This window comes from Nocardioides daejeonensis (genome assembly GCF_003194585.1).
GTDB lineage: Bacteria > Actinomycetota > Actinomycetes > Propionibacteriales > Nocardioidaceae > Nocardioides > Nocardioides daejeonensis.
Map to the genome: position 1 here is coordinate 222,342 of NZ_QHKZ01000005.1, position 56,756 is coordinate 279,097.

General features: G+C 69.8%; 53 protein-coding genes (1 of these 53 only partly in view). 23 read left to right on the forward strand and 30 right to left on the reverse strand.

Going from position 1 to position 56,756, the window contains the following annotated elements; translation table 11 throughout:
• From DNK54_RS14640 to DNK54_RS14665, 6 genes are all read left to right on the forward strand, one after another.
• Positions 1–639, forward strand: the end of a protein-coding gene (locus DNK54_RS14640; protein ID WP_110207730.1) for an MMPL family transporter. The gene continues 1,554 nt to the left of window position 1, outside the view; the window shows 639 of its 2,193 coding nt (coding positions 1,555–2,193); the start codon falls outside the window, past its left edge; the stop codon is at positions 637–639.
• Positions 640–782: 143 nt separating this feature from the next.
• On the forward strand, positions 783–2,684 hold the full coding sequence (locus DNK54_RS14645; protein WP_110207731.1) for an anthranilate synthase family protein: 1,902 nt from the start codon (positions 783–785) through the stop codon (positions 2,682–2,684).
• A gap of 45 nt (positions 2,685–2,729) precedes the next feature.
• Positions 2,730–3,314, forward strand: coding sequence for an anthranilate synthase component II (locus tag DNK54_RS14650; RefSeq protein WP_239460110.1), 585 nt, complete (start codon positions 2,730–2,732; stop codon positions 3,312–3,314).
• On the forward strand, positions 3,311–4,540 hold the full coding sequence (locus DNK54_RS14655; protein WP_110207733.1) for an anthranilate synthase component I family protein: 1,230 nt from the start codon (positions 3,311–3,313) through the stop codon (positions 4,538–4,540). Before DNK54_RS14650 ends, DNK54_RS14655 begins: the two co-directional genes overlap by 4 nt.
• A gap of 18 nt (positions 4,541–4,558) precedes the next feature.
• A complete protein-coding gene (locus DNK54_RS14660; protein WP_110207734.1) occupies positions 4,559–4,834 on the forward strand; it encodes a type II toxin-antitoxin system VapB family antitoxin in 276 nt (91 codons plus the stop codon).
• Positions 4,815–5,135 carry a type II toxin-antitoxin system PemK/MazF family toxin gene (locus DNK54_RS14665; RefSeq protein ID WP_110207735.1) on the forward strand — a complete coding sequence of 107 codons (321 nt, stop codon included), beginning with the start codon at positions 4,815–4,817 and terminating at the stop codon, positions 5,133–5,135. The genes DNK54_RS14660 and DNK54_RS14665 overlap by 20 nt, the downstream gene beginning before the upstream one ends.
• Before the next feature lie 42 nt (positions 5,136–5,177).
• Here DNK54_RS14665 and DNK54_RS14670 read toward each other — a convergent pair whose 3' ends face one another.
• The 6 genes from DNK54_RS14670 to DNK54_RS14695 form a co-directional block, all read right to left on the reverse strand.
• Positions 5,178–5,972: a hypothetical protein gene (locus tag DNK54_RS14670; protein WP_110207736.1), complete on the reverse strand. Its 795-nt coding sequence runs from the start codon at positions 5,970–5,972 to the stop codon at positions 5,178–5,180.
• Between the two features lie 441 nt (positions 5,973–6,413).
• Positions 6,414–7,817, reverse strand: coding sequence for a HAMP domain-containing sensor histidine kinase (locus DNK54_RS14675; protein WP_110207737.1), 1,404 nt, complete (start codon positions 7,815–7,817; stop codon positions 6,414–6,416).
• Positions 7,817–8,521: a response regulator transcription factor gene (locus DNK54_RS14680; RefSeq protein ID WP_239460111.1), complete on the reverse strand. Its 705-nt coding sequence runs from the start codon at positions 8,519–8,521 to the stop codon at positions 7,817–7,819. The genes DNK54_RS14675 and DNK54_RS14680 overlap by 1 nt, the downstream gene beginning before the upstream one ends.
• A 54-nt stretch (positions 8,522–8,575) precedes the next feature.
• Positions 8,576–9,430, reverse strand: coding sequence for a fructosamine kinase family protein (locus tag DNK54_RS14685; protein WP_110207738.1), 855 nt, complete (start codon positions 9,428–9,430; stop codon positions 8,576–8,578).
• Positions 9,427–9,957 (reverse strand): low molecular weight protein-tyrosine-phosphatase, encoded by a 531-nt coding sequence (locus DNK54_RS14690; protein ID WP_239460112.1) that lies wholly within the window; start codon positions 9,955–9,957, stop codon positions 9,427–9,429. The genes DNK54_RS14685 and DNK54_RS14690 overlap by 4 nt, the downstream gene beginning before the upstream one ends.
• A complete protein-coding gene (locus DNK54_RS14695; RefSeq protein WP_110207899.1) occupies positions 9,954–10,328 on the reverse strand; it encodes a phage holin family protein in 375 nt (124 codons plus the stop codon). The genes DNK54_RS14690 and DNK54_RS14695 overlap by 4 nt, the downstream gene beginning before the upstream one ends.
• Positions 10,329–10,377: 49 nt before the next feature.
• On the opposite strand from DNK54_RS14695, the gene hisC reads away from it, so the two are divergent.
• Entirely contained in the window at positions 10,378–11,460 is a 1,083-nt protein-coding gene (gene hisC, locus DNK54_RS14700) for a histidinol-phosphate transaminase (RefSeq protein WP_110207739.1), read from the forward strand.
• 60 nt (positions 11,461–11,520) lie between these two features.
• Here hisC and DNK54_RS14705 read toward each other — a convergent pair whose 3' ends face one another.
• Positions 11,521–11,883: a VOC family protein gene (locus DNK54_RS14705; protein WP_110207740.1), complete on the reverse strand. Its 363-nt coding sequence runs from the start codon at positions 11,881–11,883 to the stop codon at positions 11,521–11,523.
• A gap of 131 nt (positions 11,884–12,014) precedes the next feature.
• Complete coding sequence (locus tag DNK54_RS14710; RefSeq protein ID WP_110207741.1) at positions 12,015–13,511, reverse strand: MDR family MFS transporter; 1,497 nt, start codon at positions 13,509–13,511, stop codon at positions 12,015–12,017.
• A gap of 249 nt (positions 13,512–13,760) precedes the next feature.
• On the opposite strand from DNK54_RS14710, the gene DNK54_RS14715 reads away from it, so the two are divergent.
• The 3 genes from DNK54_RS14715 to DNK54_RS14725 all read left to right on the forward strand — a co-directional run bounded on the left by DNK54_RS14715 (position 13,761) and on the right by DNK54_RS14725 (position 16,717).
• Positions 13,761–14,762 carry a glutathione S-transferase family protein gene (locus tag DNK54_RS14715; RefSeq protein ID WP_110207742.1) on the forward strand — a complete coding sequence of 334 codons (1,002 nt, stop codon included), beginning with the start codon at positions 13,761–13,763 and terminating at the stop codon, positions 14,760–14,762.
• A 148-nt stretch (positions 14,763–14,910) separates the two neighbouring features.
• Positions 14,911–15,393 (forward strand): SigE family RNA polymerase sigma factor, encoded by a 483-nt coding sequence (locus DNK54_RS14720; RefSeq protein ID WP_110207743.1) that lies wholly within the window; start codon positions 14,911–14,913, stop codon positions 15,391–15,393.
• Complete coding sequence (locus tag DNK54_RS14725) at positions 15,386–16,717, forward strand: Kelch repeat-containing protein (RefSeq protein WP_110207744.1); 1,332 nt, start codon at positions 15,386–15,388, stop codon at positions 16,715–16,717. Before DNK54_RS14720 ends, DNK54_RS14725 begins: the two co-directional genes overlap by 8 nt.
• 36 nt (positions 16,718–16,753) lie before the next feature.
• Here DNK54_RS14725 and DNK54_RS14730 read toward each other — a convergent pair whose 3' ends face one another.
• Genes DNK54_RS14730 through DNK54_RS14740 form a run of 3 tightly spaced genes read right to left on the reverse strand, consistent with a single transcriptional unit; the run spans position 16,754 to position 18,357 of the window.
• On the reverse strand, positions 16,754–17,236 hold the full coding sequence (locus tag DNK54_RS14730) for a hypothetical protein (RefSeq protein ID WP_110207745.1): 483 nt from the start codon (positions 17,234–17,236) through the stop codon (positions 16,754–16,756).
• Positions 17,233–17,775, reverse strand: a complete 543-nt coding sequence (locus tag DNK54_RS14735; RefSeq protein WP_110207746.1) for a TetR/AcrR family transcriptional regulator — start codon at positions 17,773–17,775, stop codon at positions 17,233–17,235. Before DNK54_RS14735 ends, DNK54_RS14730 begins: the two co-directional genes overlap by 4 nt.
• Before the next feature lie 45 nt (positions 17,776–17,820).
• Positions 17,821–18,357, reverse strand: a complete 537-nt coding sequence (locus tag DNK54_RS14740) for a maltokinase N-terminal cap-like domain-containing protein (RefSeq protein ID WP_110207747.1) — start codon at positions 18,355–18,357, stop codon at positions 17,821–17,823.
• Positions 18,358–18,478: 121 nt separating this feature from the next.
• Here DNK54_RS14740 and DNK54_RS14745 point away from each other — a divergent pair, with 121 nt between their 5' ends.
• From DNK54_RS14745 to DNK54_RS14785, 9 genes are all read left to right on the forward strand, one after another.
• Positions 18,479–19,993, forward strand: a complete 1,515-nt coding sequence (locus tag DNK54_RS14745) for an MFS transporter (RefSeq protein WP_110207748.1) — start codon at positions 18,479–18,481, stop codon at positions 19,991–19,993.
• A gap of 119 nt (positions 19,994–20,112) precedes the next feature.
• Positions 20,113–20,451, forward strand: a complete 339-nt coding sequence (locus DNK54_RS14750; RefSeq protein WP_204164617.1) for an ArsR/SmtB family transcription factor — start codon at positions 20,113–20,115, stop codon at positions 20,449–20,451.
• Positions 20,451–21,374, forward strand: coding sequence for a cation diffusion facilitator family transporter (locus DNK54_RS14755; protein ID WP_110207750.1), 924 nt, complete (start codon positions 20,451–20,453; stop codon positions 21,372–21,374). Before DNK54_RS14750 ends, DNK54_RS14755 begins: the two co-directional genes overlap by 1 nt.
• Positions 21,375–21,438: 64 nt before the next feature.
• Entirely contained in the window at positions 21,439–22,251 is an 813-nt protein-coding gene (locus tag DNK54_RS14760) for an ABC transporter ATP-binding protein (protein WP_110207751.1), read from the forward strand.
• 37 nt (positions 22,252–22,288) lie between these two features.
• Entirely contained in the window at positions 22,289–23,275 is a 987-nt protein-coding gene (locus DNK54_RS14765; protein ID WP_204164618.1) for an ABC transporter substrate-binding protein, read from the forward strand.
• 10 nt (positions 23,276–23,285) lie between these two features.
• A complete protein-coding gene (locus DNK54_RS14770; RefSeq protein WP_110207752.1) occupies positions 23,286–25,334 on the forward strand; it encodes an iron ABC transporter permease in 2,049 nt (682 codons plus the stop codon).
• A 257-nt stretch (positions 25,335–25,591) separates the two neighbouring features.
• Positions 25,592–26,770, forward strand: a complete 1,179-nt coding sequence (gene pdhA, locus DNK54_RS14775; protein ID WP_476739116.1) for a pyruvate dehydrogenase (acetyl-transferring) E1 component subunit alpha — start codon at positions 25,592–25,594, stop codon at positions 26,768–26,770.
• The gene (locus DNK54_RS14780; protein ID WP_110207754.1) at positions 26,767–27,750 is read left to right on the forward strand and encodes an alpha-ketoacid dehydrogenase subunit beta; all 984 of its coding nucleotides are present in this window, start codon (positions 26,767–26,769) and stop codon (positions 27,748–27,750) included. Before pdhA ends, DNK54_RS14780 begins: the two co-directional genes overlap by 4 nt.
• 11 nt (positions 27,751–27,761) lie before the next feature.
• The gene (locus tag DNK54_RS14785) at positions 27,762–29,231 is read left to right on the forward strand and encodes a dihydrolipoamide acetyltransferase family protein (RefSeq protein WP_110207755.1); all 1,470 of its coding nucleotides are present in this window, start codon (positions 27,762–27,764) and stop codon (positions 29,229–29,231) included.
• Positions 29,232–29,360: 129 nt separating this feature from the next.
• Here DNK54_RS14785 and DNK54_RS14790 read toward each other — a convergent pair whose 3' ends face one another.
• From DNK54_RS14790 to DNK54_RS14815, 6 genes are all read right to left on the reverse strand, one after another.
• Positions 29,361–30,068, reverse strand: a complete 708-nt coding sequence (locus DNK54_RS14790) for a GTP pyrophosphokinase (protein WP_239460113.1) — start codon at positions 30,066–30,068, stop codon at positions 29,361–29,363.
• A gap of 127 nt (positions 30,069–30,195) precedes the next feature.
• On the reverse strand, positions 30,196–31,674 hold the full coding sequence (locus DNK54_RS14795; protein ID WP_110207756.1) for a carboxyl transferase domain-containing protein: 1,479 nt from the start codon (positions 31,672–31,674) through the stop codon (positions 30,196–30,198).
• A gap of 56 nt (positions 31,675–31,730) precedes the next feature.
• Complete coding sequence (locus DNK54_RS14800; protein ID WP_110207757.1) at positions 31,731–33,245, reverse strand: M1 family metallopeptidase; 1,515 nt, start codon at positions 33,243–33,245, stop codon at positions 31,731–31,733.
• Between the two features lie 17 nt (positions 33,246–33,262).
• On the reverse strand, positions 33,263–33,748 hold the full coding sequence (locus tag DNK54_RS14805) for a GNAT family N-acetyltransferase (protein ID WP_110207758.1): 486 nt from the start codon (positions 33,746–33,748) through the stop codon (positions 33,263–33,265).
• On the reverse strand, positions 33,745–34,695 hold the full coding sequence (locus DNK54_RS14810) for an oxidoreductase (protein WP_110207759.1): 951 nt from the start codon (positions 34,693–34,695) through the stop codon (positions 33,745–33,747). Before DNK54_RS14810 ends, DNK54_RS14805 begins: the two co-directional genes overlap by 4 nt.
• Positions 34,692–35,504: a maleylpyruvate isomerase family mycothiol-dependent enzyme gene (locus tag DNK54_RS14815; protein ID WP_110207760.1), complete on the reverse strand. Its 813-nt coding sequence runs from the start codon at positions 35,502–35,504 to the stop codon at positions 34,692–34,694. Before DNK54_RS14815 ends, DNK54_RS14810 begins: the two co-directional genes overlap by 4 nt.
• A 64-nt stretch (positions 35,505–35,568) precedes the next feature.
• On the opposite strand from DNK54_RS14815, the gene DNK54_RS14820 reads away from it, so the two are divergent.
• Positions 35,569–37,308: a thioredoxin-like domain-containing protein gene (locus tag DNK54_RS14820; RefSeq protein WP_204164619.1), complete on the forward strand. Its 1,740-nt coding sequence runs from the start codon at positions 35,569–35,571 to the stop codon at positions 37,306–37,308.
• A 195-nt stretch (positions 37,309–37,503) separates the two neighbouring features.
• On the opposite strand, the gene DNK54_RS14825 is transcribed toward DNK54_RS14820, so the two are convergent.
• The gene (locus DNK54_RS14825; protein ID WP_162602483.1) at positions 37,504–38,682 is read right to left on the reverse strand and encodes a PucR family transcriptional regulator; all 1,179 of its coding nucleotides are present in this window, start codon (positions 38,680–38,682) and stop codon (positions 37,504–37,506) included.
• A 150-nt stretch (positions 38,683–38,832) separates the two neighbouring features.
• Here DNK54_RS14825 and DNK54_RS14830 point away from each other — a divergent pair, with 150 nt between their 5' ends.
• Together DNK54_RS14830 and phaZ are read left to right on the forward strand one after the other, a co-directional pair.
• Positions 38,833–40,518, forward strand: a complete 1,686-nt coding sequence (locus DNK54_RS14830; RefSeq protein ID WP_110207763.1) for a PHA/PHB synthase family protein — start codon at positions 38,833–38,835, stop codon at positions 40,516–40,518.
• A 5-nt stretch (positions 40,519–40,523) separates the two neighbouring features.
• Positions 40,524–41,330, forward strand: a complete 807-nt coding sequence (gene phaZ, locus DNK54_RS14835; protein WP_110207902.1) for a poly(3-hydroxyalkanoate) depolymerase — start codon at positions 40,524–40,526, stop codon at positions 41,328–41,330.
• Positions 41,331–41,411: 81 nt separating this feature from the next.
• Here the strand turns inward: phaZ and DNK54_RS14840 are convergent, their stop codons facing one another.
• The 10 genes from DNK54_RS14840 to DNK54_RS14885 all read right to left on the reverse strand — a co-directional run bounded on the left by DNK54_RS14840 (position 41,412) and on the right by DNK54_RS14885 (position 53,118).
• Positions 41,412–42,302: a glycine betaine ABC transporter substrate-binding protein gene (locus DNK54_RS14840; protein ID WP_110207764.1), complete on the reverse strand. Its 891-nt coding sequence runs from the start codon at positions 42,300–42,302 to the stop codon at positions 41,412–41,414.
• Between the two features lie 86 nt (positions 42,303–42,388).
• Positions 42,389–43,321: an ABC transporter permease gene (locus DNK54_RS14845; protein ID WP_239460114.1), complete on the reverse strand. Its 933-nt coding sequence runs from the start codon at positions 43,319–43,321 to the stop codon at positions 42,389–42,391.
• Positions 43,318–44,556, reverse strand: a complete 1,239-nt coding sequence (locus tag DNK54_RS14850) for a quaternary amine ABC transporter ATP-binding protein (RefSeq protein ID WP_110207765.1) — start codon at positions 44,554–44,556, stop codon at positions 43,318–43,320. The genes DNK54_RS14845 and DNK54_RS14850 overlap by 4 nt, the downstream gene beginning before the upstream one ends.
• A gap of 241 nt (positions 44,557–44,797) precedes the next feature.
• Positions 44,798–45,166 carry a monovalent cation/H(+) antiporter subunit G gene (mnhG, locus tag DNK54_RS14855; protein ID WP_110207766.1) on the reverse strand — a complete coding sequence of 123 codons (369 nt, stop codon included), beginning with the start codon at positions 45,164–45,166 and terminating at the stop codon, positions 44,798–44,800.
• A complete protein-coding gene (locus tag DNK54_RS14860) occupies positions 45,163–45,447 on the reverse strand; it encodes an MrpF/PhaF family protein (protein WP_110207767.1) in 285 nt (94 codons plus the stop codon). Before DNK54_RS14860 ends, mnhG begins: the two co-directional genes overlap by 4 nt.
• A 49-nt stretch (positions 45,448–45,496) precedes the next feature.
• On the reverse strand, positions 45,497–46,072 hold the full coding sequence (locus DNK54_RS14865) for a Na+/H+ antiporter subunit E (RefSeq protein ID WP_110207768.1): 576 nt from the start codon (positions 46,070–46,072) through the stop codon (positions 45,497–45,499).
• Positions 46,069–47,763, reverse strand: coding sequence for a Na+/H+ antiporter subunit D (locus tag DNK54_RS14870; RefSeq protein ID WP_239460115.1), 1,695 nt, complete (start codon positions 47,761–47,763; stop codon positions 46,069–46,071). The genes DNK54_RS14865 and DNK54_RS14870 overlap by 4 nt, the downstream gene beginning before the upstream one ends.
• Complete coding sequence (locus tag DNK54_RS14875; protein WP_110207769.1) at positions 47,760–48,209, reverse strand: Na(+)/H(+) antiporter subunit C; 450 nt, start codon at positions 48,207–48,209, stop codon at positions 47,760–47,762. Before DNK54_RS14875 ends, DNK54_RS14870 begins: the two co-directional genes overlap by 4 nt.
• Positions 48,206–51,094 (reverse strand): Na+/H+ antiporter subunit A, encoded by a 2,889-nt coding sequence (locus DNK54_RS14880; RefSeq protein ID WP_110207770.1) that lies wholly within the window; start codon positions 51,092–51,094, stop codon positions 48,206–48,208. Before DNK54_RS14880 ends, DNK54_RS14875 begins: the two co-directional genes overlap by 4 nt.
• A 146-nt stretch (positions 51,095–51,240) precedes the next feature.
• Positions 51,241–53,118, reverse strand: coding sequence for an acyl-CoA dehydrogenase (locus DNK54_RS14885; protein ID WP_110207771.1), 1,878 nt, complete (start codon positions 53,116–53,118; stop codon positions 51,241–51,243).
• Positions 53,119–53,312: 194 nt separating this feature from the next.
• Between DNK54_RS14885 and DNK54_RS14890 the strand changes: the two genes are divergently transcribed.
• A complete protein-coding gene (locus tag DNK54_RS14890; protein WP_110207772.1) occupies positions 53,313–53,771 on the forward strand; it encodes an RrF2 family transcriptional regulator in 459 nt (152 codons plus the stop codon).
• A 161-nt stretch (positions 53,772–53,932) separates the two neighbouring features.
• On the opposite strand, the gene acs is transcribed toward DNK54_RS14890, so the two are convergent.
• Both acs and DNK54_RS14900 read right to left on the reverse strand, forming a co-directional pair.
• Positions 53,933–55,867 carry an acetate--CoA ligase gene (gene acs, locus DNK54_RS14895; protein ID WP_110207905.1) on the reverse strand — a complete coding sequence of 645 codons (1,935 nt, stop codon included), beginning with the start codon at positions 55,865–55,867 and terminating at the stop codon, positions 53,933–53,935.
• Between the two features lie 152 nt (positions 55,868–56,019).
• The gene (locus DNK54_RS14900) at positions 56,020–56,712 is read right to left on the reverse strand and encodes a hypothetical protein (RefSeq protein WP_110207773.1); all 693 of its coding nucleotides are present in this window, start codon (positions 56,710–56,712) and stop codon (positions 56,020–56,022) included.
• Between the last annotated feature and the right edge of the window lie 44 nt (positions 56,713–56,756).

Genomic DNA, 56,756 nt, shown 5'->3' on the forward strand with positions numbered 1-56,756 from the left:
CTGCCGTGGATGGCTCTGGTCGTGGTCCTGGTGATGCTGGTGCTGCTCTTCCTCGCCTTCGGGTCGCTGGTGCTGCCGGTCAAGGCGGTGCTGATGAACGCTCTCTCGATCACCGCGTCGTTCGGCGTCGTCACGTGGATCTTCGCCGACGGTCATCTCGAGGGACCGTTGGGCTACACCAGCTCGGGCTTCCTTGACGCCACGCAACCCATCCTGATGCTGGCGATCCTCTTCGGGCTCTCCATGGACTACGAGGTCTTCCTGCTCTCCCGGGTTCGCGAGCAGTGGGACGCCACCCACGACAACGATCTCGCGGTGGCCACCGGTGTCCAGAAGACCGGTCGGATCATCACCTCCGCCGCCCTGTTGCTGGCGATCGTGATCGGCGCCTTCGGTACGAGCGGCATCGTCTTCATGAAGATGATCGGGATCGGCATGCTGGTGGCGCTGCTGATCGACGCCACGGTCGTCCGAGCCCTCCTGGTGCCGGCGACGATGAAGCTCCTGGGCGACTTCAACTGGTGGGCGCCCGCGCCGCTGGCTCGTTGGTGGCAGCGCTACGGCTTCCGCGAAGAGTCGAGGACACCGGGCGAGCAGGTCGAGGACGGCACCGCACTGCAGGACGTCGCTCCCCGGTAGCGCCCCGCGAGGCCGGTGCCTCGGCCGCCTGGTCTCGGCGGGCTCGGCCCCTGGGGTGGTTGCCTCGGTGATCGAGCTTGTCGAGATCTCGTCCGCAGCCATCCTCGGCAGGCTCGACCTCCGCAGCCCCATAGAGTGCAGCCATGACTACGCACCTCGCCGCCCGTTCCGCGCTCGACGCGATCCTGGCCTGCGAGGCGTGGGCGGTGATCCGCCGCGGTGACGCCGCCGAGGCAGCGCTGGTCGGGGGGACGCGCGATGTCGTGGAGAGCCTGCTCGATGTGCCTTTGGAGAGCGGCGCGCCAGCGGAAGGGGCGAAGCTCGACCGTCTGCTGGCGGTGCCGTTCCGCCAGGTCGCCGAGCGCGGCTTCGACGCTGTCGACGACGGCGCCCCGCTGGTTGTGGTGACCCTGACCGAGGAGCACCAGGTGGCGGTCGACGACATGCTCGCCGTCCTGCCCGACGTGCCGGTGGAGTTCACCGATCCGGGTGGTTTCGAGGTCGACGACGCGAGCTACGCGAAGCTGGTCGAGCAGGTCATCGCCGACGAGATCGGCCGTGGCGAAGGCGCGAACCTCGTCGTCGCCCGCAACTATCGCGCCACGCTGGCCGACTGGGGTGCCGAGCAGGCACTGACCGTGCTGCGGCGTCTGCTGGAGCGCGAGCGGGGCGCCTACTGGACCTACGTCTTCCACACCGGCGACCGGATCCTCGTCGGTGCCAGCCCGGAGCGGCACGTCAGCGTCATCGGCGGGGACGTGCGGATGAACCCGATCTCCGGCACCTATCACCTGCCCAAGCAGGCCCAGCCGGCCGAGCAGACCAAGGCCGAACTACTCGAGTTCCTCGCCGACGAGAAGGAGATCTACGAGCTCTTCATGGTCGTCGACGAGGAGCTGAAGATGATGTGCGACATCTGCAGCGAAGGCGGCCAGGTGCTCGGTCCGTTCCTCAAGCCGATGACCCACCTCGTGCACACCGAGTACCTCCTCGCCGGTCGCACGTCGCGAGACGTACGCGAGGTGCTGCGCGACACGATGTACGCCGCGACCCTGACCGGCTCCCCGGTCGAGAACGCGTGCAAGCTGATCGCCGAGTACGAGCCCGAGGGCCGTGGCTACTACGGTGCCGCGCTCGCCCTGATCGGCCGCGACGCCGGCGGTACGCCGACGCTCGACAGCCCGATCGTGATCCGTTCGGCCGACGTCTCCCTCGATGGCGAGCTGCGGGTCGTCGCCGGGGCCACGCTGGTGCGCGACTCCGACCCGGCCACCGAGGTGCGGGAGACGCACGCGAAGGCAGGCGGCATCCTCTCTGCCTTCGGCCTGGTGCCGCCGGCCGCCGCGCCTGCCGGATCGCTGGGCGCGCTGGCGCAGGACGAGGACGTGCTGATCGCGCTCAACCAGCGCAACCAGCGGTTGAGCACCTTCTGGCTCACCAACCAGGCCGGCACCACTCCCGACGTCTCGCTGCGTGGCAAGTCGGTGGTGATCCTCGACGGCGAGGACGACTTCGTGAACATGCTGCGCCACGTGCTCAGCGTGCTCGGCATGACGTCGACCACCGTCCGGCACGAGGAGTGGGTGCCCGGCGCCCTCGACGGCTACGACCTGGTGATCGTCGGTCCCGGGCCCGGTGACCCGCGCGACGGCGACGATCCCAAGATCCAGCGGATCCGCGCCGCCGTCGACGAGCTGCTCGCCGCCGGCCAGCCGATGCTGGCGGTCTGCCTCGGGCACCAGACCCTGTGCCAGCGACTCGGCCTGCCCTTGACCTTCAAGGACATCGTCTTTCAGGGCACCCAGTCCCCGGTCGAGCTGCCGAGCGGGACCGAACGGGTGGGCTTCTACAACACCTTCGTCGCCCGCCTCGCGGCCGACACGGCACTGCCTGAGGGGGTGGAGGTCTGGGCGGATGCGACCACCGGAGACGTGCACCAGATTGCGGGACCGCACTATCGGGGCATCCAGTTCCATGCCGAGTCGGTGCTCACCGAGCACGGCTTCACCCTGATCCACGACCTCGTCTGCGAGCTGCTGCTCTGAGCCCGGCCCGCACCTGACCGGTGCGCATCGGCGACAATGACGCTCGTGCTCGCGACTCCGCGCGTGGTCGTGGTCGACCACCACGACTCCTACACCTGGAACCTGGTGCACCTGGTGGCCGAGGTGACCGGCGTGCTCCCGACGGTAGTGCAGCACGACGCGTGCGATCCGGCGTACCTGCTGGGGTTCGAGCGGATCGTGCTCTCGCCGGGGCCGGGGCATCCCGCGGACCCCGCCGACTTCGCCGTCGGCGCGGTGCTCACGCAGGGGGAGGTGCCGGTCCTCGGGGTCTGCCTGGGGATGCAGGGCCTGGTGACGGCGTACGGCGGCACGGTGGAGCGGATCGAGCCGGCACATGGCGAGGTCGCTCAGGTGCGTCACCACGGAGACTCGGTCTTCGCCGGGCTCCCCTCTCCCCTCGAGGCGGTCCGCTACCACTCGCTCGCCGCGACCCAGGTGCCCGACGACCTCGCAGTGACCGCCGTCTGTGAGGGAGCGCCCGGCGCGCCGGAGGTGGTGATGGGGGTGCGGCATCGCAGTCGCCCGCTGCACGGCGTGCAGTTCCACCCCGAGTCGATCCTCTCCGAGCACGGCGTGGCGATGGTGCGCACCTTCGTGGAGCGGCCATGACCGACGCCGAGCGGGTCTTCACCGACATCGCCTCTCGCCACGACCGGTGCTTCTGGCTCGACGGTGGCGGCGGTCGGCCCTGGTCGGGACGTCGTTCGCTGTTGGGCTGGTGTGCGCCTGACGACGTCTCCTTCACCTACGACGGCCTCACCGGACAGGTCACTCGACATGCGGCGGGCCGGAGCGAGCCGGTCGGCGACGACATCTTCGCGGTGCTCGGTGCATCGCTCTCCGGTGATCCGGGCGAGCACTGGGTCGGCTACTTCGGGTACGCCGCCCGACCGGACCTGCCCGCCCGCCCCGGGGCAGACGGGATGCCGGACGCGGTGTGGATGCGCGCCCGGAACGTGCGGGTCATCGAGCACGCTCCCGCCGCCGAGGTCGCCGCAGCACCTCAGTGGGGCGACCTCCCGGCGGTGCCGGGTTGGTATGCGAACGGCTTCGCCGAGGTGCAAGAGCAGCTGCGCGCCGGCAACTCCTACGAGGTCAACCTCACCTATCGCGAGCAGACTGCGGCGAGCGTCGGCCCGGTCGCTGCCTACCTGCGGCTGCGGCGGCTCAACCCCGCGCCGTACGCCGGGTTCCTGCGGCACCACGACGCCCACCTGCTGAGCTCGTCGCCCGAACGGTTCGCCGTCGTACGCCGGGATCGCACCGTGGAGACGAAGCCGATCAAGGGCACCACCCCGCGCGGCGCGACGCCTGAGGAAGATGCCCGGCTGCGCGCGCACCTGGCCTCGGATCCCAAGCTCCGTGCGGAGAACCTGATGATCACCGACCTGCTCCGCAACGACCTGGCGATCGTCTGCGCTCCGGGCACCGTCGAGGTCCCGACGCTGATGGAGGTGGAGTCCTACCCCGGAGTGCACCAGCTCGTGACGACGGTTCGGGGGCGGCTGCGGGACGAGGTCGGCACGGTTGCCGCGCTCCGCGCGCTCTTCCCTGCCGGCTCGATGACCGGTGCGCCCAAGCAGCGCACGATGGAGATCATCGATCGCGTCGAGGCCGCGCCCCGCGGCGTCTACTCCGGCGCCTTCGGCTGGATCTCCGGCGACGGCCGGGCAGATCTCGGCGTGGTGATCCGCAGCCTGACCAGCGCGACCCCCGGCGTTTGGACGCACGGCACCGGTGGCGGCATCACCGTCCGCTCCGACCTCGCCGAGGAGTGGGCGGAGACCCAGTGGAAGGCCGAGCGGCTGCGCGCAGCGCTGATCACGATGCCATGATCATGCTACGTTTGTGGCATGAGAGTCCGCATCAGCACGACAGTCGATGAGGCCCTGTTGGCCGAGGCGCGAGCCTGCTGCGGCGGGGCCAAGGACGCGAGCGTGATGGAGCAAGCGTTGACCGCGCTCGTCGCGGCTCACCGATCGGCTGAGGTGGACCGGCGCATCGACATCGCCTACCGCGAGATGCCGCTCACGGAGCGCGATGAATGGGGTGACCTGGACTCGTTCCTCGACGCGGCCGGGCGCGGCGACAGCCACGAGTCGATGCCGGATGCTTCCGGCTCGCGGTGAGGTCTGGTGGTGCGAGCTGCCCGACACCTCGCGCCGACCGGTGGTGCTGCTGTCCCGCGACGCCGCCATCCCGCGACTGCGCCGGGTGGTCGTGGCGCCGTGCACCACCAACGTGCGGGGGCTGCCGACGGAGGTCTTGCTCGAGCCGGGCGAGGACCCGACGCCCGCGCGGTGCGCGGTGTCCCTCGACTCGGTGCTCAATGTCTCCGTCGCGCAATTGACGGCCCGGATCGGGCGACTTTCGGACGTGCGCATGCAGGAGGTGTGCGCGGCTCTCGCTGCGGCCATCGACTGTCGTTGAGCCGCGCGTCGCGGCCTCGACACGCAGGCGCCGCCAGCCGCGTCAGCGGTGGTGCGCCTCCAACTCGTCAAGAAGGCGCTGGAACGAGTCGGCTTTCTCGCCTCTCGCAGCGGGCCAGCTGCCCAACTCCACATCGGCTTGCTCTACGACGCCACTGACGTACGAGCCGTCCTGGTCTTCGAAGAAGAGTCCTTGAGGTACGCCGCGAAGCAGCGTCGCTTCGCTGACGGGCGCCGTCCAAGTCTTGACCACGGTGTTGCCGCCTGCGGCTTCGACTTCGGCATCGCTGGGTGATTCCACTCCGAGGACCAGAACCCGTACGCCGATCGGCGCCGCGTGGGTCAGGTCGTCGATGAATCGTTGCGCGTAGCGCTCACCCTTGCGCAACTCTTGTTCAGATCCGTCCGGGTTGATCAGGGTGCCGCCGCGAGAGAGTTCGACATAGAGGGTTTCGTCGTCTGTCCCGGCGAAGGCCCGGTCGACGTGGAGCTCGAGGACGGCGTGCTTCAGCGCTTCATCCCCGTCATGGACAAGCCGGCCATCCGACCACCCGGTAACGCGGCCGACAGCGACAACATCTGCCTTGCCAGCCGCTTCCGTAAGAGAGGTGGCGATGTCGTAGTCGTACTGGGCTGAACCGCGGAGCGCATCACCGTCGACGGTGGGGCGAATGGCCTCGGGAGGGGCGTGGTGCTGTGTCTGCGCCTGGGTAGCGCGATTCGGGGCGTCGTCTGACGAGCAAGCCGTCGCCGGTGCGATCAGGGCGATGAGGGCGAGGGCTGCGAACCAGCGTGGGGTGTGAACCGGTCGCATGTTGGATCCCTTCAACTGGACCATGGGGCAGTGGCCATCTCGACCTCGTCGATCTGGATCCGAAAACGGTCGCGATTGCCCGCAGGGTTGTAGAGCCTGCACTCGGTGTATCCGAAGAACCCGGGAACACGAGCCTCTGCCCAGCGGACGTCTGTGTACTTGCCGCATGGAGAGTGGAAAGCAGTGTTAACGATGGCCTGTGCGCGGAGGCGGGTCATCGTCTGGTCGGCGAGTGTATGGCGACTGAAGCTTGCCTTGTAACACCACGTGTGGTGCCCCTTGTCTGGGTGGCCGTCGATGAAGACCGGATCCGCTGCCGCCGGCGGGGCAAGGCCCAACACCGCAAGGAGCAACCAGGCGACTATGGCTGATCCTGGCATTGCCAGCGAACGCTGCTCAGAACCATGCCGGCCTTGACGAAAGGCGCAGAACTTGTCATCCAGGTGACAAGTTCTGCACTGTCGACTACTCCGCGGCAGGCGGGGTGGGCGAACCCGGCAGGGTGAGGGTGAGGCAGGCGCCGCCACCGGGCGCGGCGGTCGCGTCCACCCAGCCGGAGTGGCGCAGCGCGGTCTGCCGGACGATCGAGAGACCGAGGCCGGAGCCGGGCATCGCCCGGGACTCCTCGGAGCGGTAGAACCGCTCGAAGACCTTGGGTCGGTCAGCCTCGGCGATGCCGGGGCCCTCGTCGGAGACGGTGAGGACGCCTTCGTCGAGTCGCACCGTCACGGTGCCGCCGTCGGGGCTCCACTTGGCCGCGTTGTCGAGCAGGTTGGTGACCGCCCGCTCAAGCGACGCCTCCTCGCCGGTCACCCACCAGTCCCGCGCCCGTACGTCGAAGCTCACCCCCGGTGCCCGGCGGCGGACCCGGGTGATCGCCCGGTCGAGCACGTCCGCGAGGTCGACGGTGGCGACCACATGCGAGCCGTGCTCGTCGCGGGCGAGCTCGACGAGATCGCCGATCAGGGTCGTCATCTCGTCGATCTGGGCGCGTACGTCCTCCAGCAGCTCACTGCGTGCTGCGGGGGGAAGACCGCCGGAGGCGTCGGCCTGGATGAGCAGGTCGAGATTGGTGCGCAGCGAGGTGAGCGGGGTACGGAGCTCGTGGCTGGCATCGGCGATGAGCTGGCGCTGGCGGTCCCGGGAGGCGTCGAGGGAGACAAGCATCGAGTTGAAGGCAGTGGAGAGACGGGCGATCTCGTCGGTGCCTTCGACCTTGATCGGGGTGAGCCGGTCGGTGCGTGCGATCTCCTCGGCCTTCGCGGTCAGGCGGCGGACCGGCCGGAGACCGTTGCGCGCGACGCCCCAGCCGGCGAGCCCGGCCACGATGACCCCGGCCAGCCCGAAGCAGAGCATCACCAGGCCGAGCCGGTCGAGGACCTGCTCCTGGGACGAGAGGCTCTGGGCGATGACCAGGGCGACACCCTTCTCCTGGGTCGGCACCGTGACCACGCGGTAGCGCACCCCGTCCGCGTCCAGGGTGCGGATCGAGTGCGCTCGCTTGCCTGCGGCAACCTCGAGCTCCGGCGTACCGAGGGGGATCTCGCCGGCGCCGTCGATCGACCGGCCGCGTCCGACGGCGTTGAGGAAAGCGATACGCACGTCGGCGGCACCGAAGGCCCAGGAGGGGAACTCGGCGCGGTTCAGCTCAGCCAGGGTCGAGGTCTGGGCCGCCCGTTCCGCCCGGTCCAGCAGAGCGGCATCGAGGGTGCTCTGCATCTGGACGCGCACCGTGACGTAGGCCCCGAGCGCGACGAAGGCGACGGTCAACCCGACCGCCAAGGTGGTGAGCACGGTGACCCGGCTGGCCAGGCTGCGCTTGTAATGCCACCAACCGTCCTGCTCGGGGTCGGAGGTGCGCGCCTGCATCAGGTCGGTTCCTTGAGCACGTAGCCCACGCCACGGACGGTGTGGATCAGGCGCGGCTCGCCCTCCGCCTCTGTCTTGCGGCGCAGGTAGCCGACGTAGACCTCGAGCGAGTTGGCGGTGGTCGGGAAGTCATAGCCCCAGACCTCCTCCAGGATGAAGGCGCGCTCCAGCACCCGTCGTGGCCTGCGGAGGAACATGTCGAGCAGCGTGAACTCGGTGCGGGTGAGCTCGATCGCGCGGCCGCCGCGGTGCACTTCGCGGGTGGCGACGTCGAGAGAGAGGTCGGCGAAGGTGAGGATCTCCCCGCCCTCCTCCGCTGGAACGACGCGGCGCAGCAGGGCACGCAGTCTCGCCAACAGCTCCTCCAGAGCGAAGGGCTTGGTGAGGTAGTCGTCGGCACCGGCGTCGAGCCCCGCCACCCGGTCTCCGACCGCGTCGCGCGCGGTCAGCACCAGCACGGGCACGTCGTTGCCGGCGGCGCGCAGCGCCCGGGTCGTCTCGATGCCGTCGAGCCGGGGCATCATCACGTCCATCACCACGACGTCGGGGCGCACCGTGCCGATCCCGGCGAGTGCCTCGGCTCCGTCGGTGGCCAAAGTGACGGTGAACCCGTTGAACTCCAGCGACCTGCGCAGCGACTCCCGGACCGCTTTGTCGTCGTCGACGACGAGCACATGCGCGGACGCGGGATTCGAGAAGGCCACGGACCTACTCTGCCAGCCCGACCTGAGTCAGGGCTGAGAACGGGGGTGAACCGGTCAGAAGCGGGCTGCGGCGGCGACCGCACGGGCGGCGTACCCGCCGCCGAACATCGCGGCATGGGTGAGCAGCGGGAAGAGCTGGTGCAGCGCCTGCCGGTCCTCCCAGCCGTCGGCGAGCGGGGTGACGGACTGGTAGGCGTCGGTCACCTGCTGCAGGTGGGGGAGGCCGAAGAGACCGAGCATGGCGAGGTCGGTCTCGCGGTGGCCCCCGTGCGCGGCGGGGTCGATGAGCCACACGCTGCCGTCGGTGCCCCACAGCACGTTCCCGCTCCACAGGTCGCCGTGCAGCCGGGCCGGAGGCTCCGCGGGAACCAGGCCGCCGAGTCGGCCGAGCACGCCTTCGATCGCAGCGGCCTGCTCGGGGGTCGCATGGCCACGATCGCGAGCCAGCTTGAGGTAGGGCAAGACCCGTCGGGTGGCGTAGAACTCGGCCCAGGTGGGCGCCGGTGTGTTGGGGAGCGGGAGCCGGCCGATGAATCCGTCCTCGTTCCAGCCGTACGCCGACGCTCCGGTCGCGTGCAGCTCTGCCAGGGCCCGCCCCAGCCTCGCCGCCGCGTCCACGGTCGGCTTGCCGGTCTCGATGAAGGGGAGGAGCAGGCAGTCGGCGTCGACGGCGAGCGGCTCCAGCACCAGGTCGGGTGCCGCCGCATGCAGCCAGGCCAACGACCTCGCCTCGGCCTCGAAGAAGCCTGTCGGGGGACGCACGTGGCTCTTCATCAGCACCGTGCGTCCGTCGGCGAGCTTGACGCGGGTGGCCGTGCAGATGTCCCCGCCGGCGACCGGTGACGTGGCCGCGACCGCCGCTCCGAGCAGCTCTTCTGCACGGCGCGCGACGGTGGGGTTGCGGGTCACTGGCCGACCTCCTCCCGATCCGCGTCCCGGCGGTCGAGGAGCGCGCGCAACTGCTCCACCAGCGCGTCGCTGGCGCGCTCGACGATGTCGAGGACGTGGGCGAATCCCTCGTCGCCCCCGTAATACGGATCCGGGACGGAGTCGTCGTCCGGGCTCGGGTCGAAGCTGCGGAAGAGGAGCAGTCGATCGCCGGCGACGCCGAGGTCGGCCAGGTCGGAGTGGTTGCTCGCGTCCATGGCCAGCACCAGGTCGTGGCCGGTGGTCGACCGCGTGAACTGCCGGGCGCGATGACGCGTGGCGTCGTACCCGGCGGCGGTCAGGGTGGCGGCGGCGCGCACGTCCATCGGGTTGCCGGCGTGCCAGCCACCGGTGCCGAAGCTCTCCACCTCGACCAGGTCACCGAGTCCGGCGGCGGCCACGCGGTCGTTGAGCACCACGTCGGCCATCGGTGAGCGACAGATGTTGCCCAGGCAGACCACCGCCACGCGGTAGGGCCGGCCGGACTCCGGGCGGGGCAGCACGGTCACTCACGCTCCAGCACGAACGCCGAGGTGAAGGCGCCGACGATGCTGAGCACGATCGAGCCGCCGACCGCGGTCCAGAAGCCCTCGACGCCGAAGCCGAGGTCGAAGAGCCCCCCGACCCAGTCGGCCAGCAGCAGCATGCAGGCGTTGACCACGAGCAGGAAGAGACCGAGGGTGACAATGATGAACGGCAACGACAGGAGCTTGACGACGGGCGCGACGTACATGTGGATCACACTCAGGATCGCGGCACCGATCAGCAGTGGCACCAGCTTCTCCTGCCAGTCGGCGCCCTCGAACCAGATCCCGTCGAAGAACCACGCAGCCACGGCCAGACCCGCGACATCGGCGACGAACCAGCTCAGGAACCTCATGCCCTCAGCGTAGAGGAGTGGGGCCAAGAGCGGGTCTACGCTGAGCGCCATGCCTGCACTTCCCGCGCCCCGCGCCTGTGTGGCGGCGATCCCGCCCTACGTGCCCGGCCGTACGCCGACCCCCCAGCCCGGACTCACCGTCTACAAGCTGAGCTCCAACGAGAACCCCTACCCGCCGCTGCCCGGCGTGCTCGAGGCGGCGACCGCCGCGGCGGCACAGCTCAACCGCTATCCGGACATGGGCTGCACGGCGCTCTACGAGGCTCTCGCCACTCGCTTCGACCTCGCACCGGAGCGGCTTGCCGCGGCCACCGGGTCGGTGGCGCTGATCTACCAGATCCTCCAGGCGTACTGCGATCCCGGTGACGAGGTGGTGCATGCGTGGCGTTCGTTCGAGGCGTATCCGATCGCCATCACCGCCGCGGCCGCCACCTCGGTCAAGGTCCCGGTCACGGCGCGTGGCGAGCATGACCTGGACGCCATGGTCGCCGCCGTCACCGACCGCACCAAGGTGATGCTGCTCTGCACTCCCAACAACCCGACCGGCCCGGCCCTCACCGACTCCCAGGTACGCCGCCTGCTGGCCCAGGTGCCCAGTCGTGTGCTCGTCGTCGTGGACGAGGCCTACCTGGAGTTCGTCCGGATGGAGGACGCCGTCGACGGCGCTGCCCTGCTGCGCGACTTCGCCAACGTGGTGCTCACCCGCACCTTCTCCAAGGCCTACGGGCTGGCCAACCTCCGGGTCGGCTACGCGGCGTCGTCGGAGGAGATCGCCGGTGCGTTGCGTGCGGTCTCGTTGCCGTTCGGCGTCTCCGGCATCGCCCAGGCCGCGGCGATCGCCTCGCTGGGCGCCGAGGCCGAGCTGATGGAGCGGGTCGATGCACTCGTCGAGGAGCGCAGCCGCGTGCTGACCGGGCTGCGCGCGGCCGGTTGGCAGATCCCGGACGCCCAGGGCAACTTCGTCTGGTTCGACCTGCCCGACGCCACCGGTGAGCAGACCGCCGCCTTCGCCGCGGCGGCGGAGCGGGCGGGGATCGTGGTGCGACCGTTCGCCGGCGAAGGCGTCCGGGTCAGTATCGGCGAGGTCGAGGCCAACGACCGGCTGCTCGAGCTCGCCTCCCGCCTGCGTTGACCGCACGCGGGGCTGCGTCGACCCCGGGGCAGCCTGCGTTGACCTTGGGTCTGGGCCGGATCAGGAGGTGGCCCAGACCCCGAGCTGGTTGCCGGACGGGTCGGTGAAGGTGAAGCGCCGCCCGCCCGGGAACTCCGCAGGCGGGTCCACGATCGAGCCGCCGGCAGCCTGGACCGCGCTCGCGGTGGCGTCCAGGTCGTCGGTGTAGAGCAGCACGAGAGGGCCTGGACCCCCGGCTCCGCCTCCCGACATGCCGTTCAGCCCACCCATCTCGCCGTCGCCCGCGACGGCGCGGATGCCCGTGTATCCCGGACCGTAGTCGTTGAACGTCCAGCCGAAGGCGTCGGCGTAGAAGGCACGGGCGGCGGCCATGCCGTCGACCGGCAGCTCGATGTAGTCGAAGGCGTGGTGAGTGGAAGCCATGCCCCCACGCTACGAGATTCCCTCAGCACGGCCCATGGCGGCTGGCCGCCCATCTCGCCAGCCCTCCTGGCGGAGCCTCTGAGGGATGTGATGATCAATCTCGCCTGCTGCGCGCGACGGCGAGATTGATCCTAGGCCGAGTGGCAAGCAGGGTCGTCCTCCTGCGCGGAGTCGGGCGCCTCCCCAGAGGCATCCACCCGGCTGGGCAACAGCAGGGCCATGGCCACCACCACGACGCCGATGGCGGCACCTGCGGCGAACGCCCACTGCAGGCCGCCGACGAAGCCCTCGGCCGGCGTACTGCCGCCCTTCACCAGATGCTCGGACCGGCTGTCCATCACCACGATGAGCAGCGCCGTACCGACGGCGCCGGCCACCTGTTGCAGGGTGCCGAGCAGCGAGCTGCCATGGGAGTAGAGGTGCGGTGGAAGGTCGCCCAGCCCGATGGTGAAGACCGGCGTGAAGACCATCGCCAGCGTCACCATCAACGCCACGTGCAGGGCGAGGATCGCGGCGTACGGCGTGTCGGCGTCGATCCGGCTCATCGCGAAGAGCAGCGCCACCATGCCGATCGAGCCTGGAACCACCAGCGGACGTGCGCCGATCCGGTCGAAGAGCTTGCCGACCTGGGGACCGAGCAGACCCATCGCCAGACCACCTGGCATGACGAGGAGGCCGGTCTCGAGCTCGCTGAGACCGCGCAGCTTCTGCAGGTAGAGCGGCAGCAGGATCATGCTGCCGAGGAACGCCATGAAGCCGGCCGCCATCAGCACCAGGGAGATGCGGAAGTTGCGGTGCAGCAGTGCTCGCAGGTCGAGCAGCGGCCCGTCGGTGCGCTGCAGTCGGAGCTGCACCAGCACGAACGCGGCGATCAACACGACCCCGGTCGTGATGATGAGACCGCTCTCGAGCCACGGTGCGGCGCCGACCTTGCTCAGCCCGAAGACGAAGCTCCCGAAGCCCGCGGCGGCCAGGACGACGCTCGGCCAGCTGATCGGTGAGGTCCGGGGCTCGCCGACGTTCTCCAGCAGCCGGAGTCCGGCGATCGAGACGAAGATCGCGATCGGCAAGACGGTGATGAACATCAGCCGCCAGGAGCCGAAGTGGAGCAGCACGCCCGAGACCGCCGGCCCCATCGCCGGGGCACACGACATCGCCAGGGTCACCTGACCCATGACACGTCCGCGGTCCTCAGGAGCGACGACCGTCATCAGGGTGGTCATCAGCAGCGGCATCATCACCGCGGTGCCGCCGGCCTGCACGACGCGGGCCATCAGCAGCACCTCGAAGGTCGGGGCGACGGCGGCGAGCAGGGTGCCGACGATGAAGGTCGACATCGCCGTGGTGTAGGCGGTGCGAGTGCTGACCCGCTGCAGGAACCAGCCGGTCACCGGGATCACCGCGGCCATCGTGAGCATGAAGATCGTGGAGAGCCACTGGGCGCTCCGCTCGGTGATGGAGAAGTCGTCCATCAGCCGGGGGAGCGCGTTGACCATGATGGTCTCGTTGAGGATCACCACGAAGGTGGCGGCGACGAGCAGCTTGATCACCAACGGGGTGCGGGTGGCCCCAGGGGTGAACTCCTCCTCGAACTCGGCGATGTCGCCGGTGTCGGTGCGGGCAGACATGAGGGTCCTCTCGGTCGTCCCGGGCGGGCACACGGGGCAGGCGGGGTGACCGGACAGGGGCCCGGTCGGTGACGGCTTGGTCGTGCATCGTCGTCGTGCATGGAGACCGACGGTGCTCCGCGAACTCATCGCAGCCGACCGACGGGTCGTGTCGCGCGGTGATCGACGTGATGCGCCCGGGGTCAACCCTCTCGGATCCCGTGTTGTTCCCGCATCTCATTTTCCTCCGGTGCTGGCACGATGGGGAGCATGAGCGAGGACCAGACCCCGACGTACGTCGACAGCGGTAGCGGCTTCAACCGGGACATGAACTACATCCCGGACCGGATCCTGGCAGGGGAGCGTTCCGCGGACCCGCTCGACGACCGTTTCCCCAGCGGGAGCAAGGACAGCCCGCGCGAGGTGCAGCGCTGGCCGGCCCAGCCGGGCCGCTACCGCCTGATCGCCGCCAAGGCGTGCCCCTGGGCCAACCGCACCATCATCGTGCGCAGCCTGCTCGGTCTCGACGACGCCATCTCCCTCGGCCTGCCCGGTCCCACCCACGACAAGCGAAGCTGGACCTTCGACCTCGACGAGGGCGGCCGGGACCCGGTGCTGGGCTACGAGCGACTGCAGGAGGCCTACTTCGCCCGCTACCCCGACTACCCGCGCGGCATCACGGTGCCGGCGATCGTCGACGTGCCCACCAAGGCCGTCGTCACCAACGACTTCCCGCAGATCACCCACGATCTCTTCTTCGAGTGGCGCGACCACCACCGCCCCGACGCCCCCGACCTGTGGCCCGACCACCTCCGCGAGGAGATGGAGGAGGTGATGAAGCGGGTCTTCACCGAGGTCAACAACGGCGTCTACCGTTGCGGCTTCGCCGGCTCCCAGGAGTCGTACGACGCCGCCTACGACCGGCTCTGGGTGGCGCTGGACTGGCTCGAGGAGCGGCTCACCGACCGGCGCTATCTGATGGGCGATGCCATCACCGAGGCCGACGTGCGGCTCTTCACCACGCTGGCCCGCTTCGACCCCGTCTACCACGGCCACTTCAAGTGCAACCGCAACAAGCTCACCGAGATGCCGGCGCTGTGGGGCTACGCCCGCGATCTCTTCCAGACCCCGGGGTTCGGCGAGACGATCGACTTCGACCAGATCAAGCGGCACTACTACGTGGTGCACACCGACGTGAACCCGACCGGCATCGTGCCGCAGGGGCCCGAGCTGGAGAGCTGGCACACGCCGCACGGCCGCGAGCGACTCTGACTCCGCTGGGGTCGCCATCATCGGGGTGGATCGGTGTCGCCAGGTGGCACTGATCCACCCCTGTTGAGGTTTCCTCGGCTTGGCCTCAACGTTTCGCGCGTCTGATCCGTAGTAGGGGTGCATCCTCAAGCACAGACGGGAGACGGGCATGCGTGATCGCGGGTTCGCCGAGTTCGTGGAGGCGCAACTGCCGCGCCTTCACGGCTACGCCCGCGCGCTGACCGGCAACGAGCACGACGCGTGGGACCTCACGCAAGAGGCGCTGGTGCGGGTCGGGCTGAAGTGGTCGCGGGTCAGCCTCGGCGAGAACCCTGTCGGCTACGCCCACACCACGCTCGCGCGGCTCAACATCGACCGGATCCGTCGGCGTCGGCGCGAACTGCCCGGCGTGGTGCCCGAGCGCGGAGTCGACGCCGTCCTGCCCGACGGCGTCGAGCCCTGGCTGGTCGGGGCGCTCGCTGCGCTCTCACCCAAGCAGCGCACGGCGGTGGTGCTGCGCTGCGTCGACGACCTGGACGCGGCCGGTATCGCCGCCGTGCTCGGTTGCTCGGTCGGCACCGCGCGCAGTCACCTCTCCCGCGGGCTGGAACGGATGCGGCAACACATCCCGGAAGGAGACCCCCGTGTCTGAACCGCAGCCCGAACCCCGCGTCGTCGCGCAACTGCGCCGGTACGCCGGAGCTGTCGTGCCGCCGTACCCGAGCGGGGAGGGGGTGCTCGCCGAGGTGACGCGTCGTCGTCGCCGGCGGGCCGTCCTCGGATCGGTTGCCGCAGCTGCTGTGGTGATCGGTGCTTCGTTCGGGGCCGTGGCGTTGCTCGACGACGGCTCCCGGCCGGAGGCGATCGCGGACCGTTCCCCCGCCACCGATTCGGGGACGCCGGTGCCCAGCGCCGCCCTACCGGTCGGGGGTGCGTGGCGGCCGATGGCCGCATCGCCGCTCAGTCCTCGTCATGCCTCGCTGGCCGTGTGGACCGGGAGCGAGATGGTGGTGGTCGGCGGTCTGACGGACTTCGTCTGCCCGCCGACCGCCGACTGTGCGACCGACGGCGAGCCGAGTGCGGAGGCGGCGGCGTACAACCCGGCGACCGACACCTGGCGGACGTTGCCCGACGCGCCGGTTCCGGTCGGGCGGATCTCCGGCTCCTGGTCGGTTCGTGAGGAGGGTGAGGGCGGCGATCTGATCGCCTGGTCCGGCGGCGAGGTGGTCGTCGTGCATGACGACGACCTCTTCACGCTGGACCCCGACGGTGGCACGTGGAAGCGTCGGTCGGTCACCGAGGCGCCAGCTGGCGTGATGCCGGCGGGGTCGCCGGACCTGCTCGTCGCGGCGTCCTACGACAAGAGCACGCGGGCGGCTGAGCGCACCGACTGGGTCCTCGACCCAGCGACGGGCGTACGCACCTGGCTGCCGCCGGACCCTTTCGGTGAGTCGTACGACCGCAGCATCGCCTGGCTCGACGGGCGCTTCTGGTTGCTCTCGATGGACGGCAGCCGGCACTTCGGCGCCTCGGAGCCGACACCTTCCCGGCTGGCGGTGCTCGAGGACAGCGGCTGGCAGGTCATCGATGAGGAGACGCCCGGGGTGGTCTACGGGCAACGGCTCGGGTCGGACGATGGTCGGCTGATCGTGCCGCCGACCGCCGACGCCGACGGCTGGCGGTTCGATCCGAAGACCGATGCGTGGGAGGCGCTTCCTGCCCCGGGCGCGAGCGGTTGCCCGCTGCCTGCCGTCGGAACCGGGTCGAGGTGGGTGAGCGGGGCGGGTGGTCTCCTGGTCGCGGGCTCCGACGTACGCCGTGTCCCGAGCTGTGAGCAGACCTTCGCCCAGGCCGCGGTCGCCGTGTGGGCCGGTGATGAGCTGCTGGTCTGGGGCGGCGCGGCCCCCGGTGCCAAGGACAAGGGCTGGTGGGAGGTCACCAACTCGGGCCTGCGCTGGCTCCCGCCGTCCCGCTAGCCCGCGAACCTGCGCTGTGCCTGCGCCAAGCTCGACCTAGGCGGGTTGGGCGTCGTACGCCTCGATGGCGCGAGTCAGGGGGCCGAGGGCCAGGGCGAGGGCGCCGCGAGCGAGGGCGCCTGGCAGCCGCGGGTAGCGAGCCCCGGCGGCGACCCGCTGCTTGGTCCGGCGGCGCAGGGAGACCTCCAACGCGATGGTGCCGACAGCCGCCACCGCGGCGGCGGTGAGGGCGATCGCGCTGGGCGACTGGCCGTCCTCGGGCGTCTCGATCTCCGCGACCACCGCGTCGAGCTCGGCCTCGGTGCGCGCGCCGTGGATCCGCTCGCGCAGCTCGTTGCTCCGCTTGAGCTCGTCGAAGGTGGCGGTGAGCTCCTCGCGCTCCTGCCAGGCGAGCGTGCCCGCCCCGGCAAGGAAGACCCCGGCCCGTACCCGGCGGCGGTAGGCGTCCGGCACCAGGTCAGGGGAGAGCTCCCAAGCGATCGTGATGGCGGCGTTGGTCCAGTCGGAGACGCGGATCATGCCAGGCCTTTCAGTCGGTCGACGACGTCGAGCAGGCTCTCGACGGAGTGGTCGAAGGAGCCGCCGGCCCAGCCGGCGGGCATGGAGGAGTGGTAGTAGAGACCCTCGCCGATCAGGATGATCGCCTCAGCGGTGGCGTCGTCACCGACCTCGGCCCGGATCAGGTCCCCCCAGGCCTGGTGGATCCCCTCGATCGCGTCGATCGCAGGTTGCCACGAGGCTTGGGCCAGCCGGAGCACCGAGCGGTAGACGGGGTCGTCGTGCTCGCTCGTGATCCAGGAGGTGCGGACGTAGTGACGCGACGGCCCCTCCGGGTCCTCGCGCATCTCCTCCAGGCCGGCCTCGGCGATCTCGCCGAACCACTCCAGGAGTCCTTCGCCCAGTTCCTCCTTGGTCGGGAAGTGGTAGAGCACCCCGCCCTTGGAGATGCCGGCGCGTGCTGCCACGGCGTCGACGGTCGCTGCTCGCTCACCCTCGTCACGCAGGATCTCGGCGTACGCCGTCAGGGCCTTGTCGCGGGCCTTCGGTGGTCGCGCCATCTCACCTCCCTCGCTCGCTCTCCGGATCCCGTCGCCGGTCGGGGCTCAGCCCTGCGCGGCGACGACGCCCTCACCGCCGTCCCAGGAGGCGACCAGGGTTGCGCCGCCGGTGACCGGCATGCCGAGGTCGGTGGTGAGGCGGAGCTCTCCGGCGAGCCGAGCACCGGCACGGCGAACGCGCACCGGTGGCTCCAGGTGATCGACGGTGCCGTCGGCCCGATGCACCTCGAGCTCGGCCTGCTCCTGCTCGCCCGCGAGTGCGCGAGTGAAGCAGGCGACGGCCACCGGGTCGGCGGCCGCGTGGTGGATCCAGCGCTTCCCCAAGGTGGAGTGGTCCATCGTGCAGACCAGTGCCTCCTCAGCGCCCGGCAGCGGTGCGGCGCGGTAGGTCAGGGGCAGGTGGAACACCTGGTCGCCACGGCGTGCGAGCAAGCCCTCGACGCCGACTTCGCCGGCCGGGTCGTCGAAGCGGTAGCCGCCGATCATCTCCACCGGGCCGGCTCCCAGGCCGGCACCGTCGAGCCAGTCGGTGACCAACTCGAGCTTGGTGGGGCTGATCGTCGCTTGATGGATGACTGCCATGGCCCGACCCTACGGCCTTCTGGAGCACAACGAGTCGTGGTGTCGCCGATGCGCGCGGTGGTGGGCGAGGCCACAAGGAATTCGGTAATAACTACACCGTCTGGACGGTATAGTTATCCCCATGACCACGCTCCTCTCCGCCTCCCAGTCGACGCAGCTGGGTCCGCGCCGCCGGTGGGCGGCGTTGGCCGTGCTCATGTTTCCGGTCCTGTTGGTCTCGGTCGACAACACGGCCCTCTCCTTCGCGGTGCCGTCGCTCTCCCGCGACCTTGCCCCGACGGGCAACCAGCTGCTCTGGATCATCGACGTCTATCCGCTCGTTCTGGCCGCCCTGCTGATCACGATGGGCTCGCTGGGCGACCGGATCGGCCGCCGCCGGATCTTGCTGATGGGCGGCACCGGTTTCGCCGCTGTCTCTGCGCTCGCTGCCTTCGCCCCCGACGCCAACTCGCTGATCGCTGCCCGGGCGCTGCTCGGTGTCTTCGGTGCGATGCTGATGCCTGCGACGCTGAGCCTGATCCGCAACATCTTCACCGACGCCTCTGAGCGCCGGATGGCCGTCGCGATCTGGGCGGCCGGCTTCTCCGGCGGGGCCGCGCTCGGCCCGCTGGTCGGCGGCTGGCTGCTCGAGCACTTCTGGTGGGGCTCGGTCTTCCTGATCGCGGTGCCTGTGCTGTTGCCGTTGCTGGTCCTCGGCCCGATCCTGCTGCCCGAGTCGCGGGACCCGAACCCCGGTCCGGTCGACCTGCGCGGCATCGCGCTGGCCAGCCTCGCGCTGGGCTCGCTCGTCTTCGCGATCAAGTCGGTCGCCGAGCAGCCGCTGGTGGCCCTCGCTGCCGTGATCGTGGGCGCCACTGCCCTGGCTGCCTTCGTCAGCCGGATGCTGACGACGCGCCAGCCGATGCTCGACGTACGCCTGTTCGGCAACGCCGTCTTCTCCGGCGCGCTGCTGGTCAACCTGGTCAGTGTGGTGGCGATGGTGGGGTTCATCTACTTCGCGACCCAGTACCTCCAGCTCGTAGCCGGCCTCTCACCCCTGACCGCGGCATGGCTGCTGGTGCCCGGCCTGGTGCTGACGGTCGCCGCCGGCATGATCGCGGTGCCGCTGGTGCGCCGGATCGGCTCGCGCCGGGTCGTGATGGCCGGCCTCGCCTTCAATGCCGCCGGCTATGCCGTGATGGCGGTCTTCGGCCACACCGGCTCGCTGACTGTGGTGCTGCTTGCCTTCGGTGTGCTCTCGATCGGCGTCGGGATGAGCGAGACCATCTCCAACGACCTCGCTCTCAGTGCGGTGCCCGAGGACAAGGCTGGCGCGGCGGCGGCGGCCAGCGAGACGGCGTACGAGGTGGGCGCGGTGCTGGGCACGGCGCTGCTCGGCAGCCTGCTCAACCTCGCCTACCGCAACGGCCTGGAGGTCCCGGCCGGTATCTCCGCCGACGCGGCCGACGAAGCGCGCTCCACCCTGGGCGGCGCCTTCGAGGTGGCCACCGACCTGCCGACTGCGACGGCCGATGCCCTCGTCGACTCCGCCGTGCGGGCCTTCGACGGAGGCGTCACCTGGACCGCCGGCATCGGCTTCCTGCTCAGCCTCGCCGCCCTGGTCATCGCCCGCCGCGCGCTACGCGCCAGCGACTGACCCCGCCGGCGGCGCCCCTACGGGGGGATCGTCCCTAACAGATTCGTGGTCAACGGCCGAAATGACCACGAATCTGTTAGGGACGATCGGGAAAAGGATGCCTGTGTAATCATATGCGTATGTACGCAGATGATTGGATCGAGCCCGATGAGGCCGAGGTTGCGGTGTGCGTGGAGATCTTCTCGCTGCTTGCGGATGCGACGCGGATGCGGATCCTGCTGGCGTTGCGGACTGGCGAGCGGTCGGTGGGGGAGATTGCCGCGCAGGTGAGCAAGTCGCAGGCGGCCGTCTCCCAGCACCTCGCGAAGCTTCGGCTGAGCCGGGTGGTGACGACGCGGCAGGAGGGTGCCCGGGTCTACTACCGGCTCGCCAACGATCACGCGATCGAGCTGGTCCGGGTCGCGGTCCATCAGGCCGAGCACGCCATCGGCGCCGACCTTCGCCACCGGGACGCCTGATGGGCGTCGGGCACGGACACGGCCATGCCGAGGGGCGGGCAGCCGATCGACGGCGCCTGATCCAAGTCCTCCTGGTCACCTCCTCGGTCCTGGTCATCCAGGTCTTCGGCGCCTGGGTCACCGGCTCGCTCGCCCTGCTCGCCGATGCCGGTCATATGGCGACCGACGCTTCCGCGGTGCTGATCGCCCTCTCCGCGTCGTACGTCGCCACCCGGCCGGCAGGGCCCAAGGCGACCTTCGGGTGGCACCGGTCGGAGGTGCTGGCCGCGCTGGTCAACGCGGTGGTGCTGTTGGGGGTATGCGGCTTCCTGGGCTGGTCGGCGATCCGCCGACTGGCGGAGCCTGCCGAGGTCGAGGGCCGCGGGATGCTGCTCTTCGCGCTTGCGGGGTTGGCGGCCAACCTGGTCTCGCTGGCGATCATGGCGCAGGCGGACCGCACCTCGCTGAACGTGCGCGGCGCCTTCCTCGAGGTGCTCACCGATGCCCTGGGCTCGGTGCTCGCGATTGCTGCCGGTGCGGTGATCTGGGCGACCGGCTGGACGCAGGCGGACGCGCTGGCGACCCTGTTCATCGCGCTGCTGATCCTGCCCCGCTCGCTGTCGCTGATCCGTGACTCCGCAGCTGTTCTGCTGGAGACGACGCCCCGTGATCTCGACCTGGTCGAGGTCGAGCGGCACCTGCGCGAGGTGCCCGGGGTGACCGATGTGCACGACCTCCACGCCTGGACGATCACCAGTGGCATGCCGAGCCTGTCGGCGCATGTCGCGGTCGCGGAGGAGGTGCTGGCCGAACGCGGCGTGGGGGCGCTGCTCGACGAGCTCACGCACTGCGTCGCAGAGCATTTCGAGATCCGGCACGCGACCTTCCAGGTCGAGCCGGCCGAGCACCGCGACCACGAGGATCTCGGGGGTCCTGGCTGCTGATCGACGTCGATCGGCGGTGGGGGCGCCTGAAGGCGCGTGCAGACTTAGGCTAGCCTTGCCTTCTATGAAGGTGGTCCGGTTTCGAGGTGAGGATCTCGACCTCTCCTACTACGAGCGGCAGGTCGTGCACTCGGCGTCGCTCGAGGTGACCTCGGGCAACGTGCATGTCCTGGTCGGCCCGAACGGCAGCGGGAAGTCCACCCTGCTGCGGGCGATGGCTCGTCTCCACGACGCGGACGCTGGCACGCTCTCCTTGCAGGGAGAGGCCGTGTCGACCCTCGGCCGCCGCGAGTTCGCACGGGTGATCACCCTGCTCTCGCAGAACCGTCCGGTGCCAGCCGGGGTGCCCGTCACAGAGATCGTCGAGTTCGGCCGCCATCCCTATCGCGGCAAGTGGCGTGCCCGCGACCCCGAGGGCGCAACGGCCGTGGCCTGGGCGATGGAGGTCACGGGCGTGGCCGCGATGGCCAAACGCGGGGTTGACGAGCTCTCCGGGGGTGAGCTGCAGCGGGTCTGGCTGGCCTGTTGTCTGGCTCAGCAGACCGATGTGCTTCTGCTCGACGAGCCGACCAACCACCTCGATCTCCGCTACCAGGTCGAGATCCTGGATCTGGTCCGCGATCTCGCCGACGACCACGGCGTCGCTGTCGGGGTGGTCCTCCACGACCTGAACCAGGCTGCTGACGTCGCCGACGAGATCACGCTGCTGCACCGCGGGGTGATCCAGGCGACTGGCCGCCCTGAGGAGGTCCTCACCTCCGAGCGGGTCTCCGAGGTCTACGGACTGCCGGTGACGGTGGTACGAGACCCGGTCACCGCGCGGCTGAGCGTCCAGCCCGTGCATCGCACGATCCGTCGCGCCGCCGAGTCGGCCTGACCTTCTGCTCCGAATCCCTCCCTCGAAAGGCACTCCCGTGAAGAAGAAGCGCGCCCTCGTTTTCGCCGCCGTCCCGCTCATGCTGGTCCTGGCGGCCTGCGGAACGACAGAGTCGAAGGCCGACGACAAGCCCGACAACGCGGCTGCCGGTGACCCGGTCTCTTTGACCGACGCACGAGGAGAGGTCATCGAGCTCGACAGCCCGGCGACCAAGGTGGTCTCGCTGGAGTGGATGCAGACCGAGACGCTGGTCAGCCTCGGTGTCATGCCGGTCGCTCATGCGGATGGCGACGCCTACAACACCTGGGTCGCCAAGGCGCAGGTCGATGGGAGCGTGAAGGACGTCGGTAACCGCAGCGAGCCGAGCTTCACCGAGATCATGAAGACCGGACCGGAGCTGGTGCTCGCCGACACCTCGGGCCCCGAGGCCATCGTCAAGAAGCTCGAGGACGAAGGTGTGCCGGTCCTCGTCCTCGACACCGCCGACGGTGCCCGCCAGCTGGACCTCATGAAGGACAACGTGCGGCTCATCGCCGAGGCGGTGGGCAAGACCGATCAGGGCGAGAAGATCATCGGCGACCTCGAGGAGTCCATGGAGGCGGGCAAGGAGGCGATCGCCGAGAGTGACGCCGCCGGCGCGCGCTTCGCGATGGCTGACGGCTGGGCCGAGGGCGGCAACGTCACCATCCGGCTCTTCGGCACCGGCTCGCTGATGTCGGACCTGGCCGAGGGGCTGGGGCTCGAGAACGCCTGGACGGGTGAGGTCGACGCCGAATGGGGCCTGGGCACCACCGACCCGGAGGGCCTGACCGCTCTCGGCGACGACGTGCGCTTCTTCTACAACAGCCCGGTGGAGGCGGACGACGTCTTCGGCGCCCAGCTCGAGAAGAACCCGATCTGGAACAAGCTGGAGTTCGTGACGAGCGGACACCTCTACCCGCTGGAGAAGGGCGTGTGGACCTTCGGCGGTCCGGTCTCCGCCCAGGAGTTCGTCAACCAGGTCGTCGCCGACCTGACCGAGTGATCCGCCGCTCGTGAGCCTGCGCAGTCTCGCGAGCCTGCTCGGGCTCTTCCTCCTCGCCCTGGTCGCCAGCGCGGTTCACCTGACCCAGGGCACCTCCACCGTCGGGTTCGCCGACCTGATCGACCTTCTGCTCGGGCGCGGCGATCAGCTGACCCGCGACGTCTTCCTGGGCTCCCGCCTGCCGCGGCTCCTGGCGGGGCTGGTCGTGGGCCTGGCGGTGGGGGTCTCGGGGGCGCTGCTCCAGTCGATCACCCGCAACCCACTCGCCTCGCCGGACACGCTCGCGATCAACGGCGGCGCGTGGTTCGCTGCGACGCTCGTGGCCGTGCTGGGCATCTCGCCGCCGCTCTTCCTCCAAGGGAGCGTCGCTTTCCTCGGGGGTCTGGCCGGTGCCGTCCTGGTGCTCGCCCTCTCCGGAGGCGCCTCTGGGCCGGCGCGGCTGGTGTTGGCGGGCTCCGCACTCGCCATGGCGCTCGGGTCCCTGACCGGCCTGCTGCTCCTCCTCTTCGAGGACGAGACCCAGAGCCTCTTCGCCTGGGGCAACGGCAACCTCGTCCAGATCAGCATCGACGCACCGGCGCAGGGTGCGGTGGCGGTCACCGTCGTGGTGCTCGTCGCGATGCTGCTCAGCCGCAGGCTCGACCTGGTGGGCCTGGGCGACGACGCGGCCGCCAGCCTCGGTGTGAACGTGCGCGTCGTCCAATTGGTGGCGGTGCTTCTCTCCGTCCTGCTGGCGGCGCTGGCGGTCACGGTGGCCGGTCCGATGGGCTTCATCGGGCTGTGCGCCCCGGTGCTCGCACGTCTCTCGGGGGCCTGGATCGAGGACGTCCACAAGCACCGGGTGCTGCTGCCCCTCTCCGGCCTCATCGGCATCGTGCTGGTGGTGCTGGCCGACGTCCTGATGCGCCTCGCGCCCTCGAAGACGTTCGGACCGGGAGTCCCGACCGGAGTGGCCACCACCCTGATCGGAGCCGTCGTCCTCATCGGCGTCGCGCGCACCTTCCGCCAGGGCGGAACGGTGCCTGAGGCCCCGTCGGCTCGCACTCGCCCGGGCTCGCCGGTGCGCTTCACCGCCCTGCTGGTCTGCGTCCTCGTCGTGCTCCTGGCTGGTGCCACTGCTCTCGGTCTCCTCGCCGGCCGGGGCTGGACGTTGACGGGCGAGGACACGCTGCTGCTCGGGGACGTCGGCAACTGGCTGTCGGGCGAGGCTGGCCCGATGGTCCACTACACGCTCGAGGAGCGCACGCCGCGCCTGCTCGCCGCGACCTTCGCCGGCGCGGCGCTCGCGCTCGCGGGTTGCGCGACCCAGGCGGTGTGCCGCAACCCGCTTGCCGAGCCCGGGCTGCTCGGAGTCACCGCCGGCGCTGGTGTCGGCGCCATCGTCTGCATCTCCTTCCTGGGCGTGTCGGCGCTGTGGACGATCAATCTCGCCGCGCTCGTCGGCGCGGCACTCGCCTTCGCCCTGGTGTACGCCGTCTCGTGGCGAGGTGGCCTCGACTCGCTTCGGCTGGTGCTCGTCGGCGTCGGAGTCGCTGCGCTGGGCCAGGCGATCATCGCGTTCACCATCATCACCTTCACTCCCTACGACGCGCAGTTCGCGCTGACCTGGCTCAACGGATCCACCTACGGCCGCACCTTCGACCAGGTGGTGCCGCTGATCGTCGTGGTGCTGATCGCGCTGCCGGTGCTGCTCCGTCACCGCAACGACCTCGACGTGATGGCGCTCGACGACGACACCCCGCGGGTGCTCGGACTCGCGCTGGAACGCACCCGCCTGGTGCTGCTGGTCACCGCCGTCGCCCTGACCGCCGCGTCGGCCGCTGCCATCGGCCTGGTCGTCTTCACCGGCCTGGTCGCGCCTCATGCGGCCCGGGCGCTGGTCGGCTCCCGGCACGTCCGGGTGCTGCCGGTCGCGATGCTCCTCGGTGCTCTCATGGTGAGCTTGGCCGACACGTTGGGCCGCAACGTCATCGCGCCCGATCAGGTGCCGGCGGGCATGGTCACCGCGCTGGTCGGGGCGCCGTACTTCGTCTGGCTGCTCTGGCGTACCCGGAGCTGATCGCTCCAGGTCGTGCGTCCCGCGGCCTCTGGCTGCTGCGGCACATGACGCCTTGGCGGGGCTGGGGATTGGTGCCGGGATCGCCCGGCCGGTACGGTGGTCGTGACATGTGTTCCCCGTCACACGGGGCGCTGGCCACCGTCCACAAACGACCGCCACCCCTTGGTCGTGCGTGGCGATTGGAAGTTCGCCGGAGACCCCGGTGAGAAGGAGGAGTGGTGTCGCATTCGACGGATTTCGGTCCCGACCTGGTCGAGGTGTTCGGTCCCTCCCAGGTCGACGGCGGACCCGAGCTGGTCCAGTTGCTGACCCCGGAAGGGGAGCGGGTCGAGCACCCTGAGTTCCGCTACGAGCCCACGGACTCCGACGGCAAGCCGATCGCCGAGGACGAGGCGATTCGCGGGCTCTACCGCGACATGGTGCTCACCCGGCGCATCGATACCGAGTCGACCGCGCTGCAGCGGCACGGCGAGCTCGGCATCTGGGCACAGCTGCTCGGTCAGGAGGCTGCACAGATCGGTGCCGGTCGGGCGTTGCGGCCGCAGGACTACGTCTTCCCCACCTATCGCGAGCACGGCGTCGCGTGGTGCCGTGGCGTCGACCCGCTGAACCTGCTCAGCCTCTTCCGCGGCGTCGACCACGGCGGCTGGGACCCGAGCGCCCACAACTTCGGGCTCTACACGATCGTGATCGGTGCACAGGCACTGCACGCCACCGGCTATGCGATGGGGATGCAGCGCGACGGTGTGGTGGGCACCGGCGACGAGGCCCGCGACGCTGCCGTGGTCGCGCACTTCGGTGACGGTGCCTCCTCGCAGGGCGACGTCAACGAGGCCTTCATCTTCGCTGCCTCCTACAACGCACCGGTCGTCTTCTTCTGTCAGAACAACCAATGGGCGATCTCCGAGCCGATCGAACGCCAGAGCCGGATCCCGCTCTACCAGCGGGCGCTCGGCTTCGGCTTCCCGGGCATCCGCGTCGACGGCAACGACGTCCTGGCGACGTACGCCGTCACGAAGGCCGCGCTGCAGCGGGCTCGGGAGGGACAGGGCCCGACCTTCGTGGAGGCCTACACCTACCGGATGGGCGCCCACACCACCACCGACGACCCGACCCGCTACCGGCTCGACCACGACGTCGAGCGGTGGAAGCTGCGTGACCCGATCGCCCGGGTGAAGGCCTACCTGGCCCGCAACGGCGCGGCCTCGGAGAGCTTCTTCGCCAAGGTCGCCAACGAGGCGGACGAGCTCGGTCACCGACTCCGCGAGGGCTGCAAGGCGATGCCGGACCCCTCGCCGATGGCGATGTTCGACCAGGTGTACGCCGAGGAGCCGCCGGAGCTCGCCGCACAGCGCGAAGGTTTCGCCGCCTACCTCGAGACTTTCGACTCGTCGTCGGTGGTCGAGCCTGTCGAGACCCAGGGGGCCGGCCGATGAGCACGCAGCGGATCACCCTCGCCAAGGGTCTCAACGCCGGCCTGCGCAAGGCGATGGAGGACGACCCCAAGGTCTTGATCATGGGGGAGGACGTCGGCAAGCTCGGCGGCGTCTTCCGGATCACCGACGGTCTGCAGAAGGACTTCGGCGAGGACCGGGTGATCGACTCCCCGCTAGCCGAGTCCGGCATCGTCGGCACCGCGGTCGGCCTGGCCCTGCGCGGCTACCGGCCCGTGGTGGAGATCCAGTTCGACGGCTTCGTCTATCCGGCGTACGACCAGATCGTCTGCCAGGTCGCCAAGATGCGCTTCCGCTCCAAGGGACGCAACCCGATGCCGATGGTCATCCGGATCCCGTTCGGCGGTGGCATCGGAGCGGTCGAGCACCACTCGGAGTCGCCCGAGGCGCAGTTCGCCCACACGCCCGGCCTGAAGGTGGTGGCGTGCTCCAACCCGGTCGACGGCTACTGGATGATCCAGCAGGCGATCGCTTGTGACGACCCGGTGATCTTCCTCGAGCCCAAGCGGCAGTACCACGCCGACAAGGCCGACCTCGACCTCGACCTCGCGCCCGACCCGCTCTTCGCCTCGCGCGTCGTACGGCGGGGCACCGACGTCACGGTGCTCGCCTACGGTCCGACCGTGAAGACCGCCCTGCGCGCCGCAGAGGCAGCAGCTGGAGAGGGCCGCGCGCTCGAGGTCATCGACCTGCGCACGCTCTCCCCGCTCGACATGGACCCGGTCTTCGAGTCGGTCCGACGGACCGGCCGCGCCGTGGTGGTGCACGAGGCTCACGTCAACCTGGGGCTCGGCTCCGAGCTCTCGGCCCGGGTCACCGAGGAGTGCTTCTACTCGCTGGAGGCTCCGGTGTTGCGCGTCGGCGGCTTCGACACGCCCTATCCGGCATCGCGGATCGAGGAGGAGTTCCTCCCCGACCTCGACCGCGTGCTCGACGCCGTCGACCGCTCCCTGAGCTTCTGAGGAGGCCGCACATGCACGAGTTCAAGCTGCCCGACGTCGGTGAGGGCCTGACCGAGGCCGAGATCGTCTCCTGGAAGGTCAAGGTCGGCGACGTCGTCGAGATCAACGACGTGATCGTCGAGATCGAGACCGCCAAGTCGCTGGTCGAGCTGCCCTCGCCGTTCGCGGGCACGGTGCTTGCACTGCTGGTTCCCGAGGGGCAGGAGGTGCCGGTCGGCACGCCGATCATCGCCATCGGCGACCCCTCCGAGGCGACCTCCGACGGAGTCGCCCCCGGTGGCGCGCCGGGGTCCGCTGCACCCGAGGAGATGGAGATCGACCTCTCCAACCCGGCAGCCAGCGGCGGCGGCGAGGGCGAGAGCCTGGTCGGGCGGATGAAGGCCGACCGCGGCCCGATGCGTCGACCCCGCAAGGGGTCCGCCTCGCCGGCGACGGAGTCGGCTGCCGCCACCCAGATGCAGGTGCAGGGCGCGTTCTCGCCCGGTGGTGCCCAGTCCCAGGCGGTGATCGAGGCCGACGAGCCGGCTGTGCCGGTCAGCGCACCGGCCGGTGTCGTGGCGTCCGCGCCCGAAGGTGCCGCCTTGCGCACCCTCGCCAAGCCTCCGGTACGCAAGCTCGCCCGCGACCTCGGTGTCGACCTGACGACGGTCACCCCGACCGGTGACGGCGGCGTGGTGACGCGTGACGACGTCCAGGCTGCCGCCGCCGGTGGCATGCCCGAGCGCTACGAGGACGCGGGCCGCCCCGGAGTCTCCCCCATGGCGGGCGCCCGTGAGGTGCGCGAGCCGATCAAGGGCGTGCGCAAGATGATGGCCCAGGCGATGACCGACTCGGCCTTCAGCGCCCCGCACGTGACGGAGTGGGTCACTGTCGACGTCACCCGCAGCATGGAGTTCGTCGCGCAGCTCCGCTCGCACCGCGACTTCCGTGACGTGAAGGTCGGGCCCTTGCTGCTCCTGGCTCGGGCCTGCTTGCTGGCGATGCGGCGTACGCCGACGATCAACTCCTACTGGGACGACGCGGCCCAGGAAGTGGTGCTGAAGGGCTACGTCAACCTCGGGATCGCCGCAGCCACGCCGCGTGGCCTCGTCGTGCCCAACGTCAAGGACGCCGACGCGATGTCGATGCGTGAGCTCGCTACCGCCGTCAACGAGCTGACGGCCGTGGCCCGCGAAGGCCGTACTCAGCCCGCCGACATGGCCGGTGGCACGTTCACCATCACCAACGTCGGTGTCTTCGGAGTCGACGCCGGCACGCCGATCATCAACCCGGGCGAGTCCGCGATCCTCTGCTTCGGCGCCGTGAAGAAGCAGCCCTGGGTGGTGACCGATGCCGAGGGCAACGACGAGCTGGCGATCCGTCAGGTCACGACGCTGGCGCTGAGCTTCGACCATCGCCACATCGATGGCGAGGCGGGCTCCCGGTTCCTTGCCGACGTCGCCGCCGTGATGGAGGATCCGGCGCACGCCCTGCTGCTCTGATCGCGTCCGGTAGGTGCGGCGTTCTCGGTCTCCCTGGTGAACCGAGAACACCGCACAACCTTCACAGCGCGCGGGCCGGGCCGCCCGAGTGCGCGGCGCCGGCGGTGCCGGTGTGCTGCAGGACCTGGATCAGCCGGTGGCGAGTGACTTGATCTCGTCGCGCAGCACACCCATCTGGTGGTCGAGCGAGGAGGCGGTGAGCGCCACCTCGTGCAGGGAGTCGCGCAGATGATCGGGCACCGCGCCTGCGTACTTGTAGTAGATGCGGTGCTCGACCGCCGCCCAGAAGTCCATGGCGATGGTGCGGATCTGCAGCTCGACGGGCACCAGCGCGGTGCGGTCGGAGAGGAAGACGGGCACCTGCGCGATGAGGTGGAGGCTCTGGTAGCCGTTGGCCTTGGGCTGGGCGATGTAGTCCTTGGTCTGCAGCACGGTGACGTCGGGTTGACCGGCAAGGATCTCCGCGATCCGGTAGGTGTCCTCCACGAAGGCACAGGTGACCCGGATCCCGGCGATGTCGCGGATGGTCGTGCGCACCTCCTCGAGATCGGCTGAACAGCCGAGCCGCCGCATCTTGTCGAGGAGGCTGTCCATCGACTTCAGGCGGGTCTTGACGTGCTCGACCGGGTTGTAGTCGTGCGTCTGCTCGAACTCGCGACGCAGGATGTCGATCTTGGTCTCGAGCTCCTGCATCCCACACGCGTACTCCAGGCGGAACGCGGCGAGCTCCGCCTGCGCCTGGCGCACAGCAGCCTCGGCCTCGATCGGGTCGGTGATGCCGTCGACCCATTGGCGGAGCATCTCGATGTTGCTCACGGGCACGGCCTGATCGGTCATGCCCTCCAGTATGCGTTGCCTGAGGAACGGCGCATCGGCTCAGTACGTGTTGAAGAAGAGGTCTTGGCCTGCGCGCCGCGCCAGCACGGCCCCGGATGCGCCGCTCGGGACGGCCGCACCTTCTTCGCTAGAGGTACCGGGCGCTGCGTGCCTCGACACTGCCTGGCCCCGCGTCGAGCAGGGCAGCCAGCTCGTGCTCGAGCACCGCGCCCACGCGGCGGCAGAACTCCTCCGGCTCTACGGCGGCGTCCGGGCGCTCCGAGACGATCCGGTCGACCACGCCGCGTGCATGCAGGTCCAGGGCACGCACCTGTTGGGCGCGCGCCATGTCCGGCGCATGGTCGAGGTCGCGGTGCACGATCGCGCTGGCACCTTCGGGTGGCAACGGGGAGAGCCAGGCATGCTGGGCGGCGACCACCCGGTCGGCCGGCAGGAACGCCAGCGCGCCACCGCCGTTGCCCTCACCCAGCATCAGGCAGAGCGTCGGGGCCCTCAACGTGACCAGGTCAGCGAGGCAGCGGGCGATCTCCCCGGCCAGCCCACCCTCCTCCGCGTCCACGGAGAGCGCGGCGCCCTGGGTGTCGATGACCGTCACCAGCGGTAGGCCGAGCTCGGCCGCCAGCCGCATCCCACGTCGAGCCTCGCGCAGCGCGCCCGGACCCATCGGGTGTGCGACCGTCTGCCCTCGCCGGTCCTGACCGAGGAAGACGCACGGCGCCTCGCCGAAGCGCGCCAGCGCGATCAGCAGGCCCGGGTCCGCCTCGCCCTGCCCGGTGCCGTTGAGGGGCACCACGTCCGAGGCGGCGTACCGCAGCAGGCGGCGTACGCCGGGACGCTCGGGGTCGCGCGACCGGGTGACCGCCTCCCAGGTCTCGACATCGGGGATCGGCACGTCCTCCACCTCGGGTACGGCGGCGATGCCGTGCCGGGGCGCCTCCAGGATCGTGAGGGCCCGGTCAAGGATCGAGGCGATCTCCTCCGGGGGGACGACCGCGTCGATGATGCCGTGGGCGTAGAGGTTCTCCGAGGTCTGCACGCCTTCGGGGAAGGGCCGGTCGTAGAGCGCCTCGTAGACCCTCGGGCCGAGGAAGCCGGTGAGCGCTCCCGGCTCGGCGACCGTGACATGTCCGAGCGAGCCCCACGAGGCCATCACGCCTCCGGTGGTGGGGTGCCGCAGGTAGACGAGATAGGGGAGACCGGCCTCCTTGTGCTGGGCGACCGCTGCCGAGATGCGCACCATCTGCACGAAGGCCGGGGTGCCTTCCTGCATGCGGGTGCCACCGCTGGCGGCGGCGGCCAGCAACGGCAGTCGCTCCCGGGTGGCCCGCTCGATCCCCTGCACCAGCCGGTCGGCGGCGTCGCGCCCGATGGAACCGGCGAGGAAGCGGAACTCGCTGGCGACCACGGCGACTCGGCGACCGTGCATCAGCCCCTCGCCGGAGATCACCGACTCGTCGACCCCAGACTTCTCCTCGGCGGCGGCGAGCTCCGCGGCGTACTCCGTCGAGATGCCGTGCCGGTCGGGCGGGGTGTCCCAGGAGCGCCAGGAACCGGCGTCCAGGACCAGGTCGATCAGTTCATGTGCGGAGAGGCGTCGGGTGCTCACGAGCGTGATTGTGCCAGTCGTGAGCCGCTGGTCCAGCGGCGTAACTTGTCCGATCGTCAGCCGAGCTTCGGTGACTTCTTGCCCAGGAGCCAGGCGTCGAAGAGGTCCTTGAGGTCGGCGCCCGTCTGCTTCTCCACCCACGCCAGGTAGGTGTCGCGGCTCGCGTTCCCGAACCGGTGCACCGTCGGCCAGGCGCGGACCATCTCCCAGAACTTGTCGTCGCCGATCCGCTCCCGCACCTGGTGCCACATCAATGCCGGTCCGTAGTAGATGTTGGTCTGCCCGAACGCCCGCGGGTCGTAGTCGCCGGGTGGACCGCTCTCGGCGCGGTGCATCGACTCGTAGGGGGCCGCCTCCCGCAGCACCCGGTCCAGGGAGCGACCGTGCTCGGACTCCCAGATGAAGTCGAGGTAGGTCGTCATGCCCTCGTTCATCCACACGTCGCTCCAGTCCGTGGGGGAGACGGCATCGCCGTACCACTGGTGGGTCGTCTCGTGGACGAGCGTGGTGATGTCGAGCGTGTAGGGCGTGTTGCCGAAGGTGATCATGGTCTGCGTCTCCATCGCGGTCTGCGACGGCACCACGACGCCCCCGAGGCGGTCGAACGGGTAGGGTCCGAGCTTGCTCTCCACCCAGTCGAAAGCCTGGGGCAGCTTGGCCATCGCCTTCGCGGACCGGGTGTCGCCGCGTGGTGTCCACCAGGTCAGCGGCACCCCGCTGGAGCTGGTGCCCTCGCCCATGACGTAGTCGTCGAATGCGACGGTGGTCAAGTAGGAGGAGGCCGGTGAGCTCAGCGTGAAAGCGGTGACCTCCATCCCGGCCTCGGTGGTCCTCGACGTCAGCTCGCCGTTGGCGACACCGACCATCGGGGCGGGTGCCCGCAGGGTGAAGTCGTAGAAGGCCTTGTCGGAGGGCTGGTCGTTGACCGGGTACCAGGTGAAGGCGCCGTAGGGCTCCTGCATGGTCCAGGCCCCGCCGGTATCGGTCACCGTCCAGCCGACGGTGGAGAGGTCGGAGCGCGTGGTCGGCGCCGGGTAGGACTCGGGCGACCCCGCGTACTCGACCACCAGCACGTGCCGGCTGTCGGCCTGCACGGGTGCCTTGACGACGAGATCCTTGCCGATGTGGCTCACCTCGACCTCCTCGCCGTCGAGGAGGGCGCCGTCGACCTTGAGCGCGTCGGAGAGGTCCAGCTGGAAGAGGTCCTGCGTGACGGTCGCGCGGAAGGCGATCGTCGCCACGCCGGTCAGACGGCCCCCTTCGGGGTCCCAGGTGAGGTCGAGCCCGTAGTGGAGCGCGTCCACGCTGGGGTCGCCGACGTTCGGGTACTTCGAGTCCTCCACCGGCCGGCTCTCGGCCGCCTTCCACTTCGGGTCGGCCGGGTCGACGGTCGTCCCGATCGACGGGCTCTCCGTCGGTGCCGTGGTGGGGTCGTCGGTCGCCGTCGTACTCGGCGGAGCGCTGGCCGGGGGTGTCTTCGAGTCGTCGCGGTTGACCGCCCAGACCACGCCAGCGACGGCGATCGCGACGATCACCACCACGGCCACCAGGGCCATCACCTTGCCGCGCACGCGGACTCCTTCCGTCCTCACGCGGCGCCACCCGGCCCGCGCATCAATGCCACCTGCTTGCCCGGCGGACCGAGCCGGGAAACCTCTCGATAGCCCCGGGCCGCGTGGAACGCGAGGGATGCGGCGTTGGGCGGGTCCACATTGACCTCCAACACCAGGGGTACGCCGGCCAGCCGCGCCTCGAGCTCGTCGTAGGTCTGCGCCCCGAGGCCGCGGCGCTGGAACCCGTCGTCGAGGACGATCCGATCGAGGTAGACGAAGTCGTCGAGCGCCGCGGAGAACCAGCGGTAGTTCTCCGAGTCGTAGGCGCTACCGGGCCGGAAGGTGAGCACGAAGCTAGCGCGCCTGCCGCTGTCGGTGATCACCCACGCCTCGTGGGCCCAGCCGAGCAGGGCCTCCAGGCGCGCCTGGTCCAGTGGCGAGAGCACCTCGACATGCCGCTCGTTCAGATCGAGCAGCCATGCGTGGTCGCTCGCCTGGACCGGCCGGAGCAGGGCGCTCATGGCCAGGCCAGCCCGACCGTGCGCTCGCTCAGCTCCCACAGGGCACGCTGCGCGCTGCTGTCGCGCGCCAAGCGTGAAGGCCGCACCACGGTAGGGCCGCCGCGCAGCTCCTGGAACCCGTCGGGACCGCAGAAGGTGCCGCCCGGAAGGTCGGCAGTGGCGGCCATCAGAATCGGCAGGGCACCGGCGGTCGCCGACTGCGCGGTCGCCCGCGCTGTGGCGTCGAGGATGGAGGAGAGGGGGCCGGAAGCCCGCATCGTCTGCCCGTAGGAGAGCAGGTGGGTCGCGGCGTACCCCGGGTGCGCGGCGAGCGCCTCCACCGGAAGGCCGGCCTCACGGCAACGACGGTCGAGCTCGAACATCATCAGCAGGTTGGCCAGCTTCGTCTGTGCGTAGACGGGCCACCGGCGGTAGCGGCCGTGCGCACCGCGCGGGTCACCCAGCGGAGCGGACCGGGCCAGATGGTGCATCGCCGAGGAGACGTTGACGACGCGCCCACGGCCCGATGCCACGAGCTGGGGGAGCAGCAGGCCGGTCAGGAGGAAGGGGCCGAAGTGGTTGGTGGCCATCTGCAGATCGAGGCCGTCGACGGTCCGCGTGCGCGGAGTGGCCATCACGCCGGCGTTGTTGACCAGCACGTCGATGGCGCCCAGTCGCGCGGCGCGGCCCGCGGCATGGCGCACCGAGGCGAGATCGGCGAGGTCGGCGACCAGGGAGTCGAGCCGCGCTCCCGGTACTTGACGCGTGATCGCCGTGCGGGTCTGCTCGATCTTCTCCTCGGAGCGGGCCGCCAGCACGACATGTGCGCCGGCCTGCGCGAGGGCCAGTGCGGTCTCGCGGCCCAGGCCGCTCGTGGAGCCGGTGACGACGCAGGTCCGCCCGTCCTGGCTCGGTAGCGGAGGACGGTTCGCCGGAGCCGGTGGCCGAGCTTGTCGAGATCCGCTCATGGCGTGACGGCCATGGCGGCCAGCACGCGCTCGGCGACCTCGGTGTCGCCCTCGATCCGTACGTCGACGTCGTCGGCGGCGCCACGTCCTCCCGCGAGGACGGCATACGCCTCGACGGACATGCTCAGCCGCGCGGTCGGGGAGGCAGGCGGCTCGACGAACGCGGCCCGCCCGTCATCGCCGACGAGACACGCAGTGGTCGCCACACCGTCCACCTCGACGACGACGCTCGTGCCAGCCGGGCAACCGGCCCGCTTCGCGACCACCACGCCCAGCGCCTCCAGCAGGTAGGCGACCACGTGGGCGCCGGCGGGACTGTCGAGGTTGCCGGGTGAACCGATCGCACGACGGATGTCCTGCTCATGCATCCAGATGTCGAGTGGCCGGTTGCGCAGCAGCGTGCGCTGCGACCAGCCGATGGCGCCGAAGAGACCGGGTGCGGGGGCGTCGCCGTCGGTGGGAGGCGCCGCTGCCAGCTCATCGGCGCGCACCGCGACGGAGCGGCGGATCTCGTCGATCAGCTCCGCCGGCGAGCGATCACGGCGAGCGACGACACCCTGCTCGGTGAACGTGCCCAGCATCCCCTTCACGTGGGCCGGCGATCCGATCTCGACCTCCTCGTGGGCCGCGCCGGCGAGCAGCGCCTCCAGGTGGGCGACGTGCGCCGCGATCGCGTGCACATCCCAGCCCGGCAGGTCCGTCTCCGTCGCCCATGCGTCGGCGGGCACCTCCTCGAGCAGCAGGGAGAAGTCGTCCACGGCCCGCTGCCACACGGAGATGAACCCGGCCAGTTCCTCGGCGTCACTCATGCCCGCACCCTACTGAACTCCTGCCAGTAGGGGGATCCCCTTGGGCGCGGGGGAGAATGGTCACGTGTCGTCTCTCCGCACCGTCCGCGCGCCGGAACTTCGAGGTCGCGGATGGCTCAACGTCGATCAGGCGCTCACCCTGCGTGACCTGCGCGGCCGTTTCGTCCTCCTCGACTTCTGGACCTTCTGCTGCATCAACTGCCTGCACGTCCTCGACGAGCTCCGGCCGCTCGAGGAGAAGTACGCCGACGACCTGGTCGTCATCGGCGTGCATTCGCCGAAGTTCGAGCACGAGGCCGACCCTGCTGCCCTGGCTCGCGCCGTGCAGCGGCACGGCGTCCACCATCCGGTGCTCGACGACCCGGAGCTCGTCACCTGGCAGGCGTACGCCGCCAAGGCATGGCCGACACTCGTGCTCATCGACCCGGAGGGCTATGTCGTCGCGACCTATGCCGGGGAGGGGCATGCCCACGCCTTGGATGCGCTCCTGGGCGAGCAGCGTGCTGAGCACCGGGAGCGCGGCACGCTGCAGCCGGGAGAGTCGCCGTACGTCGCTCCGGAGCGGGAATCCACCCCGCTCCGCTTCCCCGCTCGTGCGGTCTCGGCCCCCGACGGCACCCGCTGGGTCGCGGACGCCGGGCACGACGCCGTGGTGCAGCTGCGCGACGGCGACGAGGTACGACGTATCACCGGCTTCCGCGAGCCCAACGGTCTCTGCCTGCTCCCCGAGGAGGTTGCTGCCGAGGTCGGGTACGACGTCGTGGTCGCCGACACCGTCGCCCACCGGCTGGCCGGCATCACCGCGGCCACCGGTGAGGTGCGCAGCCTCGCCGGTGACGGTCGCCAGTGGATGCAGGGCGATCCGACCAGCTCGCTGAGCAGTCCCTGGGACGTGGCCTGGTGGCAGGAGCGGGTCTGGATCGCCATGGCCGGGGTCCACCAGCTGTGGACCTTCGACCCGCGCACCGGGACGGTCGAGATCGTCGCCGGCACCAGCAACGAGGGGCTCCGGGACGGTCCGCTCGGCGACGCGTGGTTCGCCCAGCCCTCTGCGCTCGCGCCCGAGGGCGACCGGCTCTGGCTTGCCGACTCCGAGACCTCGGCGCTGCGCTGGATCGCCGACGGCGCCGTGCACACCGCGGTCGGCCTCGGCCTCTTCGACTTCGGGTTCCATGACGGCGACCGCACCGAGGCGCGCCTGCAGCACCCCCTCGGCGTACGCGTCCTGGCCGACGGCACCGTCGCGATCTGCGACACCTACAACGGAGCGATCCGTGGCTTCGACCCCGACTCGGGCCGGCTGCGCACCCTCGCCGTCGGGCTCGCCGATCCTGTCGACCTGCTGGTCGAGGGCGACACGGCGTACGTCGTCGAGTCGGGGGAGCACCGGATAGTGCCGGTGGACCTGGGCACGGGCGAGGCCAGCGGCATGCGCACTCGCACTCAGCGGCCAGTGACCGAGGTCGGCGCGACCCTGCGCCTGACCACGCCGTTCGCGCCACCGCCGGGGCAGAAGGTCGACGAGCGCTTCGGGCCGGCGACGCAGCTCGTGGTGACAGCGACGCCGTCCGCGCTGATCCGCTCCGGTGAGGGACGCTCCACCGAACTGAGCCGCGTTCTGGAGCTGGACCCCGTCGTGGGAGAGGGCGTCCTGCACGTCGCCGCCCGCGCGGCCTCCTGCGACGCCGAGGGAGGCGAGGGTGCTGCCTGCCGCATGCACCAGCAGGACTGGGGGATCCCCGTCCGCGTCGTCGACGCGGGCAGCGCCCGCCTGGTCCTCCCCCTCGGTGGCACCGCCACCTAGCTCTTGCTACGACAGGAGCTGGGGAGTCACCGATCGATCTCGCCCCTGCCGGAGGTCGAGCCTGTCGGCGGTCGGCCCTTGCCGGAGGTCGGGCCTGTCGGCGGTCGGCCCCTTCCGGAGGTCGAGCCTGTCGAGACCGGTTTCGGTGATGGTCCCGCCGGTGTCGCGGTCGCCGGTGCCTCCGGCGCCGGGGTCTCAGCCCAGGCCGAGGATCCGCAGGCACTCCAGGGCGACGTAGAGCTGGGCGGCGTCGACGGGGCGGGCGAGGTCGCGGCCGGTGACCTCCTCCAGCCGACGGATCCGGTAGCGCACGGTGTTGCGATGCACGTGAAGCTCCCGGGCGGCGGTGGAGGTGGAGCCGCCGCAGGCGAGCCACGCGCGCGCGGTGCCCATCAGGACCTCTCGGTCGTCGGCCGACAGCGCGAGCACGGGTGCGAGCACCGCTTCTGCGAGGCCACGCGCCTGCTCGGGACTGCTGGCCAGCAGCATCGCCAACGGATCGGTGCCGAAGCGAACCACCTCGCTCGTACCGGGCGTGCCGGCAGCGCAGGCGATCCGGGCCTGGCGGCGTCCTTCCTGCGCCTCCTCCAAGCGGCCCAACTCCGTGCTGACGCCGACGCGGGCGTGCGCCACCTCGCCGACCAGCACCGTCAGCTCCTCGAACCCGAAGCCGAGTCGGAGCGCGACCACGCCCTCGTGGTGGTCGAGGTCGACCCGCCAGGCCGAGGTCACGTTGCTGCGGCGGAGTCGGCGCTCGATGTCGTCGAGGGCCTCGTCGCCTGGGGTGGTGCACTCGGCCGACACCACGACGAACGGGCCGGTCCGGTCAAGGTCGAGGATGCCGCTGGTCTCCCACAGTGGCGCGGTGCTGTTCCCGTCCCCGTCCAGCAAGGTGCCGACCAGCACGGCGCGCATCTGGCCGTCCCGGCGTGCCTTGTCGGCGAGGGCGCCGCGGTAGGCGTCGGTGACGTGTGCAGCGAGGTCGTCGCTGACGGCCCATACGTCGGCCGCCGCCCGTAGCAGGCGGTCCTGCGCCGCTGGCTCGGCGCGTTCCACGAGGAGCTCCCAGATGAATCGGCCACCGAGGCGGAACGCCTGGAGCACCGACGCGTAGGGCACGCCCTCCTCCGCCCGGGAAGCCCCGGTGGCCCGTGGGCTCTCCAAGGTGACGCGGTCGCCGGCCAGGTAGCCCAGCACGTAGGCGACGTTGGCCGTGCAGGAGGCGACGATCTCCTCGCGGCTCACCCGGTCGGTGGCTGCGTAGTCGGGAATCTCCGTGACGATGCGCTCGGCCATGGCGATCCCGAACGCGCCGACCTCGGGCAGGAGCCGCGAGCAGAGGGCGCGCACAGCGGGGTCCGCGATGGCTTGCATGAGGGCACGGTAGTGGCCACTGCTGCCCGTCGGGTAGGGCTGTGGCGGGCGCATCCGGGGCTCGTCTTGTGCGTGCGCACTAGGCGGAGGTGCCGAACTCCATGCAGCCAGCCGAAGCGCCGCCGGTTGCGGCGGAGTGATGCTGGAGTCATGAGCACCGACACCGCCCTCGCCGACGCTGCTGCCCCGCTCGACGTCCTCCTCGTGGACGCCGCGCTCGGTACCTTCCGGAGGTTCGTTCCCGATGCCTCCACCGCGCGTTGGGCGGCCTCTCTGGCTCGCCAGCCGCTCACGACCGCTGCCCGGCTGCGTCGCCTGGCGCGCGAGGGTGCCCGGATCGCCGCCGGCGCCTCCGACATCGCGCCGCGCCGCGGCGACCGACGCTTCGTCGACGCAGGGTGGCAGGAGAACCCGCTGCTGCGCCGTCTGGTGCAGCTCTACCTGGCCGGCGGCCAGACCCTGGACCGGCTGATCGATGACGCCGATCTGGACCCGAGGGATCGCAAGCGGGTCCGGTTCATGGTCGAGAACGTGGTCGAGGCACTCTCGCCGAGCAACATCCCGCTGGTGAACCCCACGTCGGCGAAGGCGGTGATCGACACGGCTGGACTGAGTCTCGTCCGTGGCGCCACCCAACTGGCCAAGGATCTCTCCGCCGCGCCGCGGGTCCCGGAGATGGTGGACACGTCCGGCTTCGCGATCGGCGAGAACATCGCTGCCACCCCGGGCGCGGTGGTCTTCCGCAACGACGTCCTGGAGCTCATCCAGTACGCGCCTCAGTGCGACGAGGTCTACGAGACGCCCGTCATGATCGTGCCGCCGACGATCAACAAGTTCTATGCCGTCGACCTGTCTCCCGGCCGGAGCCTGGTCGAGTTCAGCGTGCAGCACCATCGGCAGATGTTCGTCGTCTCGTGGCGCAACCCGGACAGTCGGCACGCCGGATGGGACATCGACACCTACGTCCGGTCGATCCTGGAGGCGCTGGAGGCGGTCGAGGAGATCACCGGCAGTGCCCAGACCGTGCTGGCCGGAATCTGCTCGGGCGGGATCCTGGCAAGCATTGTCGCCGGCTATCTCGCCGGCATCGGTCGAGAGGACCGGCTGCGAGCGGTCGTGCTGGCAGTGACGGTGATCGACAACGCGGGTGCGGGCACGATCTCCGCCCTGACCGATCCGCGGCTCGCACAGCTGGCCAAGGCGCGCTCAGCGGCCAAGGGCTACCTGGACGGCCGGGCTCTTGCCGAGGTCTTCGCCTGGCTGCGGCCCAGCGACCTGATCTGGAACTACTGGGTCAACAACTACCTGCTCGGCAAGCGCCCCCCGGCCTTCGACATCCTCTTCTGGAACGCCGACACCACGCGGATGACGGCCGGCCTGCACGCGGACTTCGTCGACCTCGCGATGGACAACCTGCTCACCAAACCGGGTGCGCTGAGCGTGTTGGGGGTGCCCATCGACCTGGGTGCGGTGACCGTGGACAACTACATCGTGGCGGGCATCGCCGACCACATCACGCCGTGGGAGAACTGCTACCGCACCACTCAGCTCTTCGGTGGTCGTAGCCGTTTCATCCTCTCGACCAGCGGCCATGTCGCAGCCTTGGTCAATCCGCCCACCAACCCGAAGGCGAGCTTCCACACCAACGACGAGCACGGGCCGGACGCACGGGCCTGGCTCAAGGGGGCAGAGACCCACGACGGCAGCTGGTGGACCGACGTGGCCCTCTGGCTCGACGAACGGTGCGGGGAGCTCAGGCCCGCACCCGCGGAGCTCGGGTCGATCCGGCTGCGTCCGTCGGACCCGGCGCCCGGTACCTACGTCTTCGACAAGTGAACGGCGTGCCAGTGGAACTGCGTCAGCTCACGGTGCTCGGGCATCAGGTCCGCGCCGCGGTCCGGTCCGGCACCGGTGACCGCCCGCCGCTGCTGCTGTGCAACGGCATCGGTGCGAGCCTCGACCTGCTGCAGCCGTTCGTCGACGAGCTGGATCCGGCGATTACCGTGGTGCGCTTCGACGTGCCCGGTGTCGGCGGATCGCCGAACCCGCGCCTGCCCTACAACTTCGCGCTGCTCGCTCATGGGGTGGGCGTCATGATGACCCAGCTGGGCTTCTCGACGTACGACGTGCTGGGCATCTCGTGGGGTGGGGGCCTGGCCCAGCAGTTGGCGTTCCAACAGCCGTGCCGGGTACGCCGCGTGGTGCTGGTCAGCACCGCGACCGGCTCGTTGATGGTGCCGGCCTCGCCCCGGGTGCTCCGCAAGATGGTGACCCCGCGGCGCTACCGGGATGCCGACTATGCGATCGACGTGGCCGCAGAGCTCTACGGCGGTCGGATGCGGGAGCGACCCGACGACGTGCGCCGCCTCATGCACGACGGTTCCCGAGTCGGATCGCGTCGCGGCTACCTCCTGCAGCTGCTGGCCGGTGCGGGGTGGTCGAGCCTGCCAGCGTTGCCGTTCATCAGACAGGAGACGCTGATCCTGGCCGGCGACGACGACCCCATCATCCCGCTCGTCAACGCCAAGATCATGTCGAGGTTGATGCCTCGCGCGCGTCTGCACGTCTACGGCGACGGACACCTCGGACTCATCACCAGTGCCGACGAGCTGGCGCCGCTGATCGCGGACTTCCTGGACGTGAAATGACGTGGTGCGGTGGTCCCGGACGATCAGGTCGACCGGGCCCACCGCACCATCGTGCAGCGCAGGACCCCCGCGCGGGTCAGCTCACTTGATGGTGTCGAGCCAGTCCGGGTTGTCCTTCAGCCACTGCTTGACGGCGTCCTCTTCCTTGCCTTCGCCGTACTGGTTGACGACCAGGTCCTCCAGGGAGCCGTACTGCTCGTCGGTGAGCTTCGCCTTGCCCATCATCTCGGCGACCTCGGCGAAGTCGTCGGTGAAGCCGGGCCGGGCGACCTCGTGCAGGCCTTCGGACTCACCCAGCGCACCCTTGGGGTCTTCGAGGTCGCGCACCGGGAACTTGCTGTTGGCGTAGAACGGCCGCCACAAGGTCACTACGATGTCGCGCTTGGCGTCGATGGCCCGCTTCAGCTCGGCGAGCATCGTGGCGGTGGACGAGGTGACCAGCTTGTACTCGTCGTCGAGACCGTACTCGGGCATCACCGACTCCTTGGTGATCTTGGTCAGGCCGGCGCCCGGCTCGATGCCGACGATCTTCCCGTTGTAGTCGCCGCCCTTGCCGACCATGTCCTCGATGGACTGGAGGTCGCTGTAGTCCGGTACGGCGAAGGTCAGCTTGGCGTTGTCGTAGTAGGTGCCCAGGTCCTCGAGCTTCGGGTACTTCTCCATGAGCGACGCGTGGGTGACGTCGGGCCAGGCTGACGGGTAGACGTCGACCGAGCCGCGGCTGAGGTTGGTGTAGGTCAGCGGAGCGTCACCCAGTTCCTCGATCTCGACGTCGTAGCCCTCGTCCTCGAGCACCACCTTCCAGAGATGGGCCATGCTCACGCCGTCAGTCCACCCAGGGATGATGCCCAGCTTGATCTCCTTGCTGTCGGCTCCGTTCTTGTCGCTGTCGGTGCCGCAGGCAGCCAGCGAGATGGTCAGGCCCACGGCGGCCAGAACCGCACAGACTCGTGTCCAGATCTTCGTACTCATGGTTGCGTCGTCCCTTCTGTTACACGCCCGCAGCCCAGTGGACCCGGCGCTCTTCTACTTCGTCCCGAGAGGTCTGTGAGCAGCGTTCAGGCCGCGACCGGCTGCTGCTGGTTCTTGGTGAGCCGCCTGCGCAAACCTTGCAGGCGGCCCCGCCCAGGTCGCCGGTCTCCGGCGCTGGCCGTGATGCGGTCGAGGTAGATGGCCAGCACGACCACGGCCATGCCCGCCTCGAAGCCGAGGCCCACCTCCAACCCCGCAATAGCGCCCACCACCTCGCCACCGAGGCCCCCACCGCCGACCATGCCCGCGATGACTGCCATGGAGAGGGAGAGCATGATCACCTGGTTGACGCCGGCCATCACCGTGGGCATCGCCAGGGGGAGCTGGACCTCGCGCAGGATCTGGCGTGGCGTGGCACCGAAGGCGTGGGCGGCCTCGACGACCTCTGCGTCGACCTGCCGGATGCCGAGCTCGGTGAATCGGACGCCGGGGGCCAGCGCGAAGATCACGGTGGCCACCAGTCCCGCGTGCACGCCGCCGCCGAAGAAGAGGACCACCGGCACCAGCCACACCATGGACGGCATGGTCTGCATGAAGTCCATGACCGGTTTGACCATGCTGCTGAAACGATCGGAGCGAGCGGCCAGGACGCCGATCGGTATCCCGATGAGCAGCGCCACCAGTGTCGCCGAGATGACCAGTGCGGCCGTGGCCATCGCGTTCTCCCACTGGGCCAGGCCGATCACGATGACCATGCCGACGACGGTTCCGGCGGCTAGCTTCCAGTCCTTGAGCAGCCACGCCAACGCCGCAAGGATCAGCACCATCAGGAGCGGTGTCGGGGTGAGCAGGAGGTCGGTGAGGCCGTTGATTCGAGCCTCGACCCACAACCCGAACTGGTCGAGCTCCTCGCGGAAGTGCTCCGTGATCCACTCCACGCTGCGGTCGATCTTCTCCGCGAGCGGGATCCGCGGTACGCCGTGGATCTTCTCGGTCGCGCTGGTCACGAGGCCGTTCACGCCTGACCTCCGTCCGTGGTGGCGGAGCCCGCCGAGACGAGTTCGCCGGCCGCTGTCTCCGACCCGTTGAGGTTGCCGAGAGCGCTGAGCAGGGTGACCCGGGCGATGACCCCGGCCAGCTTCGTCCCCTCGACGACGGCGAGCGGTTCGGGCCGCTCGGCCGCTGCGGTGAAGAGGTCGGCGACGCAGGTGTCGGGTGTGACCTGGTGGGCCGGGGTGACCAGGCCGTCCAGGCTCTCCTGGCCTGTCTTCACCGCCTCGGCCGCGGTGGCCTCGGTGATGAGGCCGCGCAGGTTGTGCTGCCGGTCGACCACCATGAGGGCGTTGAGCTGGTTCTCGCGCATCAGCTTGTGCGCTGCGCGGGGCCCCTGCCCCGCGCCGAGCACGGCTACCGGTCGCTCCATGATCGATGCCGCGGTGAGCACCTTGGTGCGGTCCACGTCCTGCACGAACTGAGCAACGTAGTCGTTGGCCGGGTCGTTGAGGATCTGCTCCGCCGTGCCCTGCTGCACGATCCGTCCGTCGCGCATCATCGCGATCCGGTCGCCGAGCCGCATCGCCTCGTTGAGGTCGTGGGTGATGAAGAGGATGGTCTTGCCGAGTTGGTTCTGCAGCTCGATCAGCTGGTCCTGCATCTCTCGACGGATCAGCGGATCGAGTGCGCTGAACGCCTCATCCATCAGCATCACCTCGGTCCCGGCCGCCAGCGCTCTCGCCAGTCCGACCCGCTGGCGCATCCCGCCCGAGAGGTCGCCGGGCAGCGAACCGCCCCAGCCGCCGAGGCCGACCATCTCCAGCGCCTGCTCCGCCTGTCGCTGCCGGTCCGACCGGTTCATCCCCTTCACCTTCAGGGCGTAGGCGGCGTTCTCGCCGACGGTGCGGTGCGGCAGGAGTGCGAAGTGCTGGAAGACCATGCTGACCTTCTCCCTGCGGGCGCGGCGCAGCTTGCGTGCGTCCAGGCGGGCCAGGTCCTCTCCGGCGACCACGACCGAGCCGGAGGTGGGCTCCAAGAGGCCGTTGACCATGCGGATCAGCGTGGACTTGCCGGAGCCCGAGAGCCCCATGACGACGAAGATCTGACCGGGGTCGACGGTGAAGGACGCGTCGATCACCGCGGCGGTGATGCCGTCGGCGCGGAGCTCCTCACGGGTGGCGCCGGACTGGAGGCGGGCCAGCGCTCGTTGCGGGCGCTTGCCGAAGATTTTGTGGACACCTGACAGTTCGATCAAAGACACGAACTCGGTTCACTCCTTGAGCCACGAGAGCCGCGCTTTTCGGGCTCCCTTCGGACCAGGTCCGAACGAGGGTGGTGGAGCGCTTCCGGACGAACCTTGGCCCCGGCAACTTAACAGACGTGTCTGGTTGAAGCGATTCATCACGGTCCACGCGGTGGCAAACCCTGCCATATCGACATTTGTCGGAAGTCAACATCTGGGTCGACTGACTGCCTTCTCGGCGGGACTCACGGGAGTGGGATCAGGGTGCTCCGCGCGGCTCGTCGAAGGACTCCAGCACCGGCGTCAGCTCGTCGACGAGCAACCGGTCGTGGTCGATCTGACCTGCGCGAACCGCGGCGCGCGCGACCATGTGGTTGGCGACCGGGGAGGTGATCAGCTGGAAGAGCGCGACCAGGGCGAGCAGCGCGATCACCTCGACGTCGCGCAGGCGGAAGCCGAGGCCGGTGAGCACCAGGCAGAGGCCGAGTACCTGCGGCTTGGTGGCGGCATGCATGCGGGAGAGGAGGTCCGGGAGGCGAAGCAGGCCGAGCGCCGCGATCAAGCTCAGCAGTGCTCCGGTGACCATGCAGACCGCGGCGATGGCGTCGGCGATGTCGATCCAGCTCATCGGTGCTCCTTCTCCGCCTCGATGTCGTCACTTCCGCGGGTGAAGCGGGCGATGCTGACCGAGCAGACGAAGCCGAGCAGGGTGAGCACCAGCAGGATCGGCAGCGTGAACGTGTGCTCGTTGAGCGCCGCCTCGATGCCGACCGCGCAGATGATCACCGCGATCATGACGTCGAGGGCGACCGTCCGGTCGAGCATGGTCGGGCCCATCGTGGCGCGCGCCAGCAGGATCAGAGCGGCCAGGCCGAGCAGGCCGAGGCAGAGGGTGAGGACGACGGTCACGAGATGGCCTCCTGTGTTGCGGTCTCGACAGGTTCGACCTCCGGGAGGGTCACGAGGCCACCTCCGGCTCGGTGGGGTTGCGGATCGGCGGCTTCCCGAAGGCACGGAGAACCCGTTGCTCCTGCGCCAGCACGGTCTGCCGGAACCGCTCGACGTCGTCGATGCTCTTCACGTTGATCACGTGGAAGAAGAGGGTGTGCGTGGAGCGTCGTGCCTCGACCACCACACTGCCGGGGATCAGGGTGGTCATCTCACCGACCATGGTGAGCACGAAGTCCGACGGCGTGGCGAGGTCGACCTGGACGAGTGCGTTCCTCAGGCCTCGGGGACGCAGGACCACGAGTGCGACCTCGATGCTCGAGACCACGACGTCCCAGACGAAGCGGATCAGCAGCCAGGCCAGTGCTATCGGATGCGGCCGGATGCTCATCCGCAGCGGCGGGAGCGGGAAGACCAGGCAGACAGCGACCGCCACCACGAGGCCGAGCAGGGCGTTCGGCACCGTGAAGCTGCGCCACAGCGCGAGCCAGACGAGCGTCAGCCAGAGCAGGGCCGGCCACTGGAGCAGGCGATAGCGCGGGGGCCGGGCCTTCCCGCTGCGCGTCACCCTCTCGCGGGGGCTCATGACGAGTCTCCCAGCACCGCGCTGAGGTACGGCGTCCGGTCGATGAGGTCGGCAGCCGCCCGGTCGGTGAGTGCGAAGAGTGGCCCGGCCACCAGGGTGAGGAGCAGGCTCACCGTGATCAGCGCCGTCGTCGGAAGCACCATGGAGGCCGGCATCCGCTTCGGCAGGGCACCGTCGCGCAGCAGCTGGTGGAGGTCGCGGTCCGGCGTCTCGTCATCGATCACTCGACGCGCCTCCTCCAGGTCACGGCTGTCGAAGGCGGCGCCGGCGACGTGCACATGGTCGCGATGGACGACGATCCCGGCCGCACGCTGCGCGTCGTCGAGGTCGTCCTGCAGGCTGGGCAGCTGACGGGCCATCTCGTGGGCCTGCTCCGGGCTGCGCCAGAAGGCGAGCGCCCACGTCTTGGCGATCGCGTAGAGCGTGAGCAGACTCGTCACCACACCACCCACGACCAGGGTGATCGCCAACGGCGACCCGACGTCGAGGCCCGCTTGCAGCAGCCCGACCTTGCCCAGGAACCCGGACATCGGTGGGATGCCGGCGAGGTTCATCGCCGGCACGAAGAAGAGCAGCGCCAACAGCGGCGACAGCCGGGCGAGGCCGCCGAGTCGCAGCAGCGCCGTACTCCCGGCTCTGAGCTCGATCAGGCCGACCACCAGGAAGAGGGCCGTCTGGATGGTGATGTGGTGCGCGACGTAGAAGATCGCTCCGGAGATGCCCGCCTCGGTCGCGAGGCCGATCCCGAAGACCATGTAGCCGATGTGGCTCACCAGGGTGAAGGAGAGCATCCGCTTGATGTCGGACTGGGCGACGGCTCCCAGGATGCCGACCACCATCGTCAGGAGGGCGGCCCACAACAGCAGGTCGCCCACCTCGTGACCGGGGAAGAGCAGGGTCTGGATCCGCAGGATGGCATAGACGCCGACCTTGGTGAGCAGCCCCGCGAAGACGGCGGTGACCGGAGCCGGGGCCGTCGGATAGCTGTCGGGGAGCCAGAAGGAGAGGGGGAAGACGGCGGCTTTGATGGCGAAGGTGACCAGGAGCAGGAGATGCAGCACCATCGCCGTGCCCTCGGAGAGGTCGGGGACTCGTTCGGCGATCTGCGCCAGGTTGAGCGTCCCCACGGCGGCGTAGACGGCCGCCAGGGAGATCAGGAACAGGCTCGAGGAGAGCATGTTGACGACCACGTAGATCGTCCCCGCCCGGATCCGCGTGCCGGTGCCGCCCAGGGTCAGCAGCACGTAGCTCGCGAAGAGCAGCATCTCGAAGCTGACGAAGAGATTGAAGAGGTCGCCGGCGAGGAACGCGCCGGAGACGCCGGCGACGAGCACGAGGAAGGTCGGGTGATAGATCGACAACGGCGCCTCGCGCTCGTCGCCGGTCATGCCCTGACCGAGGGAGTAGAGGAGCACCAGGAGGGTGACGACAGCGGAGACCAGCAGCATCAGGGAGGCAAGCCGGTCGGCGACCAGCGAGATCCCCAACTGCTCCCACCCACCGATCCAGACGACCTGTGGGCCTTTGCGGTCGCTGGCGACCAGCAGGATCGCAGCGATCGCCACCACGGCGGTGAGCACGCTGATGGTAACGATGCGCTGTGCACGTGGGCGCCGGGAGAAGACCAGGGTGAGTCCTACTCCGAGCAGGGGCAGGACCACAGGCATGGGGACCAACGCATTGATGCTCACGAGCTGCCCTCCTCCTCGTAGACCTCGTCGGTCGCCGCGTCGGCCTCGGTGGCGCTGAGGCTGAGGTCGTGGCTGTCTGAGGCTTCGTCCAGATCGGCCAACCGGCGGATGGCTGCGTCCTCCACATCGTCTTGTACGTCGTCGTGCTCATTGAGCTGCCAGCTGCGGTGGGCCATCGCGAGGAGGAAGGCGACGGTGCCCAGGGTGATCACGATCGCCGTCAGTACCAGGGCCTGGGGGAGCGGATCCGCCATCCGGCCCGAGCCGGCGCCCACGATGGGTGCCGTGCCCGCCGGGCCGGAGGCGATCATGAAGAGCAGATTCACGCCGTTGCCCATCATCACCAGGCCCACCAGCACGCGAGTGAGGCTGCGCTCGAGGATCAGGTAGACGCCGGTGCCGATGAGGGTCGAGGCGACCACGATCAGGGTCAGGTTCGCGTTCACAGCCTGACCGCCTGCTCCCCTGCGCGCTCCTCGCGCAGGATCTGCCGGTCGAGCCGGGCGCCCAAGGTGCGGAGCAGGTCGAGGAGCAGGCCGATCACCACCAGGTAGACGCCGATGTCGAAGAGGAGCGAGGTCATGAGGTGCGGCTCGCCGAGCGGCCCGAGGTGGAGCGTCAGCTCTGCGCTCTGCAGCACGATGCCGCCGAACGCCAGCGGCGCCAGCGCGGACCCGGTCGCCACGAAGAGTCCGAAGCCCATCAGCACCCCGGCGTCGACAGGCGCCGCCTCGTCGAGTTCGTAGCGTCCGCCCACGAGGTAGCGGACCATGAGGGCGAGCCCCGCGACCATGCCGGCCGCGAAGCCGCCGCCGACGTGATTGTGGCCGGCGAGCAGCAGGTAGACCGACAGCAACATCACGGTGTGGAAGATGAAGCGGGTGACCACCTCGAAGATGATGGACCGGCGGTCGGGGGTCAGCGTCCGCGAGCCCGGCAGCCACACCCGCCGTCCCGGGGAGGTGGGGAGCTTCTGCACCGTTGCGGGGTAGGGGATGTCGCGCACCCTGCGGATGCCGGCCAGCCGGGTGTCGAGGAAGATCAGGCTGGCCACGCCGGTACCGGCCGCGACCAGCACCGAGATCTCGCCCATCGTGTCCCAGGCTCGGATGTCGACCAACGTGACGCTCACGATGTTGCTTCCGCCGCCGTACTCGACCGCCGGGCCCGGGAAGAGCACCGAGAGCGGGTCGACGCTGCGATCGGCCGTGGCGACGAGCATGAATCCGGCGACCGCGAGGCCGACGGCGAGTCCCAGCGCCATGCGCAGGTAGCGTCGGCGGCTCAGGGGCCGGTCCGTGAAGTACTCCGGCAGCCGGCGCAGCACCAGCACGAAGACGACCAGGCTCGTGGTCTCGACGAGGATCTGGGTGAGGGCGAGGTCCGGCGCCCCGTGCAGCAGGAAGAGGACGGCGGTTCCGTAGCCGGTCACGCCGACCAGGATCACGGCACGCAGCCGGCGCCGCGAGCGGGCGGTGAAGAACGCCGCGACGCAGACCAACGCGCCCACCACCGCCTGAGCAGGGCTGTCCCAGAGGTCGACGGTGATCCGGTCGGGCAGCTCGAGCAGCAGTGCCGTGCCCGGCACCGCCAGCACCACCAGCAGGATCACTGCCAGGTAGGTCGCCACGGAGCCGCGCTGGGTGAGGCCCGTGACCTCGACGGCGGAGCGGTCGACGAACCGCATCACGGCGCGGTAGCCGCCTTCGGCGCTGCGGCTCGGAGACAGGGCTGCCTGGAGCTGGGCGAAGGTGGCACGTCGGGAGAAGAGCAGGGCACCCGCGACGAGCACTCCCGCCGAGACCAGCAGCGGCATGCTCCAGCCGTGCCACAGCGCGAGCTCGGTGTGGTGATGACCGGCGGGGAAGGTGTCGGCCTGGGGGCCGAGGACGCCGGTCAGCCATCCACCAGCGCACCCGAGCCCGAGGCTCGCAGCCGCCAGCACCACGGGACTGGCGGCGAACCCGGCAGGCACCGGGGTGACTGCGGTCGGCTCGCAGGTCGTCTTGGTCGCGAAGGCCCCCCACAGGAAGCGCAGCGTGTAGGCGACGGTGAGCACGGAGCCGACGGCCACCCCCGCGACCACCGCCCAGCCGGCGTACGACGCGAGGCCCGTCCCGTCGCCGTCGGCGGTGTGCGCCACGTCGAGAAGGGCGGCGAGGACGCTCTCTTTGCCGACGAAGCCGAGCAGGGGCGGGAGCCCGGCCATGGAGGCGCCGGCGATCGCCGCGGCGCCGGCGACCCACGGCATCCGGGCGCCGACACCGGAGAGCTCACGCAGGTCGCGAGTGCCGGTCTGGTGGTCGACGATGCCGACGACGAGGAAGAGGCAGGCTTTGAAGAGTGCGTGGGCCAGCAGCACGGCGAGGCCGGCGAGGGTGGCCGCGCGGGTGCCGATCCCGAGGATGACGAGCAGGAACCCGAGCTGGCTGACCGTGCCGAAGGCGAGGAGCAGTTTGATGTCGTACTGCCGGATGGCCCGCCAGCCGCCCAGCAGCATGGTGATCACGCCGAGTCCCAGCAGCGTTGCCCGCCACCCCGGGACGTCGGCGAAGGCGGGAGCCAGGAGGGCGACCAGGTAGACGCCGGCCTTCACCATCGAGGCGGCGTGCAGGTAGGCGCTGACCGGGGTCGGGGCTGCCATCGCGCCGGGGAGCCAGAAGTGGAACGGGACGAGCGCTGACTTGCTGATCGCACCGACCAGCAGGAGGAGGACCGCGGCCGTGGTCCAGTCGCCCGAGGGTGGGTCGGCAAGGATCGCGCTGATCCGATGGGTGCCCGCCTCGTGGCCGAGCATGAGCATGCCGACCAGCATGGCCAGGCCGCCGAAGGTCGTGACGATGAGCGCCTGCATGGCCGCCAACCGGCTGGCCCGCTTCTCCGGGTCGGCGCCGATCAGCAGATAGGAGAAGACGGTGGTCAGCTCCCAGAAGACGTAGAGCAGGAGCAGGTCGTCGGCGAGGACCAAGCCCAGCATCGCGCCCGCGAAGCCGGTGAAGACACCGGTGAACATCGGCAGCGCAGGGTCGTCGTCAGCGAAGTAGTAGGCGCAGTAGCCGAGGACCAGCACCCCCACTCCGCTGACCACCAGGGTCATCAGCCACTGCAGCGTGCCGAGCCGAAAGGCGATCTCGAAGTCGAGCCCCGCGACCCAGCTCCAGGTCTGTTGGATCGTCTCGCCCGACCGGATCCGATCGGTCAGCGACAGGGCCCAGATGAGGGTCGCCAACGGAGCGGTGAGCATCAGCAGGAAGGCGCGCCTGCCGAAGAGCGCGACCGCGGCAGGGCCGAGGCCGGCCAGCACGAGGTGCGCCAGGAGTAGTTGAACCACAAGGGGCCTTCGGTCGTAGGGCCGACGGTCCCTTTCATCCTATCGGGCCGGGCGTGGGTTGAGACCGGGTCTCAACCCAGGCACCTCCGGAAAGCGACACGGGCCACAACCAGGGTGGTCGTGGCCCGTGTCGTCGAGCGGCTGGATCAGAAGGCGGACTCGTCCAGGTCCATCAGCGAGAGGTCGGTCGCCTGAGCGATGCTGAGCTCCGCGGTGATCTTCGGCAGCACGTTGCGTGCGAAGAACTGGGCGGCTGCCACCTTGCCGGTGTAGAACGCCTTGTCCTTCTCGCTGACCTCGCCGCCGAGCTTGCCCAGAGCCACCTCGGCCTGGCGGAGCAGCAGCCAGGAGCAGACGATGTCGCCGAGCACCATCAGCAGGCGGCTGGTGTTGAGGCCGACCTTGTAGATGTTGCGCAGGTCGCCACCCTCGGCGTTCACGTCGGCGCTCATCAGCTGACCGATCAGCGTGGCGACGAGAGCGTTGCCGTCCTCCAGCGCCTTGGCGAGCAGATCGCGCTCGACCTTGAGCTCGGCGTTCGCGTCGTCGGACTTGATGAACGCCTCGATCTGGCCGGCCAGGTGGCCCAGCGCCGTCGCCTGGTCCTTCACAATCTTGCGGAAGAACAGGTCCTGGCCCTGGATCGCCGTGGTGCCCTCGTAGAGGGTGTCGATCTTGGCGTCGCGCACGTACTGCTCGATCGGGTACTCCTGCAGGAAGCCCGAGCCGCCGAAGGTCTGCAGAGACTCGGTGCCCAGCAGCACCCAGGAGCGCTCGGAGCCGTAGCCCTTGACGATCGGGAGCAGCAGGTCGTTGATCGCGGCGGCCAGCTTGGTGTCGGTGCCGTTGGCCTCGCCCACCATCACCTCGTCCTGCCAGGAGGCGGTGTAGAGGACGAGGGCCCGCATCGCCTCGGCGAACGACTTCTGGGTCATCAGCGACCGGCGTACGTCGGGGTGATGGGTGATCGTCACGCGCGGCGCGGTCTTGTCGGCGGCCTGGGTGAGGTCGGCACCCTGGACCCGCTCCTTGGCGTAGTCGAGGGCGTTCAGGTAGCCGGTGGAGAGCGTGGCGATGGCCTTGGTGCCGACCATCATGCGGGCGTTCTCGATGACGTCGAACATCTGGGCGATGCCGTTGTGGACCTCGCCGACCAGCCAGCCCTGAGCCGGCTCGCCGCCGCCGACCTGCGGGTCGCCGAAGGTGACCTCGCAGGTGTTGGAGACCTTGATCCCCATCTTGTGCTCGACGTTGGTGACGTAGATGCCGTTGCGCTCACCGGTCAGCTCGCCGGTCTCGTGGTCGAAGTGGTGCTCGGGCATCCAGAAGAGCGAGAGTCCCTTGGTGCCGGGACCGCCCACGCCCTCTACGCCCTCGGGGCGGGCCAGCACCAGGTGCATGACGTTCTCGGTCATGTCGTTGGTCGCGGAGGTGATGAACCGCTTCACGCCGGTGATGTTCCACGATCCGTCGGCGTTGGGGGTGGCCTTGGTGCGGCCGGCGCCGACGTCGGAGCCGGCGTCCGGCTCGGTCAGCACCATGGTGCAGCCCCACTGGCGCTCGACCATGATCTGGGCGACGCGGCGGTCCCGCTCGTTGCCGTTGTTCCAGATGACGCCGGCGAACGGTGCACCCGCGGCGTACATGTGGATGGGGGCGTTGGAGCCGAGCACGAGCTCGCCGATGGCCCAGTTGATGGTGGCCGGGGCGGGGGTGCCGCCGAGCTCCTCGCGGATCTGCAGGCGCCAGTACTCGGCGTCCATCCAGGCCTGGTAGCTCTTCTTGAAGCTCTCCGGAAGCGGTGCCGCGTGCGTGGCGGGGTCGAAGACCGGCGGGTTGCGGTCGCTGTCCTCGAACGAGGCAGCGAGGTCCTCGCGCGCCAGCCGGTCGACCTCGGCGAGGATCGTGCGTGCGGTGTCACCGTCGACCTCGGCGAACGGGCCCTGGCCGAGGATCTCGTCTCGGCCGAGCACCTCGAAGAGGTTGAACTCGATGTCGCGGAGGTTGCTCTTGTAGTGGCTCACTGACCCACCTTTTCCATGTGCAGGGTCGGACGGAGGTGTCCATTACTCGTCAGTAACTTCAATTATCAACCTCTTGCCGGGCCCACGCAAGGCGGGGTGGCTGATGGCACACCAGGAAGGGGGCTCGGAAGGCGTCCTGCCGCCGTACGGCGCCCCTCGCCGCATGCTGGCGCGTGAGGTGAGACACTGCCCCCATGCGAGTCTCCGCCAAGTCCGACTACGCCCTGCGTGCGCTCATCGAGATGACGCGCCGTGGCGACACCGGTCCGGTGAGCGCCGAGGAGCTGGGGCGGCAGCAGGAGATCCCGCACGGCTTCCTGCAGGCGATTCTCGCCGACCTGCGTCGCGCCGGGATTGTGGTCTCGCAACGGGGGCAGTCCGGTGGGTGGCGGATGAACGCCAAGCCGGAGGACGTCAGCATCGCCGACGTGATCCGCGCCGTCGACGGCCCCCTCGTCTCGGTCTACGGCCTCCGCCCGGAGGCGGTCTCCTACAACGAGGCCGCCGAGGTTCTCCAGCATGTCTGGATCGCCGCCCGCAGTTCCCTGCGCGAGGTCTTCGAGAACGTCTCCATCGCTGCCCTCGCCGCTGGCAAGCTCCCTGACACCGTCACCTCGCGCACCGCCGACGAGGATGCCTGGCAGCCCCACTGACCTTCCACAACGACGGATCGTCCCTAACAGATTCGTGGTCGAAAGCGGTTCTCACCACGAATCTGTTAGGGACGATCGCGTTGGGGCGGCCGCTCGGTGGTCGAGCTTGTCGAGACCCGTTTCGGTTGTGGTCTCGACAAGCTCGACCAGCGGAGAAGGTCTCAGTCCTCGGAGCCGCTGCTGAGGCCGGTCTGGATGAGGCTCATGACCGAGGAGTCGGCGAGGGTGGTGACGTCGCCGATCTCACGGTTCTCCGCCACGTCGCGGAGCAGGCGGCGCATGATCTTGCCGGAGCGCGTCTTCGGCAGCTCCGGGACGATCATCACCTGGCGCGGCTTGGCGATCGCGCCGATCTCCTTGGCGACGTGGTTACGCAGCTCCGCGACGATCTCGTCCCCGCCGTCGCCCGCGGACTCACGCAGGATCACGAAGGCGCAGACGGCCTGGCCGGTGGTCTCGTCGGTGGCTCCCACCACGGCGGCCTCGGCCACCTTCGGGTGGGAGACCAGTGCGGACTCGATCTCGGTGGTGGAGAGCCGGTGGCCGGAGACGTTCATGACGTCGTCGACGCGGCCGAGCACCCAGATGTCACCGTCCTCGTCCTTCTTGGCGCCGTCGCCGGCGAAGTAGACGCCCGGCCAGCGCGACCAGTAGGTGTCCTTGTAGCGCTCGTCGTCGCCCCAGACAGTGCGAAGCATGGCCGGCCACGGCTCCCGGATGATCAGGTAGCCGCCGCTGCCGTCGGGCACCGACTCGCCCTCGTCGTTGACGACGTCGGCGACGATGCCCGGGAGCGGACGCATCGCCGAGCCGGGCTTGGCGTGGGTGACGCCCGGCATCGGGGTGATCATGATCTGCCCGGTTTCGGTCTGCCACCAGGTGTCGACCACCGGAGCGCGGTCGCCGCCGATCGTGGAGCGGTACCAGACGTACGCCTCCGGGTTGATCGGCTCGCCCACCGAGCCGAGGACCCGGATCGAGGAGAGGTCGAACTTCGCGGGGATGTCGTTGCCCCACTTCATGAAGGTCCGGATCGCGGTCGGTGCCGTGTAGAAGATCGTGACGCCGTACTTCTCGATGATCTCCCACCAGCGGCCCTTGTGCGGGCTGTCGGGGGTGCCCTCGTAGAGCACCTGGGTCGCGCCGTTGGCCAGCGGTCCGTAGACCAGGTAGGAGTGACCGGTGACCCAACCGATGTCGGCGGTGCACCAGTAGACGTCGGTGTCGGCCTTGAGGTCGAAGACCGCCCAGTGCGAGTAGGCCGTGCCGACCAGGTAGCCGCCCGTGGTGTGCAGGATGCCCTTGGGCTTGCCGGTCGTGCCGGAGGTGTACATGACGTAGAGCGGGTGCTCGGCGTCGTGCAGCTCGGCGTCGTGCTGAGGCGACTGGCGGCCCATCAGCTCGTGCCACCACAGGTCACGGGTCTCGTCGAAGGCGACCTCCTGACCGGTGCGCTGGACGACGACCACGTGCTCGACAAGGCCGTCGGCCTTGGCCACGGCCTCGTCGACGGCGGGCTTCAGGGCCGAGGGAGCACCGCGCCGGTAGCCGCCGTCGGCCGTCACGACGACGCGCGCGCCGCAGTCGACGATCCGGCTGGCGAGAGCGTCGGCCGAGAAGCCGCCGAAGACCACGGTGTGAGGTGCGCCGAGCCGGGCGCAGGCCAGCATCGTCACGACGGCCTCGGGGATCATCGGCAGGTAGATCGCGACCCGGTCACCCTTGGCGACGCCGAGCTCGGTGAGCGCGTTGGCGGCCCGGTTGACCTCGTCCTGAAGCTGCGCGTAGGTGATGTCGCGCGTGTCGTCCTCGGGCTCACCGACCCAGTGGATGGCGACCTTCTCGCCTCGGCCGGCCGTGACGTGGCGGTCGACGCAGTTGACCGCGGCGTTGATGGTGCCGCCGGTGAACCACTTCGCGAAGGGCGGGTTGTCCCAGTCGAGGACCCGGTCCCACTTCTGGCCCCAGTCCAGGCGCTCCGCCTGCTCGGCCCAGAATCCCTCGCGGTCGGCCTCGGCTCGTGCGTAGGCCTCCTCTGTCACGTTGGCGGCCGCAGCCAAGGCCTCGGGCGGCGGGAAGCGCCGCTCCTCGTGCATCAGGTTGGACAACGCCTCGGACTGCTGATTGCTCACTGCTCACCTCTCGGAGATGTGGTCTGTGTCACCGACGCTACTGGCAGTTGGCGGTTACGTGCCGGTACGCAGCGACGGGCGGCGCCTGCGGTGCGCTGAACGGTCGAAATGTTGCATCAGGTTGCAGGCGTCGGGCAGGCGTCGAGGAGGGCATCGGTGGTGGTCAGGTCCCCGGCGAAGTCGGGGTCCTCCATCGCCGGGAAGGTGACCGCGCCGTCATCGACCACGCCGATGAGGGCGCCGTTCAGGGCGGGGAAGAAGTCGCCCTGGTGGGGTTCGGTGGGGCGCGGGGAGAGGAAGGCGACGACCTCACCGAGGTCGGCGGCGGACTCCAGGAACTTCACCGGGTCAGCGCCCTCGGGCACCGTCATGCGGGCGGCGGCATCCACGATCGCCCGGCTCGCGCCGCGCTCCTCGACGGCCCGTGCGGAGAAGGTGATCAGGATGTCGCGGGCGTCGGCGCGGGTGTCGTCGTAGGACTTGAGCACCTTGGGGGTGTCCTCCTCATCGCCCCAGATGTAGGCGTCGCCCGGCTTGGCCGAGGTCACTTCGCCGACGAGCACCGCTTCGGCGGCGAGCCGGTGCTGCTCGGAGCCGCACGGCAGCATCGAGGCCAGCGTCGTGGGACCCGGCGGGAGTCCGGGTGGGGCGTCGGCCCGGTCGGCCCGGACGCTCTCGAAGAAGTACGCGCCTGCGTCGCCCTGGTTCGCGGTCGGTGTCGACGCGGCGTCTGACTTGTCGGGTGTCTCGCTGCCGCACCCTGCGGCGAGGATCGCCACCACGGCGAGGGGGGTGAGCACAGATCGCATATCGCCTCCTAGGCACCGGTGTGCCCACAGTACGCCGCAGGGAA

Bases quoted from the DNA above. Each gene is read 5' to 3' on its own strand.
- DNK54_RS14780 (WP_110207754.1), top strand. From the start codon at position 26,767: ATGAGCACGCAGCGGATCACCCTCGCCAAGGGTCTCAACGCCGGCCTG.
- DNK54_RS14760 (WP_110207751.1), top strand. From the start codon at position 21,439: ATGAAGGTGGTCCGGTTTCGAGGTGAGGATCTCGACCTCTCCTACTAC.
- DNK54_RS14645 (WP_110207731.1), top strand. From the start codon at position 783: ATGACTACGCACCTCGCCGCCCGTTCCGCGCTCGACGCGATCCTGGCC.
- DNK54_RS14675 (WP_110207737.1), bottom strand. From the start codon at position 7,817: ATGCAGGCGCGCACCTCCGACCCCGAGCAGGACGGTTGGTGGCATTAC.
- DNK54_RS14695 (WP_110207899.1), bottom strand. From the start codon at position 10,328: ATGAGGTTCCTGAGCTGGTTCGTCGCCGATGTCGCGGGTCTGGCCGTG.
- DNK54_RS14745 (WP_110207748.1), top strand. From the start codon at position 18,479: ATGACCACGCTCCTCTCCGCCTCCCAGTCGACGCAGCTGGGTCCGCGC.
- DNK54_RS14715 (WP_110207742.1), top strand. From the start codon at position 13,761: ATGAGCGAGGACCAGACCCCGACGTACGTCGACAGCGGTAGCGGCTTC.
- DNK54_RS14900 (WP_110207773.1), bottom strand. From the start codon at position 56,712: ATGCGATCTGTGCTCACCCCCCTCGCCGTGGTGGCGATCCTCGCCGCA.
- DNK54_RS14740 (WP_110207747.1), bottom strand. From the start codon at position 18,357: ATGGCAGTCATCCATCAAGCGACGATCAGCCCCACCAAGCTCGAGTTG.
- DNK54_RS14865 (WP_110207768.1), bottom strand. From the start codon at position 46,072: ATGAGCCCCCGCGAGAGGGTGACGCGCAGCGGGAAGGCCCGGCCCCCG.
- acs (WP_110207905.1), bottom strand. From the start codon at position 55,867: ATGCACGAGGAGCGGCGCTTCCCGCCGCCCGAGGCCTTGGCTGCGGCC.
- DNK54_RS14805 (WP_110207758.1), bottom strand. From the start codon at position 33,748: ATGAGCGCCCTGCTCCGGCCGGTCCAGGCGAGCGACCACGCATGGCTG.
- DNK54_RS14750 (WP_204164617.1), top strand. From the start codon at position 20,113: ATGTACGCAGATGATTGGATCGAGCCCGATGAGGCCGAGGTTGCGGTG.
- DNK54_RS14660 (WP_110207734.1), top strand. From the start codon at position 4,559: ATGAGAGTCCGCATCAGCACGACAGTCGATGAGGCCCTGTTGGCCGAG.
- DNK54_RS14705 (WP_110207740.1), bottom strand. From the start codon at position 11,883: ATGGCTTCCACTCACCACGCCTTCGACTACATCGAGCTGCCGGTCGAC.
- DNK54_RS14815 (WP_110207760.1), bottom strand. From the start codon at position 35,504: ATGAGTGACGCCGAGGAACTGGCCGGGTTCATCTCCGTGTGGCAGCGG.
- DNK54_RS14785 (WP_110207755.1), top strand. From the start codon at position 27,762: ATGCACGAGTTCAAGCTGCCCGACGTCGGTGAGGGCCTGACCGAGGCC.
- DNK54_RS14735 (WP_110207746.1), bottom strand. From the start codon at position 17,775: ATGGCGCGACCACCGAAGGCCCGCGACAAGGCCCTGACGGCGTACGCC.
- DNK54_RS14890 (WP_110207772.1), top strand. From the start codon at position 53,313: ATGCGAGTCTCCGCCAAGTCCGACTACGCCCTGCGTGCGCTCATCGAG.
- DNK54_RS14665 (WP_110207735.1), top strand. From the start codon at position 4,815: ATGCTTCCGGCTCGCGGTGAGGTCTGGTGGTGCGAGCTGCCCGACACC.
- DNK54_RS14670 (WP_110207736.1), bottom strand. From the start codon at position 5,972: ATGGTCCAGTTGAAGGGATCCAACATGCGACCGGTTCACACCCCACGC.
- DNK54_RS14825 (WP_162602483.1), bottom strand. From the start codon at position 38,682: ATGCAAGCCATCGCGGACCCCGCTGTGCGCGCCCTCTGCTCGCGGCTC.
- DNK54_RS14730 (WP_110207745.1), bottom strand. From the start codon at position 17,236: ATGATCCGCGTCTCCGACTGGACCAACGCCGCCATCACGATCGCTTGG.
- DNK54_RS14655 (WP_110207733.1), top strand. From the start codon at position 3,311: ATGACCGACGCCGAGCGGGTCTTCACCGACATCGCCTCTCGCCACGAC.
- DNK54_RS14810 (WP_110207759.1), bottom strand. From the start codon at position 34,695: ATGAGCGGATCTCGACAAGCTCGGCCACCGGCTCCGGCGAACCGTCCT.
- DNK54_RS14840 (WP_110207764.1), bottom strand. From the start codon at position 42,302: ATGAGTACGAAGATCTGGACACGAGTCTGTGCGGTTCTGGCCGCCGTG.
- DNK54_RS14720 (WP_110207743.1), top strand. From the start codon at position 14,911: ATGCGTGATCGCGGGTTCGCCGAGTTCGTGGAGGCGCAACTGCCGCGC.
- mnhG (WP_110207766.1), bottom strand. From the start codon at position 45,166: ATGAGCTGGATCGACATCGCCGACGCCATCGCCGCGGTCTGCATGGTC.
- DNK54_RS14755 (WP_110207750.1), top strand. From the start codon at position 20,451: ATGGGCGTCGGGCACGGACACGGCCATGCCGAGGGGCGGGCAGCCGAT.
- DNK54_RS14790 (WP_239460113.1), bottom strand. From the start codon at position 30,068: ATGACCGATCAGGCCGTGCCCGTGAGCAACATCGAGATGCTCCGCCAA.
- DNK54_RS14710 (WP_110207741.1), bottom strand. From the start codon at position 13,511: ATGTCTGCCCGCACCGACACCGGCGACATCGCCGAGTTCGAGGAGGAG.
- DNK54_RS14830 (WP_110207763.1), top strand. From the start codon at position 38,833: ATGAGCACCGACACCGCCCTCGCCGACGCTGCTGCCCCGCTCGACGTC.
- hisC (WP_110207739.1), top strand. From the start codon at position 10,378: ATGCCTGCACTTCCCGCGCCCCGCGCCTGTGTGGCGGCGATCCCGCCC.